The sequence below is a fragment of the Butyrivibrio sp. YAB3001 genome (assembly GCF_900112195.1).
Lineage (GTDB): Bacteria > Bacillota > Clostridia > Lachnospirales > Lachnospiraceae > Butyrivibrio.
Genome location: NZ_FOKR01000016.1, coordinates 57,672 through 101,357 on the forward strand (window position 1 = coordinate 57,672; position 43,686 = coordinate 101,357).

36 protein-coding genes, 1 tRNA gene and 1 riboswitch (1 of these 38 cut by a window edge) are annotated in these 43,686 nt (G+C 38.6%); of the genes, 36 read left to right on the forward strand and 1 reads right to left on the reverse strand.

Translation table 11 applies throughout. The features are described 5' to 3' along the window. The 26 genes from BM086_RS15350 to BM086_RS15475 all read left to right on the forward strand — a co-directional run. Positions 1 to 59 carry the 3' portion of a hypothetical protein gene (locus tag BM086_RS15350; protein ID WP_092328685.1) on the forward strand. Its footprint begins 724 nt before the window's first position, so 59 of the gene's 783 nt are visible here — the last part of the coding sequence; its start codon lies off the left edge, out of view; it ends in the stop codon at positions 57 to 59. After that, complete coding sequence (locus tag BM086_RS15355; protein ID WP_175560308.1) at positions 49 to 1,545, forward strand: MBOAT family O-acyltransferase; 1,497 nt, start codon at positions 49 to 51, stop codon at positions 1,543 to 1,545. Before BM086_RS15350 ends, BM086_RS15355 begins: the two co-directional genes overlap by 11 nt. 134 nt (positions 1,546 to 1,679) lie before the next feature. Further along, a complete protein-coding gene (locus tag BM086_RS15360) occupies positions 1,680 to 2,804 on the forward strand; it encodes a hypothetical protein (protein WP_175560309.1) in 1,125 nt (374 codons plus the stop codon). Positions 2,805 to 2,892: 88 nt separating this feature from the next. Continuing rightward, on the forward strand, positions 2,893 to 3,858 hold the full coding sequence (locus BM086_RS15365; RefSeq protein WP_092328694.1) for an SGNH/GDSL hydrolase family protein: 966 nt from the start codon (positions 2,893 to 2,895) through the stop codon (positions 3,856 to 3,858). Positions 3,859 to 3,869: 11 nt separating this feature from the next. Further along, positions 3,870 to 4,238, forward strand: a complete 369-nt coding sequence (locus tag BM086_RS15370; RefSeq protein ID WP_092328699.1) for a transporter — start codon at positions 3,870 to 3,872, stop codon at positions 4,236 to 4,238. After that, positions 4,235 to 4,582 (forward strand): EamA family transporter, encoded by a 348-nt coding sequence (locus BM086_RS15375; protein ID WP_092328703.1) that lies wholly within the window; start codon positions 4,235 to 4,237, stop codon positions 4,580 to 4,582. The genes BM086_RS15370 and BM086_RS15375 overlap by 4 nt, the downstream gene beginning before the upstream one ends. 3 nt (positions 4,583 to 4,585) lie before the next feature. Further along, on the forward strand, positions 4,586 to 8,080 hold the full coding sequence (locus BM086_RS15380; RefSeq protein WP_092328708.1) for a GH25 family lysozyme: 3,495 nt from the start codon (positions 4,586 to 4,588) through the stop codon (positions 8,078 to 8,080). A gap of 80 nt (positions 8,081 to 8,160) precedes the next feature. Then, positions 8,161 to 9,246, forward strand: a complete 1,086-nt coding sequence (gene rfbB / locus BM086_RS15385; protein ID WP_092328713.1) for a dTDP-glucose 4,6-dehydratase — start codon at positions 8,161 to 8,163, stop codon at positions 9,244 to 9,246. 16 nt (positions 9,247 to 9,262) lie between these two features. Beyond that, entirely contained in the window at positions 9,263 to 10,132 is an 870-nt protein-coding gene (gene rfbA, locus BM086_RS15390; protein ID WP_092328718.1) for a glucose-1-phosphate thymidylyltransferase RfbA, read from the forward strand. 20 nt (positions 10,133 to 10,152) lie between these two features. Next, a complete protein-coding gene (locus BM086_RS15395) occupies positions 10,153 to 10,653 on the forward strand; it encodes a hypothetical protein (protein WP_092328722.1) in 501 nt (166 codons plus the stop codon). A 65-nt stretch (positions 10,654 to 10,718) separates the two neighbouring features. Further along, positions 10,719 to 11,264 (forward strand): dTDP-4-dehydrorhamnose 3,5-epimerase, encoded by a 546-nt coding sequence (rfbC, locus tag BM086_RS15400; RefSeq protein WP_092328725.1) that lies wholly within the window; start codon positions 10,719 to 10,721, stop codon positions 11,262 to 11,264. Then, positions 11,261 to 12,262: an ABC transporter permease gene (locus BM086_RS15405; RefSeq protein ID WP_242952235.1), complete on the forward strand. Its 1,002-nt coding sequence runs from the start codon at positions 11,261 to 11,263 to the stop codon at positions 12,260 to 12,262. The genes rfbC and BM086_RS15405 overlap by 4 nt, the downstream gene beginning before the upstream one ends. A gap of 40 nt (positions 12,263 to 12,302) precedes the next feature. Further along, on the forward strand, positions 12,303 to 13,610 hold the full coding sequence (locus BM086_RS15410; RefSeq protein WP_092328734.1) for an ABC transporter ATP-binding protein: 1,308 nt from the start codon (positions 12,303 to 12,305) through the stop codon (positions 13,608 to 13,610). Between the two features lies 1 nt (position 13,611). Further along, complete coding sequence (locus BM086_RS15415; RefSeq protein ID WP_242952236.1) at positions 13,612 to 15,774, forward strand: SAM-dependent methyltransferase; 2,163 nt, start codon at positions 13,612 to 13,614, stop codon at positions 15,772 to 15,774. Positions 15,775 to 15,778: 4 nt separating this feature from the next. Beyond that, positions 15,779 to 17,917, forward strand: a complete 2,139-nt coding sequence (locus tag BM086_RS15420) for a glycosyltransferase family 2 protein (protein WP_092328739.1) — start codon at positions 15,779 to 15,781, stop codon at positions 17,915 to 17,917. Between the two features lie 15 nt (positions 17,918 to 17,932). Further along, positions 17,933 to 19,990 carry a glycosyltransferase family 2 protein gene (locus tag BM086_RS15425; RefSeq protein WP_092328744.1) on the forward strand — a complete coding sequence of 686 codons (2,058 nt, stop codon included), beginning with the start codon at positions 17,933 to 17,935 and terminating at the stop codon, positions 19,988 to 19,990. 135 nt (positions 19,991 to 20,125) lie between these two features. Beyond that, positions 20,126 to 21,865, forward strand: coding sequence for a phospho-sugar mutase (locus tag BM086_RS15430; protein ID WP_092328747.1), 1,740 nt, complete (start codon positions 20,126 to 20,128; stop codon positions 21,863 to 21,865). A 25-nt stretch (positions 21,866 to 21,890) separates the two neighbouring features. Continuing rightward, a complete protein-coding gene (locus BM086_RS15435; RefSeq protein ID WP_092328751.1) occupies positions 21,891 to 23,336 on the forward strand; it encodes a glycosyltransferase family 2 protein in 1,446 nt (481 codons plus the stop codon). Continuing rightward, on the forward strand, positions 23,333 to 24,292 hold the full coding sequence (locus BM086_RS15440; RefSeq protein ID WP_092328756.1) for a glycosyltransferase family 2 protein: 960 nt from the start codon (positions 23,333 to 23,335) through the stop codon (positions 24,290 to 24,292). The genes BM086_RS15435 and BM086_RS15440 overlap by 4 nt, the downstream gene beginning before the upstream one ends. A gap of 25 nt (positions 24,293 to 24,317) precedes the next feature. Continuing rightward, complete coding sequence (locus BM086_RS15445; protein ID WP_092328760.1) at positions 24,318 to 25,724, forward strand: undecaprenyl-phosphate glucose phosphotransferase; 1,407 nt, start codon at positions 24,318 to 24,320, stop codon at positions 25,722 to 25,724. 87 nt (positions 25,725 to 25,811) lie between these two features. Further along, a complete protein-coding gene (locus BM086_RS15450; protein ID WP_242952237.1) occupies positions 25,812 to 27,182 on the forward strand; it encodes an LCP family protein in 1,371 nt (456 codons plus the stop codon). Positions 27,183 to 27,299: 117 nt separating this feature from the next. Further along, on the forward strand, positions 27,300 to 28,229 hold the full coding sequence (locus tag BM086_RS15455; RefSeq protein WP_092328764.1) for a glycosyltransferase family 2 protein: 930 nt from the start codon (positions 27,300 to 27,302) through the stop codon (positions 28,227 to 28,229). A 24-nt stretch (positions 28,230 to 28,253) separates the two neighbouring features. Further along, positions 28,254 to 28,907 carry a GTP pyrophosphokinase gene (locus BM086_RS15460; RefSeq protein ID WP_092328769.1) on the forward strand — a complete coding sequence of 218 codons (654 nt, stop codon included), beginning with the start codon at positions 28,254 to 28,256 and terminating at the stop codon, positions 28,905 to 28,907. A gap of 244 nt (positions 28,908 to 29,151) precedes the next feature. Continuing rightward, positions 29,152 to 29,607, forward strand: a complete 456-nt coding sequence (locus BM086_RS15465; protein WP_092328773.1) for a hypothetical protein — start codon at positions 29,152 to 29,154, stop codon at positions 29,605 to 29,607. A gap of 111 nt (positions 29,608 to 29,718) precedes the next feature. Then, entirely contained in the window at positions 29,719 to 31,308 is a 1,590-nt protein-coding gene (locus BM086_RS15470; RefSeq protein ID WP_092328778.1) for a M23 family metallopeptidase, read from the forward strand. A 155-nt stretch (positions 31,309 to 31,463) separates the two neighbouring features. Further along, the gene (locus BM086_RS15475; protein ID WP_092328783.1) at positions 31,464 to 32,753 is read left to right on the forward strand and encodes a UDP-N-acetylglucosamine 1-carboxyvinyltransferase; all 1,290 of its coding nucleotides are present in this window, start codon (positions 31,464 to 31,466) and stop codon (positions 32,751 to 32,753) included. A 74-nt stretch (positions 32,754 to 32,827) separates the two neighbouring features. Here the strand turns inward: BM086_RS15475 and BM086_RS15480 are convergent, their stop codons facing one another. Continuing rightward, positions 32,828 to 33,910: an HD-GYP domain-containing protein gene (locus BM086_RS15480; RefSeq protein WP_175560310.1), complete on the reverse strand. Its 1,083-nt coding sequence runs from the start codon at positions 33,908 to 33,910 to the stop codon at positions 32,828 to 32,830. A 159-nt stretch (positions 33,911 to 34,069) separates the two neighbouring features. Further along, positions 34,070 to 34,187, forward strand: a riboswitch (FMN riboswitch). A 95-nt stretch (positions 34,188 to 34,282) separates the two neighbouring features. Here BM086_RS15480 and BM086_RS15485 point away from each other — a divergent pair. From BM086_RS15485 to BM086_RS15530, 10 genes are all read left to right on the forward strand, one after another. Continuing rightward, on the forward strand, positions 34,283 to 35,065 hold the full coding sequence (locus BM086_RS15485; protein ID WP_092328793.1) for an ECF transporter S component: 783 nt from the start codon (positions 34,283 to 34,285) through the stop codon (positions 35,063 to 35,065). A gap of 248 nt (positions 35,066 to 35,313) precedes the next feature. Next, complete coding sequence (gene tsaE / locus BM086_RS15490) at positions 35,314 to 35,751, forward strand: tRNA (adenosine(37)-N6)-threonylcarbamoyltransferase complex ATPase subunit type 1 TsaE (RefSeq protein WP_092328796.1); 438 nt, start codon at positions 35,314 to 35,316, stop codon at positions 35,749 to 35,751. Positions 35,752 to 35,767: 16 nt separating this feature from the next. Next, positions 35,768 to 37,000, forward strand: a complete 1,233-nt coding sequence (tsaB, locus tag BM086_RS21055; RefSeq protein ID WP_175560311.1) for a tRNA (adenosine(37)-N6)-threonylcarbamoyltransferase complex dimerization subunit type 1 TsaB — start codon at positions 35,768 to 35,770, stop codon at positions 36,998 to 37,000. A 37-nt stretch (positions 37,001 to 37,037) separates the two neighbouring features. Then, positions 37,038 to 37,958 carry a ribonuclease Z gene (locus BM086_RS15500; protein ID WP_092328801.1) on the forward strand — a complete coding sequence of 307 codons (921 nt, stop codon included), beginning with the start codon at positions 37,038 to 37,040 and terminating at the stop codon, positions 37,956 to 37,958. 70 nt (positions 37,959 to 38,028) lie between these two features. Further along, positions 38,029 to 38,619, forward strand: a complete 591-nt coding sequence (locus BM086_RS15505; RefSeq protein ID WP_092328805.1) for a DUF6715 family protein — start codon at positions 38,029 to 38,031, stop codon at positions 38,617 to 38,619. A gap of 82 nt (positions 38,620 to 38,701) precedes the next feature. Further along, positions 38,702 to 39,796, forward strand: a complete 1,095-nt coding sequence (gene tsaD / locus BM086_RS15510; RefSeq protein WP_092328841.1) for a tRNA (adenosine(37)-N6)-threonylcarbamoyltransferase complex transferase subunit TsaD — start codon at positions 38,702 to 38,704, stop codon at positions 39,794 to 39,796. A gap of 23 nt (positions 39,797 to 39,819) precedes the next feature. After that, positions 39,820 to 40,542: a 2-C-methyl-D-erythritol 4-phosphate cytidylyltransferase gene (gene ispD, locus BM086_RS15515; protein WP_092328809.1), complete on the forward strand. Its 723-nt coding sequence runs from the start codon at positions 39,820 to 39,822 to the stop codon at positions 40,540 to 40,542. Further along, complete coding sequence (locus BM086_RS15520) at positions 40,535 to 42,004, forward strand: DUF6056 family protein (protein ID WP_092328813.1); 1,470 nt, start codon at positions 40,535 to 40,537, stop codon at positions 42,002 to 42,004. The genes ispD and BM086_RS15520 overlap by 8 nt, the downstream gene beginning before the upstream one ends. 281 nt (positions 42,005 to 42,285) lie before the next feature. Beyond that, positions 42,286 to 43,359, forward strand: a complete 1,074-nt coding sequence (locus tag BM086_RS15525) for a glycosyltransferase family 4 protein (protein ID WP_092328817.1) — start codon at positions 42,286 to 42,288, stop codon at positions 43,357 to 43,359. A 234-nt stretch (positions 43,360 to 43,593) separates the two neighbouring features. Next, positions 43,594 to 43,679: transfer RNA gene (locus BM086_RS15530), tRNA-Ser, on the forward strand. The last annotated feature ends 7 nt before the right edge of the window (positions 43,680 to 43,686 follow it).

The following is a 43,686-nucleotide window of genomic DNA, read 5'->3' on the forward strand; positions in this document are numbered from 1 at the left end:
ATCTGATCGATAGTCTTCATGGATATAATATTTATGAGGATCCGCAATATGACTTTTAATTCTTATGAATTCGTACTTTTATTTATGCCGGTTTTTGTGGCTGTTTATATTTTTCTTCGTAAAATTTGGAGATCTAAAAAGAATGTAAGGACGCTGGTTAATCTTTGGATTATACTTGGGTCTTTATGTTTTTATATAAGTTTTGGCATGAGCAATCTCGCGATATTACTTATAAGCATTTGCTGGAATGTCTGCACTTCAATTCCAATGAGCTTTATGAGAGACAGGAATATAAAGCTGACTTTATTCGGAAAAGAGCGCCATATCCAGAATATCTGGCTTTGTATTGGAATAATCGGAAATATTATTCTTTTGCTTTTCTTTAAACTTTCAGGCATTTTCCTGCCGATTGCTATCAGTTTTTATACCTTCAATCAGATATCATATATTGTCAATCTTAACAAAGGTGAGATTGAGAAATTTGAACCATTATGGTATCTGTCTTATATTCTGTTTTTTCCTAAAATTTTGCAGGGACCAATCATGGAATACACGGACTATAAGAATGAGATAAATATTGCCTGTGAAAAGAAATTGGACTATGAAGTTCTTCTTAGGGCACTTTTGCTTTTTGCATTTGGGCTTTTTAAGAAAGTAATACTTGCTGATACTTTTGGCGCGGCAGTTAATTACGGATATGATAATCTTGTAAATCTCGGAAGCCTTGAGGCTGTGCTTACCGCTGTGTTTTATTCATTTCAGCTATATTTTGATTTTAGCGGATACTGCGACATGGCTGCGGCCATCAGTCAGATTATAGGCTGTAAGCTTCCGGATAACTTTAATTCTCCATATCAGGCAGTAAATATCGTGGATTTTTGGAAGAGATGGCATATAACTCTGACAAGATTTTTTACAAGATATGTATATATTCCGCTTGGCGGAAACCGCAAGGGAGATGTGAGAACATATATAAATCTTATGATAATATTCCTGCTCAGCGGTTTTTGGCATGGCACAGGATGGACATTTTTAGTATGGGGCGCTATGCATGGCGCTTTGTATGTTGTCACAAGATTTTATGAAAAGAAGCATAAAGGCACGGATAAAGAAAATAAGGCAGCAGGCAATGCACTGGCAAAAGCAGCTCACTGTGCAAAGGTATTTTTGACTTTTGCCTACGTGACAGCTGCCTGGGTGTTCTTCAGAGCAGATAAACTTACTGATGCAGGACTTCTTTTTTATCGTATGGTAACAGGCGGGAAAAAAGCTTTGGCAACAGGATTTTCCAGCTGCTTTCAGTTGGACGAGCTTTGGTATGCTATCAAGATAACACCAATAATGAAGTTTGGTTTTGCGTGGGATGTGTGTTTGTGGTTTTTTCTTATTGTTTCCTGCGTAATGATTTTCTTTTGCAAAAATGCGATTGAATACACGAAAGAGTGCAAGATTGGCATAAAAAGTACGATTCTTACAGCCTTTTTGATCGTTTGGTGTGTGGTAAGCCTTGGTGGTGTAAGCACATTTTTGTATATGAATTTCTGATGATTAAAGATATAAATAAAAGCGCACAAATACAAACTTATTCACTGTTACACGAAAAACACAGTAAATGTGTCTTTCAGTGATTGCATTTAAGAATACATATTTTAGAGCTTTGCATTATAGGAAGGAAGCGTATGGGCTTTGATGAGAAAGATAAAATTCAAAAGGAAATAGCTGATGAAGCAGGTAAAAAGTTCAGAGGGCTTTTTATTTTGCTGCTTGTTCTTGTAATCATGGCCTTTATAGGTGTAGCGACGCTTGTGGTTTATGTGGATCCGTTTTTTCATTACCACAGTCCGCTTGAGGGATTTCCTTATATTGTTGACAATCAGCTTAGCCAGAACCCTGGAATGGCGAGAAATATGGATTATAATTCCTGTATAATCGGTTCGTCGATGACAGTTAATTTTGATACAGATGATTTTAAGGATATAATGGGGCTGGATACGCTAAAGCTTAGTTATAGCGGGGCTTACCCCAAGGATGATTACAATATTCTTTCTATTGTTTTTGATGAAAAGAGCTATGCAAGAAAAGGAAATCCGGTGGATGCTGTGTTTTTTGCCCTTGATATTCCCACAATGGCAGCAGATACAGAGACGACCAAGTATCCAAGGCCTGAATATCTGTATGATGATAATCTTTTTAATGATGTAAAATATGTGCTAAATAAAGATGTGGTTTTGCAATACATTTTAAGACCTATAATTCAGGGAAAAGGCTCTGATCTTTCGGAAATATATTTTAGCTGGTGGACACCTGAGTATTACAATATTCAATGGGTTATGCATACCTATGAGGAGCCGGCAAAAAATGAGAATGAATTACCCAAAGATGCTCTTTTAAAAAACACAGAGGATAATCTTGATAAAAATATAATTCCGTTTATAGAACAAAATCCGGATACACAGTTTTATATCTTTTTTCCGCCATACAGCATTTTGTATTGGCACAATATCATGCAGGAAAATACGTTTGAGGCAACATTTGCCCAGTATCAGTATGTAGCTGACAGGCTGCTTGGCTACGAGAATGTACATCTTTTTTATTTTCAGAATATGGATGAAGTTACTGATCTGAACAATTATGCGGATTATTCGCACTATAAGCCGGAAATCAACAGATATATGGTAGAATGCTTTAAAAATGGTGCTCATCAGGTGAAATCATCGGAAGAAATGGCTGATGAACTTCTGAAAATGCGTGATATAATAAATGAGTTTGATTTTAAATGGCTCTTTTCTGTTGATTGGGGCTAAAGAGCTGTCACAAAATAACTAGGTGTTGTTGAGGACAGTTCCTAATGGATTATAGATATTATAGTCCTTTACTAATTGGAGGCATATTATGAGAAAAAACAAAAATACGAATCTATCGGATATCCCTGTTTGGGTGCATATTACTCTGGGGAGTATAATAGCGATTGTTATTATTTTTTCAGTATACAAGCTGATTCGCTGGAATATGGGAACCGCTGAGCTGGATACTACTGATACGGGAAGTTATGAAGTGGAGATAGAGGATCAGATTTTTCTTTTACCCAAGGAAAAGACGGAAGGGCATGTATTTGATGATGAAGAAACGATTCTCTTTCTTGGAAATGATGCAATAACCTATGACCAGGGAGAGACAGGGGTAACTGCGCTGGTTTCAAAAAAGCTTGGAGCAACTTGCATAAACTGCGGCTTCCCATCTTCAACAGTTGCACTTGAAAATGCAGAGTATACGGATGATTATCCTCTTGATGCTTATAGCTTTTATAATGTGGCAGAGAGTATTGTAAATGGCGACTATAGCTTGCTTGATGCTAATGCATCAAAGTTTGAGGATTATACCTATAGAGGTTCTGTGGACAGATTAAAGAATGTGGATTTTGATAAGGTTGATACAATTGTTATTTACTACAATGCACAGGATTATCTGAATTTGCGAATAGGAATGAATCCGGATAATGATGTTGACCCAATTACCTACAGTGGAGCACTGAATGCAGGCATCAAGGCGATTCAGGAGAAATACCCATATATAAGGATAGTATGCATGTCCTTTACAATGTGTTACTCATATGATGCAAGTGGCGCTATTGTAAGTGGAGACAGATATGACTTTGGAAATGGTAAGCTTACTACTTATCGTCAGTTCATGATAGATGTTTCGGGCGCAACAGGAGTGTCATTTGTGGATAATTATTATGGAACGATTCATGAAGATAACAGCGCTGAGTGGATGCTTGATAATATACATGTCAATGCCAAGTGTAATGAGCATATTGCAGAACATTTTGTAAATGTAATTTATAAGAATAATCCATAAGGAATTGTTTTATGAAAAAGAAAATTCGATTTTTAGACTTTTTATTCCTTCAGGGAGCTGTCATAGTGTATTCACTTTCAACTGTTGCGGCCAAACTTGCATCTGAACATGAGTTTTTATCATTTAAATATATTTTGTTCTTTGGACTGGAATTTGTGATCCTTGCTCTATATGCCATAATCTGGCAGCAGATAATAAAGAAATTTCAATTATCTATTGCCTGCGCCAATAAGGCGGTTACACTATTGTGGTCCATGCTTTGGAATTTCATTATTTTTTCACAGGGGATAACGGTGTTTAAGGTGATTGGAGTTATCTTTGTTGTGCTCGGAGTAATGGTCATGAATTCTGAAGAAGGCAGTAGGGAGGAATCAAATTGATCAGTATATATTTCTTTATGATGATCATATCAGAATTTGTTTCAGCAAGTTCACAGATGCTCCTTAAAAAGAGTGCGGGAAAGGAATACCGCAGTTTTATAAGAGAATATCTTAACGGATGGGTTATCTGTGGATATGGACTTTTATTTCTGGCTATGGTCATATCTATATTTTGCTATAGCGGACTGGGATATATGGGGGTAGTGGTTCTTGAACCGATAAACTATATTCTGGTCATGATAATGTCGAGAATTTTTTTCAAAGAGAAGATAACAAAGAAAAAGCTGCTTGGAGTTATGCTTATTATTTGTGGAATTGTGATCTTTTACGGAGCGAGAGGATAAGGCATGAAAAAGTTTAAGGGGTTCAATATCAGATTAAGAAGAGATGAGGATAATTACAGGGGCAATCAATCGGATTTTGATGAAGATGATTATCCGGAAGATGAAGATTATTCTGATGATGAAGAATATCCGGAGGATGGAGACTACTCCAATGATGAAGACTATCCGGAAGATGAGGACTATTCTGATGATGAAGAATATCCGGAAGATGAAGACTATTCCGATGATGAAGAATATCCTGATGATGAATATTTAGAGAATAAAGAATATTCAGATGACAGGGAATATACTGATGGAGATGACGATTATCCAGATGAGTATTATTCGGATGAAATTAGAGATGTAAGGAAAAATGTTGGACGTGATAATGATGAAGTTACCAGGGATAAAGTCGTTTATGGCACATTTACAGAAGCTGTAAAGAACGATTATCCCAGCGAGGAACGTACTGATTATCCGGACGATGATCATTTTGAAAATGATGATTACCCAGAGGAAGAAAAATACTCTGGTGAAGATAGATATTCTGAATATGATTATACTGATGGTAATAGATCTTACGAGGATGGAGAATATCCAAAAGATGATGATTATCCCGATGATGAAGACGACGATTATCCCGTTGATAGAGACTATCAGGCTGAGGAAGATGATGATTATCCCGACGATGAAGAATATCCAGATGAGGGAGATGATGATTACACTGACGAAGAATACTCGGATGATGATAATACAGAATCTCTCCCCGCAAGAATACTTACGTTCATAAAGAATACATCTTTAGTGGAGCGAATGGCAGCAATATTTGCCCTTGTTATACTGGCAGGTGGAATAGGAGTTGCTTTATTTTATTCTACGGCTATGGGAAATCGCAAACAGCTGGATTCTTTTTCTGAGATAACATCGACAGTTGCAGATGGAAGCGTGGTTGGAGAGAGAGGAATTGCCGCAGTTGCAGATGCAGAGCGCGCAAGGACTGCTACTACAGAAATCATAACCCCTGAAGAAGCAGGAAATGAAGAAATACAGGAAGAAGAGGAAAAAGAAGTAGCTGATGATGCTGAAGATGTTGTTATCAAGATGACACTTACAAGTATCAAGAGCGATTTGAAAGTAAAATTTATCAATTCCATAACAGGTAAACTTGTTGCAAATCTTCCTCTTGAAATAGAAGTTGTGACACCGGATGGCACTACTGTGACTTACAATGATCATGACCAGGACGGAATTATATACAAGAAAGATATAACAGCCGGTGATTACAAGGTTACTCCCAAGAAGCTGCCGGCTGGTTTTGAGAAATATAATCTGGCGATTGAGACAAAGACCCTTACAGTTAAAGATAAGGTTGAGATGAAAGCCGTAGATGTCAGCAATGAGGTGAAGAAAGAATCTCAGGTTAATGTTGCAGCAGAGGACACTGCAGTTAAGACTGAAGTGGAATCCAAGCTTGCTGATACTGTTGAATGGGTTGAAAGTACTAAGACTGCGGTTGGTGAAAATACAAACGGCGAATATACCTACGAAGAAGTAGATAAAAACAGTATCACAGATCCATCAAGCAGCTCTATGCTTGGCTTTAACCGCACGATGCTTCTTGCGCTTACAAGTACTGATAATAAGGAAAATCCTCAGCCTGAGGCCGGAAATGAGAATGCTTCTGAAGGCAGTAATTCTGATTCTGGTGAAAACAGCCAGTCCTCAGAGGGTGAAAGTAAAAGTGAATCCGAATCTGAGAATAAAGGAAACGGATCAGAAAGTGGAAGTACTGAAGAAAGCAATAATTCAGGTACCGAAGCTGAAAACGATAAAAAAGATGATAATAACAAACCGGCAGAAGAAAAACCGGCTGATGACAAAAAAAAGGAAGAGCAAAAGAATACTGACGACAACAAAACATCTGGAGATAACAAAACTTCTGAAGAAGAAAAGAAGACTCAGGAAAAGGATAAGACTATCGCTGTTACAACTTCAGAGCTTGCCCTTAAAGTTGGAGAGCATAAGAGAATTGAAGTTACTGAACCTGCAGGAGCTAAGTATAAGTCAAATGATGAAAAGATTGCTGTAGTAGATGGAAATGGTGAAGTTACCGCAGTGACAGCAGGAAATACAACAGTAACAGTGTCAGCTGAAGGTTACAAGTCTGTAGATGTAAAAGTAAATGTACAAGCTGCGGATAAGAATCTGATAGTGGTTACAGCAGATAAGAATCAGGTACAGGTTGGAGAAACAGTTACATTAAGTATTGCGGGACCTACAGCGTATAAATGTGTTTCCAAAAATGAAGACAAGGTTAAAGTAGTTGATGCAAGCAAAGGTCTTTTGATTGCAATAGCTGAAGGAACAGCAGACATTGTCATTTCTGCCGATGGCTATGAAAGCGCACAGATCAAAATTGAAGTAAAGGCTAAAGCAGCCGGTAAGGTTCCGCTTAGCATAAGCAAATTGACCCTCGTTGAAGGCGTTGCCTTTAAACTATCATCTACGGAGGCAAATCTTGCTATCAAGCTTGAATCAAATAAGCCGGAGGTTGCATCTGTTTCAGAAACTACAATAACTGCAAGAGCAGCAGGAGAGGCAGTTATTACCGTTTCTTCGGATAAGTATGAGTCAAATGCTGTGACAGTATATGTTGTGAGCAAGGGCACTGTGCTCAAGGATAATAGCGGAAATGTGGTTTATGTCAAAGATGGCAATGGTAATTTCAGAGAAGCTACATATAGTGATTACTATGGTGGAAGCGCTTTCTACAGGAGGAAGGCTGCAGCAACCTACAGATATACAGGTTGGCAGACAATAGACGGAAAGACATATTTCTTTGACAAAAATGGTAATGCTGTGACAGGAGAACAGGTTATCCAGGGAGCAAAATATACATTTGGCTCGGATGGTGTGCTTTCTGCTTCTTCAGGCGTGATGGGAATTGATGTCAGCAAGTGGAACGGAAATATAGATTGGAATGCAGTCAAAAACTCAGGAATCAAGTATGTCATCATAAGATGCGGATACAGAGGTTCCTCACAGGGTGCATTGATTGAGGATTCAAAATTCAGAAGTAATATTAAAGGTGCTTTGAATGCGGGACTTCAGGTTGGAGTTTATTTCTTTACCCAGGCTGTCAATGAGGTAGAAGCCGTTGAAGAAGCTTCTATGGTAATAAGCCTTTTGCAAGGTTACAACATTTCATATCCGGTTTATCTTGATGTTGAAGCCAGCAATGGGCGTGGCGATAAGATAAATGCAAGTCAGAGAACAGCTAATATCAAAGCGTTTTGCGGAACAATACAAAATGCTGGCTACAGAGCAGGCGTTTATGCAAATAAGACATGGTTTACAAGCTTTATCAATACATCACAGCTGACAGGCTATAAGATATGGCTTGCTCAATATGCTCAGGCTGTAACGTACAATGCAACAAGATATGATATGTGGCAGTACTCTTCAAAGGGAAGAGTTACAGGAATTTCCGGCAATGTGGATATGAATATCTGCTACTGATACTTTAAACTTCTACTTGCGGACTTATTATGTTATACTATGTCAGTAAAAGTATGTTTTTTTAAAAGAGGATGATAAAAATGAGAACTTATTTAGTAACAGGGGGAGCTGGATTTATCGGTTCTAACTACATCAATTACATGTTTAAGAAATATGATAATGAAATTCGCATTATCAATGTAGATGTACTTACATATGCAGGTAATCTTGAAAACCTTCGCGATGTTGAAGGAAGAGACAATTATACTTTTGTTAAGGCAGATATCTGCGACAGAGATGCGATCAACAAGATCTTTGAAGAAAATGATATCGACAGAGTTGTTCATTTTGCTGCAGAAAGCCATGTTGACAGATCAATTGTAAATCCTGAAGTATTTGTTCAGACCAATGTACTTGGCACAGCTACAATGCTCAATGCTGCAAAGAAGGCATGGGAGAATCCTGATGGAACATTCAAGGAAGGCAAGAAATTCCTTCACGTTTCAACGGATGAAGTTTACGGCTCTCTTGATGATGATCCAAATGCTTATTTCTATGAGACAACACCATATTCACCACACAGCCCTTATTCAGCTAGTAAGGCTAGTTCAGATATGCTTGTTAAGGCTTATATGGATACATATAAGTTCCCTGCAAATATTACAAACTGTTCCAACAACTATGGACCTTATCAGTTCCCTGAGAAGCTGATTCCGCTCATTATTCACAATGCTCTTGAGGGAAAAGACCTTCCCGTATATGGCGATGGCAAGAATGTGCGTGACTGGCTCTATGTTGAGGATCATGCGAAGGCTATCGATATGGTTCAGGAAAAGGGCAGACTTTTCGAAACTTATAATGTTGGTGGTCACAACGAGAAGCAGAATATTGAGATCGTTAAGACTATCATTGACGTATTAAGAGAAGAGCTTGATGATTCAGATCCAAGAAAAGCTCACCTTAGCTATGACCTTATCAAGTATGTAACAGACAGAAAAGGTCATGACAGAAGATATGCTATTGCTCCTGATAAGATCAAAGCTGAGATTGGCTGGGAACCTGAGACAATGTTCAATGAAGGTATCCGCAAGACAATCAAGTGGTATTTTGAGAACCAGGAATGGATGGAACATGTTACAAGCGGCGACTACGAGAAGTATTATGACCGCATGTACTCTAACAGATAAAAGGAGCTAAGGCACTATGAAAGGTATTATTTTAGCCGGCGGATCAGGAACAAGACTTTATCCGCTTACAAGGGCAATGTCTAAGCAGATGATGCCTGTTTATGATAAACCAATGATCTATTATCCTCTTTCTACGCTTATGCTTGCGGGGATCAGAGAGGTACTTATTATTTCTACACCAAGAGATCTTCCGGTGTTCAAGGAATTGTTCGGAAGTGGCGAGCAGCTTGGAATGAGTTTTGAATATGCTGTTCAGGAACAGCCAAGAGGACTTGCTGATGCATTTATCATTGGAGCTGACTTCATTGGTTCTGATTCAGTTGCATTGGTACTTGGAGATAACATTTTTTATGGACAGAGCTTCTCTAAGCTTTTAAGAGAAGTAGCTTCAAGAGAAAAGGGCGCAACAATATTCGGATACTATGTAAGAGACCCCAGAGCTTACGGAGTAGTTGAATTTGATGAAAACGGCAAGGCAGTAAGCATTGAAGAAAAGCCGGAGAATCCTAAGAGCAATTATGCTGTTCCGGGATTGTATTTTTATGATAATGATGTTGTTGAGATTGCAGCCAATGTTAAACCTTCAGCAAGAGGTGAGATTGAGATTACAAGTATCAACAACGAGTATCTTCGCCGCGGAGAGCTTCATGTTGAGACAATGGGAAGAGGTTTTGCATGGCTTGATACAGGCAATCATGATTCACTTCTTGATGCTTCTGATTTTGTATGCGCATTCCAGAAGAGACAGGGACTTTACATTTCCTGCATCGAGGAGATTGCGTTCAAGCAGGGCTTTATCAGCAAAGAACAGCTTCTTGCACTTGCTGAGCCTATGTTAAAGACTGATTATGGTAAATATCTTGTAGAGGTGGCAAACGGACTTTGATGCTCTAATGGGGGGGACATATGGACAAAAAAGTATTCAGGTTGACATTGCTGACTATTTTCAGTGCACTGGTATTAGTTTTTGTAGTTATTTATGTAACCAACGCAGATAAGTTAAGCAGATTATTCGGAAAGAAGAATACTGCTGTAGTGACTGAGGCAGTGACCGAAGAGGCTTCTGAAACTAATGAGGTCATATACGGGCAGCAGATTGGGGATGACGTCAAGAGCTTTATGTATGATGACAGCTTTTTTGATGAAGCTGAGAAAATCCCTTCTGTTGTAGTGATACAAAAGAACTCCAAGACAACCGGGAATTCTGTGGAAGCATCTACAGAAGAGAAAAGTGACGATGAAGAAGGCGGAAGCGGTATGGCGGTTGTAGGTCAGCTTGATAACCCAGGAGCAGATAGTGATTCTTTACAGGATGACAATGTGTTAAATGAGCCTGATTTAATTCAGGGGACAATTGATCCTTCTCAAGATACGATCGGAGGAACTCCTGTGGGAGAACTTCCATAAATTCAGCAGACATATCTTTTTATGCTGTAATATATGAATAATTATAGAGTGGAGTGATATATAAAATGGGTAAGTTAACAGTTGAAACTTGTGAAATTGAAGGTCTTAAAGTAATTACACCTCAGGTGTTTGGCGATGCGAGAGGCTATTTTGTTGAGACTTATAACAAAAATGATTTTGTTGAAGCCGGAATAACATGTGAATTTGTTCAGGATAATCAGTCAGCCAGCAAAAGAGGAGTTTTAAGAGGACTTCATTTTCAAAAAGAATTTCCCCAGGATAAGCTTGTTCGCTGCATAAATGGTGAGGTTTTTGATGTGGCTGTTGACCTTAGAAGAGATTCTAAGACATTTGGCAAGTGGTTTGGTGTTGTTCTTTCAGCTGAGAACAAAAAGCAGTTCTTTATCCCTAAGGGATTTGCTCATGGATTTTTAGTTCTTTCTGATTATGCAGAGTTTGCATATAAGTGTTCTGATTTCTATCATCCAAACGATGAGGGCGGACTTATCTGGAATGACCCGGATATCGGAGTTGAATGGCCTCTTCAGGAAGGCGTAGAACTCATTTTCTCTGACAAGGATACAAAATGGGGAGGAATCAAGGAATATTGAATAAGGGGGTAAGAAAACTTCCCAAGCGCGCAGGCTTGGGGATTTTCTATTGTTTAGCGTTTGCACTTGCACTTCTTTTGGTGCTTCATAATAACCCGCTGGCAGATCAGCATACAGAATTCCTCAAAAAAATTTGCGGATGTGTGCTGATTTGTTTAAGTTGCGTACTTGTCTTTGTCTGGTATGAACGACTGACAGTTCTTCCGGTTGAGCTCTTCAATTCAAGAAAGCTTATCAAGAGATTATCTGTTAATGATTTCAAAAAGAGATATGCGGGCTCATATATGGGAATTGTGTGGGCACTGGCACAGCCGGTGGTCACTGTTTGCATGTATTACATTGTTTTTGATGTGATATTTCAGTCAAGAGCCCAGGCTGTTTCAGGAGGCGCAACTGTTCCGTATGTTCTTTTCCTGACATCCGGTCTTGTGCCATGGTTCTTTTTCTCTGAAGCATTGACTAATGGTACAACCTCTCTTTTGGAATATAACTATCTGGTAAAAAAAGTACTGTTTAAGATAAGTATTCTCCCTATAATCAAGATAATAGCAGCAATGTTTATCCACGTTTTCTTTATCGGCGTTTTGATGGTGATTGCCTGCGCCTACGGTTATTATCCTAATATTTACTGGCTGCAGCTAATTTACTATGTCGGATGTGAGTTTATATTGGTGCTTTCAATAAGCTATGCAACCTGCGCAATTGTAGTATTTTTCAGAGACCTTCTGCAGATCATCAGCATAGGTCTGCAGCTATTTCAGTGGTATACTCCTATTTTATGGAATATAGATATTGTTCCTGATAAGTATAAGTGGCTTATTAAATTAAATCCCATGACATATATTGTTGAAGGATATAGAAATGCCATTTATGGTGATACATGGTTTTTTGAACATTTCTATTCATCAACATATTTTTGGATATTTGTTGTTGTAATGTTTTGTTTTGGCGCATTGGTATTTAAGAGATCCAAACCACATTTTGCAGATGTTCTGTGACATACTGACATCCTAATAAGTTTTTGGAAAGATTGGATAAATGGAAAAAGATATAGCGATTGAGGTTAAAAATCTCACTAAATCTTATAAATTATATAATAAGCCCATGGACAGACTTAAGGATTCACTGGGACTTGCAAAAAAGAAACAGTTCAGGGAACATCTTGCACTTAATAATGTAAGCCTTACTGTCCATAAGGGAGAAACAGTTGGTATTATCGGAACAAATGGTTCTGGAAAATCCACAATATTAAAAATAATAACAGGTGTTCTTTCACCAACATCAGGAGAAGTTAATGTTGCCGGGCATATTTCAGCTCTTCTTGAGCTGGGAGCCGGTTTCAACATGGAATATAACGGAATCGATAATATTTATCTTAACGGAATGATGATTGGTTTTTCTGAGGAAGAGATTACCAAAAGACTTGATTCTATTTTGGAATTTGCAGACATAGGCGATTATGTTTATCAGCCATGCAAGACATACTCAAGTGGTATGTTTGTCAGACTGGCATTTGCTGTAGCTATCAATATTGATCCGGAGATACTTATTGTTGATGAAGCGTTATCTGTAGGAGATGTCTTTTTCCAGGCAAAATGCTACCATAAATTTGAGGAATTCAAGAAGCAGGGGAAGACAATTCTTTTTGTATCACATGATCTCTCAAGTATAAGTAAGTATTGCGACAGAGCTGTTTTGTTAAATCAGGGTGTATTGTTGGGTGAAGGCACTCCCAAGAAGATGATAGATATTTATAAGCAGGTGCTTGTTGGTCAGTATCCGCTTCCTTCAAGTGATACAGAGAATCTCCTTGATGATGATGAAATTAGAGCAGCGGCGGCAGAGGCAGATAAGAGGTCTGACTCAAAGTTAAAGGATAAGAATACTACCGGAGAGAATCCGGATACACTTGAATACGGAAACGGCGCAGCAACTATAGAAGAATTCTATGCTACAGATGAAAAAGGACTTAGGGTGAGCTCAATAGTTAAAGGCACTGATTTTTCGATTCATATGAAGGTCAGATTTAACAGAGATGTAGCAGCGCCTATATTTGCTTTTACTTTTAAGAATATAATGGGAATAGAAATAACCGGTACTAATTCCATGGTGGAAAAAGCCTTCCTTGAGCCGGTAAAAAAGGGAGATGTGAAAAACGTTACCTTTACACAGAACATGTCATTACAAGGCGGCGAGTATCTGATCAGCTTTGGAGTTACCGGATTTGAACAAAATGATTTTACTGTTTATCACAGATTGTATGATGCACTGAATATTACTGTTGTTTCTGACAAGAATACAGTTGGCTATTATGATATGAATTCAAAATGCAAGGTGGAAGACTAAAGTGCAGGAAGAGATGAAGATTGGCAATGTTACAATGAATTTCAAGCACTACTCAGGTGTAGATCTGTATAGTGATGGTGCAATTGAAAATGAACTGCTTAATATTGTCAAAAAATACAAAAAATCAGAATACAAACAGGTAATTGAAGAGAGTGGAAACTGGCCTGTACTCTACCATTTGTCAGAGCAGAGAGCCAATATAGTAGAATGGATTCCTATGGATCCCAATGCCAAGGTTCTGGAAGTTGGTTCCGGCTGCGGAGCTATTACCGGTATGCTTGCAAAGAAGGCAGGGCAGGTTGTTGCCTGTGATCTTTCAAGAAGAAGATCTGAAATAAATGCCAACAGAAATAAAGAGTATGGCAATGTAACAATTCATGTTGGAAATTTCAGAGATATTGAGCCTGATCTTCCCAAGGATTTTGATTACATTTTTTTGATCGGCGTTTTTGAATATGCGCAAGGTTACATTGGGACAGATAATCCTTATGAAAAATTTCTGACTATGTTAAAGCGTCATCTTAGAAAAGGCGGAAGAATAGTCATTGCGATTGAGAACAGATTGGGACTTAAGTATTTTGCAGGCTGTGCAGAAGATCATCTTGGAACATTTTTTACTGGCATAGAAGGTTATTCTTCAGATAGTGTTGCTAAAACTTTTACCAGAAACGGTCTGATCAATATATTTAAGAAGTGTGGGCTTAACGAATACCATTTCTACTATCCATATCCTGACTATAAGCTTATGACAATGCTCCATTCTGATTATTATCTTCCTGGTTTTGGAGAACTACAGGATAATGTCAGGAACTTTGACAGAGACAGGATGGTGCTTTTTAATGAGAAGCATGCCTACGAAGACCTTGTAAAAGACGGAATGTATCAGGATTTTGCAAATTCCTTCGAGGTAATTCTTGGTCCCGGATTTGATACCATTTACTGCAAGTACAGTAATGACAGAGTGGATGAATTTAAGATTAGAACTGATATTGCGATAAGCAGGACGGGCCGTAAGATAATCAAGAAATTCCCACTTACAGAAGCAGCCAGAGAACACGTTTTTGGAATGAGAGATGCTTACGCAGGTCTTATGGAAAAATACAGAGGCGGAGATTTCGAGATAAATGATTGTCAGATAGATCCTGAACAGGGATGCGCAATCTTTTCCTTTGTAAACGGAGTGCCCCTTTCTTCGCTTCTTGACGCGTGCATAGATAAAGATGATATGGAGGGATTTCAGGCTCTTTTAAACGAGTATATTAGAAGAGTTAACTATAAGCCTGATTATCCGGTATCTGATTATGACCTGATTTTTTCCAATATTATGGTAAATGGTCCGATTTGGACTATAATAGATTATGAGTGGACTTATGGAAAGTGCATTCCTGCGAAGGAACAGGTTTGGAGAGCGCTCTATTGCTACAAACTTGAGGACAGAAAAAGAGAAAAGTTTAATTTTTCAGGCTTATTTAGCAAGCTTGGGCTTGATGAGCAGGATATTAATTCATTGCTTGAAGAAGAATATGCATTCCAGAAGTATGTTACCGGAAATCGCAAATCATTAGTTGAAATATGGAAGAATATCGGAAGAAAGGTGATTGTTCCCAAAGAACTTGATCTCAAGACACAGGGGACCAGACCTGATGATTGTATTCAGATATATATGGATGAAGGGAACGGATATTCAGAGGATGATTCTCTTTTCCCGGATGTTAAGTATGATGAAAAGAATACAGTTAGTCTTGATATCACTGTTTCTCCTAATTGTAATGTGGTGAGAATCGATCCTGCATTTGCAACATGTCTTGTGACAATATTGGATGCTACCTGGAATGGAGAACCTTTTGGAGACAATGCTTCTGACATATCGATACATCCGGTGAATGGTAACTGGATTTCAGATGATTCTATTATTTTTAATACAGAAGATCCTAATATTGAGTTTGGGCTTACAAGTGAAAGACTTAGGGTTAAAGATAGAAATCATCTGTGCGTTAAATATATCATGACTCTTTTGCCAAAGAATGCTGCGGAAGCAGCTGTTGCTTCACTGGATAGTACATCGGAGAGTCGTACTGAGTCAAAAGAGAACATAATCGAGAAACTTGGGAAAAAGCTGATTCAGAAGTGCGAAGAAAGATATTATAGAGACGAAGAGGAGTAACACATTGGGGGAGATACTCAAGGATTTAGCTAAGGCTGTTCTTATACGCAGTCGGGTAACTAAATACAATCGAATCGTTAATTTCAAGTCTTCAGCCTATGATAAGTGGCAGAAGAATCTGGAAAAACAGCCTGTAGTCAAGGCGGAGGCTCCGATTGATTATGAGACTTCAGAAACAGGTGAGCTTGTTCCGCACAGACTTCCGGAACCCAAAGTAAAAGTATATACCTATTCCAAGGTGTGGGAGGCTTCCGGAAATAAGAATGATGAGGATGTAGTATATCTTTTTGCAAGTCCTAAGGGAAGACTTACAAAAAGGGCTACAGAAGTCATCAAACAGTATTTTATTGCCCATCCTGAGCACAACGTGGTATATGCCGATGAAGATGAGTATGGTAAGGGTGGAAAACTGATTCATCCGTATTTTAAGCCGGACTGGTCTCCTGATTCATATCTGAATGCTTTCTATATAGGAAGTGTATTTGCCTGCAGATCCAAAGTATTGCATGAGGCTGCGGGTGAATATGACAATGCCGTCAGAATGCTTGGCGGAACCAATGTAAATAAGAAGAACTCACCGGAACATGTGGGATTTGAAGCTTCGCTTTTATCTGCAGATGTTCTATTTTGCATGCTTGCAATTCGTGAACATGCCTTTGCCAAAAGAACCGGTATAGAATTTCCTATAGGACATGTCAGAGAAGTACTGTTCCACAGAAATGCCGATCAGGATGTCTTTTACGGAAGATCATTTCATAATTCCAGGCATATGCTTCTAAGGCCTACGACAGTAAGCATTATTATTCCATCCAAGGATCACCCGGATGTACTAAAGAGATGTCTGGAATCAATTGTTCAGACAACAAAAGCTGATGATAACCTGACATACGAGATAGTTGTTCTTGATAATGGAAGTGAAGCCAAGAACAGAATCAGATATGGAAGTTGTATAGGCAAGTTGCCAAAGAAAAATGGACTTACAAGAATAGAGTATATCTATAAGCTTTCTGAGTTTAATTTTTCTGCAATGTGTAATAAGGGAGCAAAGAATTCCACCGGCGAATACCTGCTTTTCCTTAATGATGACATAGAATGTGTTAAGGAAGGATGGCTTCGCGAGCTGGTTTCTCAGGCTCAGTTAAAGCATGTTGGGGCAGTTGGAGCCAAGCTCATATACCCGGAAACAGATCTTATTCAGCATGCCGGAATAGCGAATGTAAGGCGTGGGCCTGTTCACAAGCTTCAGAAGATGCATGATGAGAAGATACATTATTTTGGATATAACAGAGGTATTCACAATACAATAGGTGTTACAGCAGCATGCCTGTTGATAAGCAGACAGAAATTCAATGATGTTGGAGGATTTCCTGAAGAACTTAAGGTTGCCTTTAATGATGTTGATTTTTGTTACAACGTATTTGAAAAAGGCTACTACAATGTTTGCTGTAATCATATTTATCTAAGGCACCATGAATCTCTTTCAAGGGGACTTGATAATCTTGATGCCAAGAAGATGGAAAGACTTGCAGCTGAAGGCGATATCCTTATGCGCAAGCATGTGCATCTTTATAATGAGGATCCATTCTATAGCCCGCATTTGACAGAAGATGAGACAATATCAGCGATTATTCCAAGGGAAGATTACACTCCTGTTGAGGACATTCCGTATGCAAATGTGACTATACATGACAATGGAATACGCGGAGCAAGAGAAGACCAGTGCCTGAGAATTGGCTGTGAATACAACGGCACTGTGGATAACTGGCTTTATGGTGTTTCTGCCGAAGGAAATGCAGATGGCTATTATCTTAAGGGATATAGTTTTGTCATTGGTTCAGACAATGCAATTTTCGAAAAAAAGCTTTTACTTAGGCGTGTTGAGCGCCTTGAGGGCGGTGCCGGACCATCAGGACCCAAGGTTTACAGTTTTACGCCATATACATGGTACAGACCTGACATCAGAGTAAGGCTTCAGGACCAGGTCAATGTAGACCTTACCGGCTATAAGCTCAAGATAAAAAAAGAACTATTACCGCCGGGCTATTATCAGGTGGGAATGCTTGCCATTGATAAGACCAGTAGGCTAAGGCTCATAAACTGGGTGCCCAATATATTGATAATACGTTCAAATCATCAAAACTAACAGGAATATATTTATATGTCAGAAGAAAAAGATTACAAAACTGCCTATGAGCGTGAAAAGTTAAAAAGCGCTGATCTGGCAGAAAGAATAGCAGAACTTGAAGATAAAAACCAGGAACTTCAGTTTAAACTGGACAGGATCAAGAATAATCCCATATGGAAGGCTTCTACTCCTGCCAGAAATACAATGCACTGGGTAATAAGACAGCGGGACAGGATAAGAAATCAGGGATCCCTACGCGGCGTAGTAGCTAAGATTAAGTACAAACAGATTGAAAAAAAGGCAATGACTCATTACGGAACAGAGAGTTTTCCAAGTCAGGAGACTCGCATGCAGCAGGAACAGGCTGTTTTTGAAAAAATGCCTCTTATTTCAATTCTTGTTCCTTTATATAACACTCCCGAAAAGTTCTTAAGGGACATGATAGAATCTGTTCTTGCTCAGACTTACGGAAACTGGCAGCTTTGCCTTGCGGATGGTTCTGATGCAGAGCATGTTGGCCTTGTGAGCAGCATAGTTAAGGAGTATCAGGCAGATTCAAGGGCTAAAAAGAAAAGCGGTGATTGTCGTATAGCCTATAAGAAGCTTGAAAGAAATGAAGGCATTGCAGGAAACACCAACCATTGTCTTGAGCTGGCTGAAGGAGAATATTTAGGTCTTTTTGATCATGATGATATTCTTCATCCTGAGGTTCTTTACTGGTATGTAAAGGCTATAAATGAGGAAAATGCTGATTATATCTATTGTGATGAAACTACCTTTAAGGGTGATGACATAAACAAGATGATAACCATGCATTTTAAGCCTGACTATGCAATAGATAACCTTAGAGCAAATAATTATATTTGTCATTTCAGTGTATTTAAAAGAACTTTGCTTGATGGTACAGAGTTGTTCAGAACAAAGTTTGATGGCAGTCAGGATCATGACATGATTCTTAGATTAACTGACAGAGCTGAGCATATTGTACATGTGCCAAAGCTTCTTTATTACTGGAGATCACATGCAGGAAGCGTGGCGTCTGATATTAGCGCAAAGCCATATGCAATTGATGCTGCAAAGGGTGCTGTTGCCGATCATCTAAGAAGACATGGATATGATCATTTTAAGATAACAAGTACAAGGGCTTTTGAAACTATTTTTAAGATTACCTATGAAGTAATTGGTACTCCAAAGATCTCAATAGTTATTCCAAATTGCGAACACGCAGAGGATCTTAGAAGATGCATAAGTTCTATATATGAGAAATCTGTTTACGACAATTACGAGATAATTGTTGTTGAAAACGGAAGTACCGGTTCGGAAATAAAGGGTTATTACGAGGAATTAAAGACCGGTTCGCTAAAAGATATCGTAAAGGTTGTGGATTTCTACGAAAATGGCGCACATTTAAGTCAGGATGGTTCAAGACCTGCTTTTAATTATTCAGCAGTAGTGAATTATGGAGTTTCTCACAGTACAGGCGAATATGTGATCCTGCTCAATAATGATACTCAGGTAATAACCGTCAACTGGATGGAAGAGCTTCTTATGTACGCTCAGCGTCAAGACGTGGGTGCAGTCGGCGCAAAGCTTTATTTCCCCGACAGAAAGATCCAGCATGCAGGAGTAGTTCTAAAGCTTGGAGCGCACAGAACAGCAGGACATTCTCATTATGGCCAGGCGGGAATGAATCTTGGATATATGGGAAGACTGTGCTATGCACAGGATGTGAGCGCTGTTACAGGAGCATGCCTCATGGTGAGCCGGGCAAAATATGATGAAGTTGGCGGATTTGATGAGGGATTTGCTGTAAGCCTTAATGACGTTGATTTTTGCTTGAAACTAAGAAATAAAGGATATTTAAATGTCTTTACTCCATTTGCTGAACTCTTCCACTATGAGTCACTATCAAGAGGCCTAGACCTTGAAGGAAAGAACGCAGAGCGTTACGAGATTGAATCTGAGCATTTCAGAACAAAATGGAAAGATGTCCTCGATAAAGGCGATCCATACTATAATCCTAATTTTTCATTGGATAGAAGCGATTTCAGTCTGAATGTGGAAGGCTATTCAAGTCTTAGAACGCAGTGATAGAGAATTACCTGTTACAGTAACAATCTTTGTTCATAATAATTGCGTTATTGCTATTACATATTGATAATATGTCAAATTAATATGATATAATTTTCATGATTGATTTTTAACAATATGAAGGAGGATGAGGAAATGAGTGACGCTCAAAAGCAGTTAGAGTATTGGCTTAATGATTCTTATTTTGATGATGAAACAAAGAAAGAACTTATGTCAATCCGTAATGATGAAGCAGAAGTGGAGGACAGGTTCTATAGAGAGCTTGAATTCGGTACAGGTGGACTTAGGGGAGTTATCGGTGCCGGTACTAATAGAATGAACAAATATGTTGTTCGTAAAGCAACACAGGGTCTTGCTAATTACATTAAAAAGCATGGTGGCGCAGACGCAGCAAAGAAGGGCGTAGCAATTTCTTATGACTGCAGAAGATTTTCACCTGAATTTGCAGATGAGACAGCTCTTTGCCTTGCAGCAAACGGAATTAAGGCATATGTCAGCGATATTTTAAGACCTACACCGGAGCTTTCATTTGCTCTTCGTGAATTTGGATGCATCGCAGGTGTTATGGTAACAGCATCACATAATCCACCTGAATATAATGGATACAAGGTTTATTGGGAGGATGGCGCACAGGTTACACCTCCTCATGATACAGGAATTATTTCTGAGGTTGTCGCTATTACTGATTATCATGAAGTAAAGACTATGTCCAAAGAAGATGCTATCGCTCAGGGACTTTATGTTTCTTTTGGCGAAGAAATCGATGATAAATATATGGTTGAACTTAAAAAGCAGATCATCCACAAGGATGTTATCGATGAGATGGCTGATAAGTTTACAATCGTTTACTCTCCATTCCACGGCACAGGTAATCTTCCTGTAAGAAGAGTGCTTAAGGAACTGGGATTCAAGAATGTATTTGTTGTTCCGGAGCAGGAACTTCCTGATCCAGATTTCACAACTCTTGATTATCCTAACCCTGAAGATCCTAAGGCATTTGAACTTGCTCTTAAGCTGGCAAAAGAAAAAGATGCTGATATAGTTCTTGCAACTGATCCTGATGCTGACAGACTTGGTATTTATGCAAAAGATAATAAGACAGGCGAATACGTTGCATTTACAGGAAATATGTCCGGAATGCTTATCGGAGATTATATTTTAAGAGAGCGTCAGGCTACAGGAACAATGCCTGCAAATCCTGCATTTGTAACAACAATAGTTACAACTAACATGGCTAAGGCAGTAGCAAGCAAGTATGGCCTTCATTATATTGAAGTTCTTACAGGATTTAAGTACATCGGAGAGCAGATCAAACTTTTCGAAGAAAATGGTCAGTCTCACAATTATGTATTTGGTCTTGAGGAATCCTATGGTTGTCTTGCAGGAACGCATGCAAGAGATAAGGATGCTGTAGTAGCAGTTATGATGCTCTGTGAACTTGCTGCCTTCTATAAGAAGCAGGGCAAGAGTGTCTGGGATGCAATGATCGATATGTATGAAGAATATGGATACTACAAGGAAGGACAGTATTCTATCACAATGAAGGGTAAAGAAGGCGCAGAGCAGATTGCAGCGCTTATGGACAGACTTCGTAAGAATCCTCCTAAGGAATTCGGTAACTGGAAAGTTGAAGAATTCAGAGATTACAAGACTGGTAAAACTCTCGATATGGAAACAGGTAAAGAGGGTGAGACAGGCCTTCCATCTTCAAACGTATTGTATTTTGCACTCAATGATGATTCATGGTGCTGCGCAAGACCTTCAGGAACAGAGCCTAAGATTAAGTTCTACATGGGCGTAAAAGGCAAGAACCTTGAAGATGCAGCAAAGCTTCAGGATGAACTCACAGCTGCAGTTAAGAAAGTAATAGAATGATAATAATAATGTAAGGTAAACAAGGATGGGAATTAAAAATGCGGTCCTAAAGACAATTGCATATCAGAAACGCAATGGTACAAGGGCCGCATTTTTTGCTGCCCTTGAAAGACTTAGAGATAATCATAACGAGAAATACGATTATGTACCTCTTTCAAAAGAAGTAATAGAAGAACAAAAACAGGAATACAGATTTTTGGCTGAAGCGGGGAACTGCGTAAGATTTAGCATTGTAGTTCCTCTTTTTAATACTCCGGAAAAGTATCTGCGAGAAATGATCGAGTCCGTTCTGGCTCAGACCTATGGGAATTGGGAGCTGGTTCTTGCTGATGCATCACCGGATACGTCAGATATTGTATTGGATTACGCTCAGAAAGATCCAAGAATAAAGTATTATCACTTCAGTAAGAATGAGGGAATTTCTGAAAATACAAACAGAGGATTAGAAAAAGCATCAGGTGATTATATCGGATTGCTTGACCATGACGATCTGCTCACACCGGATGCTCTTTTTGAGGTTTCACGGGTTATCAGGAAGAGTATGAGCCGAAATAAACTGTCCAGGTATTCCGGATGCCCAATAAGGCTTATTTATTCTGATGAAGATAAATTTGATGATTCTAAACAGCGTTATTATGAACATCACGCCAAACCTGATTTTAATATGGATTATCTTTTATCGAATAATTATATCTGTCATTTTACGGTCATGCGCTCTGATATAATCAGACGATTGAAATTGCGAAAAAAATATGATGGTGCACAGGATTTTGATCTTTTTATGCGGGCATGTGCAGAAGCCTCGTTAGAACTTCCGTCAGCTTCATATCAGATCATTCATATTCCTAAAGTGCTATATCATTGGAGATGCCATAGTAATTCAACAGCTGCAAATCCTGCAAGTAAGACATATGCGTATGAGGCAGGGCAGAAGGCTATTTTAAATCTTCTAAAAAGCTATAATATAAATGCAGAGGTCGAGCCTTTAAAGCATCTGGGATTTTATAGGATCAACTATTTGCCGGATGTTTTTGGCGGAAGAAAAGATGTAGGATGCATCGGCGGTAAGATTCTTGGTAAACGAGGAAGAATCGTAAGCGGAGCCTTTTCTAAAAATGGAGATGTCATGTACTTTGGACTTCCTGAAGGCTACAGCGGAGGCTTTCAACATAAAGCTGTCTTGCAGCAGGACTGCCAGGCAGTTGATATCAGATGTCTTTCTCTAAGAAGTGACCTTATTCCTCTGTATGAAAAAATTGTTGGAATAAAGTATGTAGATACTTTTCAGAATTTTGAAACAGAAAATGAAGACGGAAAGCGTAAAGATAAATACGACAGAACAGGAAATGAGATTGATTCAATGAGCGAAGAAGAAATCAGGCGGCTTAGCTGCAAACTTGGTGAAGAAATAAGGAAATTCGGTCTGAGAATCGTTTGGGATCCCCAGAGAGTTAAAAGGGTACGCGTATGAATACAGTTTCTGTTGTTATTCCGAATTATAATGGAAAAAAATATCTGCGTGATTGTCTGGAAAGTTTAAAAAAACAGACATTTAAGTATATGTCTATTATTCTTGTGGATAACGGTTCAGATGATGGAAGTATTGAGTTTGTCAGAACTGCATATCCACAAGTTATAATAAAAGAATTAGGTAATAATACCGGATTTGCGAATGCTGTAAATGAAGGAATAAAAGCTGCAGATTCCAAATATGTTTTTTTACTTAATAATGATACTATTTGTGAGAAAAATGCTGTAGAATCTCTTGTTTTGATCATGGACAAGAATCCTAAGATTTTTAGCGCGCAGGCTAAAATGCTACAGCTTAAAAATCCTGAGCTTATAGATGATGCAGGAGACTATTACTGTGCATTGGGGTGGGCTTTTTCACCATCAAAGGATAAGAAAAGCACATCTTCAGATAAAAGAATATGCATTACCAGCGCATGTGCAGGAGCTGCTATGTACAGGCGGGAATTATTTGACGAGATCGGATATTTCGATGAGGAACATTTTTGTTATCTGGAAGATGTGGATTTGGGTTACAGGGCAAGGCTGTATGGATATCTGAATGTCATGGAACCGCAAGCTATTGTGTATCATGTTGGTAGCGGAAGCAGTGGCTCAAGGCATAATGCATTTAAGGTTGAACTTACTTCGGCCAATAATTTATACTTTTTGTATAAAAATTTTGCTATACTACAGATTATAATTAATCTTCCACTTATAGTAATAGGTGTTATAATAAAGCATGTTTTTTATATGAAAAAAGGTCTCGGGGGAGCACATATAAGAGGGTTGTCCAAGGGCTTTAATAAAATAATCAAAAACTCGGAAAAAAGAGTTACCTTTGGAAGAAAGCAGATTATGATGAGTGGTTTGTTACAGCTTGAGTTATGGGCAAACTGCTTAAGGCGCCTATTGTAAATAAAAGGTAACTTGAGGCACATAGATGATAAAAGATAACCAGCAACATTTAAATAGGGTGCATGTGGTTGTGGATGGGCTCTTTGTAGTCGGTTCATATATGCTGTCCTATTATATTAAATTTGAGTCTTTTCTAGGAGACAGGAATCCTGCAGGTCACCTTTCAATGGAGACATACTTTTCTGCCTTGTATTTTTTGGTGCCTGCATATCTTTTTCTGTATTATCTTGTAAATCTTTATACATCAAGGCGTGCGCTTAAGCTATGGGATGAATTTGTTGATATCTCGCAAGCAAATGTCATGGGCGGACTGGGATTTATAGTTGTTTTGTTCATGTTAAAGCAAAATGACTTCTCGCGAACCATGATTGCGATATTTGCAGTCCTGAATACTACGCTTACTACAATCGCGCATGGTCTGGTTAGAAAACTCCTTCGTTTTATCAGAAAAAAAGGCTACAACATTAAACATATCTTACTTGTTGGGTATTCAAGAGCTGCGGAGGCATATATCAGCAGGATTTTGGAAAATCCTCAGTGGGGATATGATGTTGCCGGAGTACTGGATGACTTTGTTCCGATCAATACCAGTTATCATGGAGTCAGGGTTATAGGGAAAATAAATGAACTTGGAGAATATCTGAATAATCGTGATTATGATGAGATAACGATAACACTTCCTCTTAATGATTATGACAGACTTGAAGAGTTAGTGGCACAATGCGAGAAATCCGGCGTTCATACAAAGTTTATTCCGGACTATTCATCTCTTTTCCCAAGTAATCCATATACAGAGGATGTTCAGGGAATACCTGTTATAAATATCAGATACGTTCCGCTTACAAATTCTTTAAACAGACTTTCAAAAAGAATTGTGGATATCGTTGGTTCGTTTTTGGCTATTATTTTATTTTCCCCTATCATGCTGGCGGCAGCGATTGCTGTAAAAACATCCAGCAAGGGACCAATCATTTACAAACAGGAGAGAATTGGTCTTAACGGAGCGCCTTTTATGATGTTTAAGTTCAGGACCATGAAGGTGCAGACGGAAGCTGAGGAAAAGAAAGGGTGGACAACAAAGAACGATCCACGAGTTACAAATGTGGGGGCTTTTTTGAGAAAATTCAGTATTGATGAACTTCCACAGTTGTTTAACATTCTGGTTGGTCAGATGAGCCTTGTTGGACCAAGACCGGAGAGGCCGCAGTTTGTTGAAAAGTTTAAGGAGCAGATTCCAAGATACATGGTTAAGCACCAGGTAAGACCCGGACTTACCGGATGGGCTCAGATAAATGGTTATCGTGGAGATACTTCCATCAGAAAGAGAATTGATTATGACATTTATTATATCGAGAATTGGTCAATGACATTCGATATAAAGATTATTTTAGGTACACTTAGATATGGCATATTTAACAAGAATGCATATTAAGTGCCTTGTATATTTTTTTTAATTGTGGCAAAATGTTATGGTGGTATGTGGGAGCATATCACCATATTTTTTGTTGGGAGGATGTTAATGATGTCAAACCGTGACGATGAATATTACGATAGAGATACCAGAAGACCGTCTCAGAGAAATTCAAGAGATGACAGGCCAAGAAATGATCGAGACGACAGGTACAGAGATGATTATTACGAGGATGATTACGACGATTACGATGACAGACCTGTAAGGAGAAGACCGGCTGAGCATTCAGGTACAAGATCTTCATCAAGAGGAGGTTCTTCATCAAGAGGCGCTTCATCAGCATCAAGATCGGGAAGCTCAAGAAGTGGTGCATCAAGAAGCTCAGGTTCACATAATGGTGGCTCTTCAAGAAAACCTGCAAGGGGAAAGAAGAAAAAGAATCAGACACTTGCAATTGTTCTTGTACTTGTAGAAATACTTGTTGCCTGTGCGCTTGTATTTGTTGCTTATCATGTATTCTTCAAAGTTGATGTTACCAAGGTTGGTAAGGTCAATATGAATGAAGAGGTTATCACAAAGAGTATCAACGAAGGGGTTGCAGAGAACAAACAAATGGTAGGCTATACCAACATTGCTTTGTTTGGTGTTGACTCAAGAGAAGGTGAACTTACCAAGAAGACCAGAAGTGATACAATTATCATTGCTTCAATCAATAATGCCAACGGTGAGATTAAGCTTTGCTCCGTTTATCGTGATACATATCTGAATCTTAGTAATGACGAGTACACTAAGTGTAACGCTGCATATATGGAAGGCGGTCCTGAACAGGCAATATCCATGCTTAATATGAACCTTGATATGGATATCGAGAACTTTATCACTATCGGTTTTAGAGGTCTTACAGATGTGGTTGATGCCCTTGGCGGAATTCCGATTGAAGTAACAGATGCAGAAATTTCTCATCTTAACAACTATCAGTCAACAATGGCAACTGAGCTTAAAATGGACTATACACCTGTTAAGAGCGCAGGACTTCAGACACTTAACGGACTTCAGGCGACAGCTTATTGCCGTATCAGATATACAGCAGGTGATGACTTTAAGCGTGCATGGAGACAGAGAACTGTTCTTATGGCATGTCTTGAAAAAGCTAAAGGTATGAGCTATTCACAGCTTGAAACTGTTGCAAATAAAGCTTTTGGTGAGACATATACTTCATTAGATCTTAGCGAGATTCTTGATCTTCTTAAGAACATAGCTAATTACAATGTTGTTGATAATAATGGATTCCCTGAGGAATCAATGAGAACAACAGGAACTATCGGTAAGAAAGGAAGCTGCGTTGTTGCGGTTGATCTTGAATCAAATGTAAAGTGGCTTCATACATTCCTTTTTGGTGATGAAAGCTATACAGTATCAGAGGATGTAAAGAAATACAGTGACAAGATTAAATCAGATACATCATCTTATCTGAATTAAGTGACGTATAAGTACTTTTGTCAATTGAGATAATAGTGTAAAATAAACAAGGGGCAGGGTTCATAGCGACCCAATGCCCCTAATTTAATGGTTATTTTTGATTCTTTGGAGCATAATATGAGTACCGTAGATATTATAATTCCGACTTACAAACCGGATATATCATTGTTCAGATTGATTGACGACCTTGAAAGACAGTCCCTTAGACCTGAACATATAATAATAATGAATACAGAGGAAAAATACTGGGACAGGCTTTTGAGCGACAGCCATGAAAATCCAATGGATAAGTATGATAACATTATTCTTAGACATGTTACAAAAGAGGAATTTGATCATGGTGAGACCAGAAACCAGGGCGTTGCTCTTTCAAAAGCAGAATTCTTCCTCATGATGACCCAGGATGCATTTCCTAAAGATAAAATGCTTGTTGCCAATCTTTCAAAGGCTCTTGCGCCTGATGTGGCTGCTGCGTATGCAAGGCAGTATCCTAAAACGGATTGCAGCCTCGCGGAAAGATATTCCAGGAAATTTAATTATCCTAATGAATCTATCAGGAAGACTCAGGCTGATGTGGAAAAATTAGGAATAAAGACTTATTTTTGTTCAAATGTTTGTGCTATGTACAGGCGTGATATTTACGATAAAATAGGCGGATTTACTCACAAGACCATTTTTAATGAAGATATGGTCTATGCAGGAAATGCCTGTCAGAAGGGATTTGCAATTTGCTATGTCCCTGAGGCGGGAGTTATCCATTCCCATAACTATACATGCGCACAGCAGTTTCATAGAAATTTTGATTTGGGTGTTTCTCAGACGGACCATCAGGAAATCTTTGGAAATATAAGTTCTGAGTCTGAGGGTAAGAAAATGGTAGGACAGACAATTCAGCATTTCAGGCATATAGGAAAGTCTTATCTTATTCCACACTATATTGTCATGTGCGGATTCAGATGGCTTGGTTATAAACTTGGGCGAAACTATAAAAAATTACCTAAGGGTTTTGCTATTGCCTGTTCCATGAATAAAGGATATTGGAAATAAGGGGTTAACAAAGGGGTTATCATTATGGAACTAGATCTTGCAGGAAGCAATATAAGGATATCAGATGATATAAAGTCTTGGGAGGAGGTAAACCTTCTTTATAATTCTGCGCTTAAGCAGATCATGACCAAGATAGAAATCCTAAACGAGGAGTTTCAGGAAGTACACAGATATAATCCTATTGAACATACGAAGGCAAGACTGAAGGCTCCGGAGAGTATCGTAAAGAAACTTAAGAGAAATGGCTATGAGTCCACGATAGAAAATATGGTCAGGTATGTCAATGACATAGCTGGTGTTCGTATTATCTGTTCATTTACTTCAGATATATACAAAATAGCAGAAATGATAAGCAATCAGAAGGATATCCAGGTGCTTACTGTTAAGGATTATATAATGAATCCAAAACCAAGCGGGTACAGGAGTTATCATATGATTGTTTCTTTGCCTGTTTATCTTTCAGACAGAATTGTAAATGTAAAAGTTGAGATTCAGATAAGGACTGTAGCAATGGATTTTTGGGCTTCTTTGGAACACAAAATTCAATATAAATTTGAAGGCAAGGCGCCAGCCCATATTAATTCAGAACTGCATGAGTGTGCCAAGATGGTCGCTAATCTTGACGCTAGAATGCTTTCACTTAACGATGAGATCCAGGCCATAGAGAATAAGAAATAAAAATGGCCATTAATGAGGAGTGGGTAGATACGGTTTCCCGCACCTACCCTATTATGAAAAAATCTATCTTTCTTATGTCATGAGCCTTATTTGCTTCGGCTATGTATATACTATACAAGTCAATTATTAATAAATTATGAACAATAAATGAACGAATAGTAAAAATTAACAATAAAACTATGATAACTATTCCAATCTTGTTAAAATTGCATAATAAATGAATTGTTGCGGGAGGGGTTAAAAAGTGGAAAATTTCATGAACAGACTGGCGGAAAAGATAAGTGCACAGGATATCATCAGAGCTAATTCACAGGCTGAAGCGAAGGAAACTGAGCGTATTAAACAGGAAGCTGAACAATATAAAGCACAGTTGGAAGAATTAAAAAGAGCTACTGCTGAATATAAAACATCTTTGGAGGAAATGAGAAATGATGTCCAGGAATATAAGGGGAGACTGGACAAAAATGACGAAAAGATTCATGATGTTGGAGTTCAGGTTTACAGAAATGTTCAGGCTGTAGTTGACAAAGGCTATGAAAAAACAGAAAGCGATTTAAAGGAACTATCTGCCAAACTTGAAGCAATTCAGGTGGCTGTTGAGACAAAGAATAATTCATTAATGCCAATAGCAATAATTACCATGCTTTTAGTGCTTACGGATCTGGTATTTAATATCCTTCGTTTTCTCGGGATTATTTAAGGAGAGAATGACAGATCAGCGTTTTTTCGCTAAATTATTTTGATTTATTACCTGGGCACAGATATTATAGTTTTGTTTTTGTCTGTCTCAGTATGTTAGAAAGAATGATATATGATTTTAGGAAATACAGTTTTTAGAAATAAGATTAAGATATGGTTTTTACATTCGGCATTAGTCGTTATCGGGTGCTGGATTTTATTTATGCCAAGTATGGTTAAGTTTCAGAAAGGCGCAAATAATATTTTTACAGTGTTTTTAAATGACGTTGAAGTTGGAACACTTGAGTCAAGGGAAGATGCCTATAAGGCTCTTAGAATGGCGAGAAGAAGCATATCAGATGATACAAGGGAACTAACTCTTGCAACTTCAAATATCGCTATACAAGGCAGTAATATTATATGGGGAGAAGTTCAGACTCCTTCCGAGGTTGCTGAAAAAATGGCAGAGGTTTTAAATAACAGCAAAAAGACAACTCTTGCCAGAGCATATTCGATTAAGATAAACGAGTATTCAGTCAACCTGGCAAGCATCGATGAGGTTATGAAATTGCTTAGTACAGCGCTTTCAAAGTATGACACAGAGAATCAATATGATGTGAATCTCGTGCTTGATCCGGGAAGAGAAGTGAATGTGCTTACTACTCAGGTGCTTAGCAAGGAAGAAGTCAAGAGAGAAGAAGAAATAGCAAGAACCAATATGCCGGAAGCAGGTTTTTTTGCTACTATCTCTGAAATTGTTAATGAAGCAACCCCACTTGCGTATGATAAGGATTTCAGTGATTACAAGCTTGGGCTTCAGAGTATAGATTTTGCAGATAAAATTGAAATAGTGGAAAGTTACCTTCCGGATGATGAAATCACTGATGTGGCTTCAGCTATAGATGAGGTAACCAAGGATAAAGAAACTAATCAGATATACGAAGTTAAATCAGGTGATACCTTGAGCTCAATTGCTCTTGAATATGGACTTACTGTTTCTGATCTTATTGCGATGAATGAGTCTCTTGAAGATGAGTATACCAGGATCAGAACTGAGGATGAACTTATCGTTACCGTTCCTGAACCTGAATTATCTGTGTCATATACAGTTGAATCTTATTATGAAGAAGATTATGAGGCGGAGGTTCAGTATATTGATAATGATTCATGGTATACAACCCAGACTAAGGTTATTCAGGAACCTTCAGCAGGACATCGTAAAGTAGTTGCTCTTATTTCATATACGGATAACAACGAGGATAGTCGTGAAATAGAGAAAGAAGAAGTGACCTATCAGGCTGTACCGAAGATTGTTGAAAGAGGTACAATAGTACCACCGACTTATATCAAGCCTATTTCCGGCGGAAGATTATCTTCAGGATTTGGAAAACGTTCAGCTCCTAAAAAAGGCGCGAGCACATATCATAAAGGTGTTGACTGGGCTACACCTGTAGGAACTGCGGTGGTGGCTTCGTCGTCAGGAACTGTGACAAGAGCCGGCTGGGGAAGCGGATATGGATACTGTGTTTATATCAAGCATCCTGATGGAAGAGAGACCAGGTATGGCCACCTTTCAAAAGTCCTGGTGTCTGCAGGAGCAAAAGTTACTCAGGGACAGAAGATTGCTCTTTCGGGAAATACCGGTGTATCAACAGGTCCACACTTACATTTTGAAATATTGGTTAACGGATCACAGGTTAACCCACTTAATTATTTGAACTAATGGCTTATAAGTTGTATGCTTTTTATATGATCTTACTTACAGGTTTTACAAAAGTATATTCTTGTGATATAAATATTATTTGTTCGAATGATAAAATGCGTTACTTTAGCGTTTGAAATGGTAACAACGATATATACGCAACAGAGAGGTTGCTCATGGAAAAGTATGTAATAAAAGGCGGGAATCCTCTTGTAGGAGAAGTTGAGATAGGTGGCGCCAAGAATGCAGCTCTTGCTATTTTGGCGGCGGCTACAATGACAGATGAGACCGTCTACATAGATAATATGCCTGATGAATCAGATACCAATGCGATGCTTCAGGCAATAAAGAGTACAGGAGCATTTGTTGAGAGAACCAGCAGACATTCGGTTAAGATAAATGCTTCTCAGATACACAATTATACAATTGAAGATTATATTAAAAAGATTCGCGCTTCATATTATCTTCTCGGAGCACTGCTTGGCAAGTACAAGCATGCAGGCGTTGTGCTTCCAAGTGGATGTAATATAGGGCTTAGACCTATCGATCAGCACATAAAAGGTTTCACAGCACTTGGAGCCTCAGTGAGTATTGAACATGGAATAATAGACGCTCATGCTGATGCACTCATTGGAAGTCATATTTATCTTGATGTTGTCAGTGTTGGAGCAACCATCAATATTATGATGGCGGCTGTAATGGCTGAAGGCAAAACTATCATTGAAAATGCAGCCAAAGAGCCTCATGTTGTAGATTTTGCTAACTTTTTGAATAGTATGGGAGCCAATATCAAGGGTGCAGGAACAGATGTGATCAGAATCAAAGGTGTTGAGAGCCTTCATGGAACTGAATACACTATCATTCCTGATCAGATTGAAGCTGGTACATTCATGTTGGCGGCAGCGGCAACCAAGGGCGATATTACTGTTAAAAACGTTATTCCAAAGCATTTGGAATCCATCAGCGCCAAACTTATCGAGATGGGATGTCAGATCCATGAGTCAGATGACGCTGTCAGAGTTGTGGCTACAAGAAGACTTCAGAATACACATGTGAAGACTTTGCCATATCCGGGATATCCAACAGATATGCAGCCACAGATTACCGTTGCACTTGGACTTGCAAGCGGAATCAGTATTGTAACCGAGAGCATATTTGAAAACAGATTTAAATATGTTGATGAGCTTACCCGAATGGGAGCCAGCATTAAAGTTGAAGGAAGCACTGCTATTATCGAGGGTGTTGATAAATATACGGGAGCTGTTGTTTCAGCGCCTGACCTAAGAGCCGGGGCTGCACTTGTTATTGCGGCGCTAACGGCGGAGGGATATTCTACTGTCGAAGATATCAAGTATATCGAGAGAGGCTACGAAGATTTTGATCAGAAGATAAGAGATCTTGGTGGTCAGATTGAAAAGGTAGATACTGACAAGGATATCCAGAAGTTTAAATTAAAAAATGCATAATGAAAATAAATAAAAACGCTTTCTGAATATAATTAACCTAAGTATTCAGAAAGCGTCTTTTTACTTTTATGCTTTTATAAAATTTCTGCAATATAAACATTATTGCATTTACTTAAATCGATGTAGTTTTCACCAATCTTTACAGTTGGTTTCGATAAAAAGGTCTTGTTTATAAAGACAATCTCGCCAACTTCACCTGTATTAAGCTTTACAGTATTTAAGATATAAGAGTTTACAATATTCTGGAGAAAACAAAGGACCATTTCGGGGTCGTATTTCTGGAATCCCTCCTCTTCAAGCATCGCAATAGCTATGAATGGGCACATGGGACCGCGGTAATGGCGAAGACTTGTCATTGCATCATAGACATCTGTTATGGAAACAAGCTTTGCAAAACGGTCAATCTGCGGACTCGTTAGTCCTGAGGGATATCCGGTACCATCGCTTCTTTCGTGATGCATAAGAGCTGCATTTTTGATGTGTGCGCTGATGTCCAGATTCTTGAGTGCGTCATATCCTCTCTGGGGATGCGTCATGACGATTGAAAATTCCTGCTCTGTGAGTTTTGTGGGTTTAGTAATGATTGAGTCCGGAATACTGACTTTTCCAATGTCATGGAAAAGACCTGAAAGAGTAGCAGTTTCGATTTCCTCTTCATTCCACTTTAGCCATTGGGCAAGAATATTCGAAGTCAGGGCAACATTTATTGAGTGAGTATAAGTTGCATCGTCATAGTTTCTTAAAACATGCAACATATTAAAGACGTTAGAAGCAGTCTGTCCCTTTTTTAAAAGAGAATAAACAGGAGCTAGCATTTTTTCCTTGTCAAAAGATGCTGAGTCAGAAATAAGGTCATTTATATCCTCTTCAAATTTCTGAGCACAGTTTTCGAAATCGATTTTGAACTCTTTAAAAGTATTTGACTGTTTTATACGCTCATGAGCAGTAAGCCCCGACGGATCTGAACCGTCCGCGAGCATTTTGTCGATGGCATCCTCCTCAATCTCAACTTCCGGAATGGAGTAAAAGATAAGCTTTGCAATATCCTTATCTGTGAGGATAGTACCCTTATCGAGAATTTTGTTTAGATGTGGTGTACTTACGTTATCTGCCAGGACCATCCCCGGGAGTAACTCCTTAGAAGAAACTTTAGCCATTTTTTCTCCATAAGAAACCATATAATAATCAGTTCACAATAGTTACTGAGACTAGACAAAAAAGAAAAATAACGATAGATTAATTATATTTTTTGCAAGAAATGTTGTCAAACATTCTTGACAATTGTACAGACAAAAGACTACTATATGAATTAGAAAAATATTCTTCGGGGCAGGGTGTAATTCCCAACCGGCGGTATAGTCCGCGACCCGCTTAGGCGGCTGATTTGGTGCAATTCCAAAACCGACAGTAAAGTCTGGATGAGAGAAGAATTCACAATGATTTTTTGTGGTGCCCCAGGTCTATGTATGACTTGGGCTTTTTCTTTGCTCTAATATTTCCGACCCGATGGAGAAAAAGGAGAGAAAGAAATGAAAGACAAACAAATGTTACTTGAAACAGTAAAAAACAATTTTGGGACCTTTACGGCACTTATTCTTCTGATTGTGATTGCTATTGCGGCTACAGTTATTGTAGAAAAAATAGCAAGGAAAAAAGAACTTGAGGTAACAGGGCATGCAGAGGAATTATTCAGCATCAGAAGAATTGTTATAATTGGCGTTTTTTCAGCAATTGCTTTTGTGCTCATGTTTTTGGAATTCCCGCTTCCTTTTGCACCATCATTCTACAAATTTGATTTTAGTGATATTCCGGCGTTGATCGGTGGCTTTGCAGCTGGTCCTATGGTTGGAGTAATGATTGAATTCATCAAGGTTGCGCTAAATATATTGCTTCAGGGAACTACATCAGGTTTTGTTGGAGAAATTGCTAATTTTGTTGTAGGCGCAGCATTCATTCTTCCGGCAACTATCATTTACAGATTTAAGAAGACAAGAAAAACAGCACTTATCAGTTGCCTTGTGGGAACTATTTGCATAGCGATTGTAGGATCACTGCTCAATGCCTTTTTCCTTCTTCCTGCATATGCAATCATGTTTGGCAGTGGAATTGATGCTTTTGTAGCTATGGGTGCAGCCATTAACCCTGCAATTTCCAATGTCACAACATTCTGCCTGTTTGCAGTAGCACCATTTAACCTTGTAAAAGGCGTTGCGGACTCAGCTATCACATTCCTCGTCTATAAGCAGCTCAGTCCTATTTTAAAAGCAGATCAGATGATTCCTGCACGTAAAGCTGCAAAGGCTGAAGCATAATTTTTTACTGAATGGGAATCCTTATTAAATAAAAAACGCTTTGATATGTAAAAAGATATGATATATTAAATTCATAAGAACTGTGGCAAGTTTAGATTACTGTGCCACAGTTCTTTTTTTATGGATTGTCATGACCTTTTTACCCCGTTGTGGCGTCTTTTCTTTGTTTCTGCTATACTACAAGTGGAGAAATAGGATATTTAAAGAAATCTGAATTTTTTCTTAAGTTTCTTACGAAAGAGGCAGATATGGAAATTGTAACCAGACAGGAAACATTTAGCGCGGAAGATACTTTTGCTATCGGGAAAAGAATTGGAGAAAGCGCACAACCGGGAATGGTATACACTTTGATCGGAGATCTTGGAGTTGGTAAAACAGTTTTGACACAAGGTGTTGCTGCAGGACTTGGAATCAAAGGACCGATAAATAGCCCGACTTTTACAATTATTCAGGTCTATGATGAGGGACGTATCCCATTTTACCATTTCGACGTCTATAGAATAGGCGATATAAGTGAGATGGATGAGATTGGCTATGAAGACTATTTTTATGGTGACGGGATATGCTTCATTGAGTGGGCCAATCTTATTGAGGAGTTACTTCCGGAGCATTACACGGAAATTGTGATTGAGAAAAATCTTGAAAAAGGTTTTGATTATCGCATGATAACAATGACAAAGAAATGAAAAAGAGTTAATAACTATGAAAATATTAGGAATTGATACTTCAGGGCTTGTGGGAGCGGTTGCCATAGCGGATGGCGATTTGCTTGTTTCACAATTCTCGATTCAGTATAAAACAACACATTCAGAAATAATATTACCTATGCTTAAGGATGTTTGCGACAAGATACATCTTGATCTATCGAGCATAGATGCAATAGCTGTGTCTAAAGGTCCCGGTTCTTTTACGGGGCTTAGAATAGGCGCTGCTACTGCGAAGGGACTTTCAATGGCTCTTGATAAGCCAATAATCCCTGTGCCTACGGTGGATGCAATAGCTTATAACCTCTATGGGGTTGAAAAGATTATATGTCCTATGATGGATGCCAGAAGAAATCAGGTTTATACAGGATTATATACTTTTGTGCCTAATACTCCTGAAGGTATGAGCCTTGAAAGAAGTTTTGGAATGCAGGTGATCCATGAGCAGTTTGCAACCTCTGTGAGTGAGATAGCTGCTTCTATAAATGAGATTGGAAAACCAGTTGTCCTGCTTGGCGACGGAGTTCCGGTGTATCATGATATTTTGGAAAAAGAGCTTAAAGTTCCGTATTCTATAGCTCCTTTTCATCAAAACAGACAAAACGGCGCAGCGCTTGTTGCGCTTGCCATGCAATATGCAAAAGAAGGACGTATGATCTCATCGGATGAGTTTGCTCCTGAGTACCTTAGACTCTCTCAGGCTGAGCGAGAAGCTAAGGAAAAAGAAAAAGCACCTTCAGGGGAAGTTGAGAGCAGGAAGCTTGAAGCAAGAAAAAATCCCGGAATTATCAGAATTCGTGAGATGACGGCAGAGGATATTGAAGAAGCTGCAAATCTCGAAAAATCTAATCTGGGTAAGGAAGCATGGACTCAGAAACAGCTTCTTGATGCGCTGACACGGGATGATACTATTTACCTTGTTGCAGAAAAAGCCAAAAGAATAGTTGGACTTTGCGGTGTTCAGAATATTTCCGGCGATGGGGAAATAACAAATGTTTCAGTTGCTAAGGACTGCCGAGGCGAAGGAATAGGTTATAAGATGCTTAAGCAGCTTCTTGAACGAGGAAGAGGAATTGGCATTGCTGATTATACCCTTGAGGTCAGAAAAGGCAATGAAGCAGCAATTAAGCTTTACCAAAAAGCCGGCTTTAAGAGTGAAGGCATCAGACCGGGATTTTATGATGAACCCAAGGAAGATGCAGAAATTTTTTGGAAGCGAAAAGAAATATAAGATTAGTGAATTTTGTTCTTAGAAAAAGGATAGTTTTATGATAGATGTTTGTTTGCTTGGAACTGGTGGAATGATGCCACTTCCAAATCGTCTGCTTACCTCACTTTTTGTGCGCTACAACGGAAAATGCGTACTGATAGACTGTGGTGAAGCAACTCAGATAGCAATGAAGAAAAAGGGATTGAGTTCCAAGCCTATTGATGTTATGTGTTTTACGCATTATCACGCTGATCATATCAGTGGACTTCCGGGGATGCTCCTTACAATGGGAAATGCGGAGAGAACGGAACCACTTTTGATGATAGGGCCCAAGGGACTTGAAAGAGTTGTCAACGCTCTTAGAGTGATTGCCCCTGAACTTCCATTTGAGATTAAGTACAGAGAACTTCATGATGAAGAGGAAATCATTCAAATTGAAGGAATGCCTGGTTTTACCATAAATGCATTCAAAGTTAACCATAATATTGTTTGTTATGGTTATAGCATGTCATTGAAGAGGCAGGGCAAGTTTAATGTTGAAGCCGCGCAGGCAGCAGGTATTGACAGGCGATACTGGAGCGGCCTTCAAAAAGGAGAGACATATACTCTTGATGATGGAAGAGTGCTTACACCAGATATGGTTCTTGGTGAAGAGAGAAAGGGTATAAAATTAACTTATACTACAGATACAAGACCTACAGATAGCATAGTTAGAAATGCAGCTGATTCGGATCTTTTTATCTGTGAAGGTATGTATGGAGAGCCGGATAAGCAGGCTAAAGCCAGAGAGTATAAGCATATGACATTTTATGAAGCAGCCAGGATGGCTCAAAATGCCAATGTTAAAGAGATGTGGCTGACCCATTACAGTCCTTCTTTGGTAAATCCAGCAGAGTATTTACCTGAAGCAAGAAAAATATTTCCAAATACAATAGCGGCAAAGGATGGTCGCAGCGTAGAGTTAAGATTTGAAGAATAATTTTTACATAATATAGCTTTCTTATGATGTGTTATTTAATGAGCGTTAATGCGCAGAAATGAGGGGAATTATGGAAAGTGGTACTAAGTCTGCAATAATTAAGTCTGTGGTGCTTATTGGTCTTGCTACTATGGTCATTCTTGGTGTTTTTCTCCTGTTCACAAGAAATAATGACAAGAAAGTTACCACTGAGGAAAATTATACGTTGACTGCGGTGGATGAGATTACGACTACGAATCTTGAGAAGAACTATCCTGCAGATGCCAGAATGGTAGTGGATTTTTATGGTAAGGTCATGAAAACGCTCTATAAAGAGACCTATTCTGACGAACAGCAGGACAAGATGATAGAGGTCCTTGGTGGAATAATGGATGATGAGCTTATGACTTATCAGAATGATTTCAAGAAAGGTGTCAAAGAAGAAGTAGCCTCCAGAAAAGAAGGTGACTATTCGATTTCAAGCTACGTTGTTCAGAGCAAAGAACCCAAGGTATCCAAGATTGATGGCAAAAAAATGTGCATGGTTGATTGCCTTTTTACACTCAGGCATGGCACAACTTCAACTGCTACTTACTATGAATTTGTTTTAAGACAGGATTCAGAAGGCCGTTGGAAGATCCTTGGCTGGACGATAAACGAGGAAAAGAGCAGCTGGAATTAAATCACCCTTTTTGGAATTTTTAATATAATTTGAGGATATTATGAGAATTGATAAGAATGTTGAAGATGATGGCGTCATTTTTATGTCAATAAAAGAAAAAGATGATGAACCTGTATCTGAAAAAAATAATGAGAAGGATGTAACGATCCTTGCAATTGAAAGCTCCTGTGATGAAACGGCAGCAGCAGTGGTCAGAAATGGCAGAGAAGTGCTTTCAAATATCATTTCTTCACAGATTGCGCTGCATACCATATATGGTGGAGTAGTGCCTGAAATTGCATCCAGAAAGCATGTGGAAAAGATGAATGGATGCATCCGTGCTGCACTTTCAGAAGCTGAATTAACACTAAAAGACATAGATGCAGTAGCTGTGACTTATGGACCTGGACTTGTGGGCGCGCTTCTTGTGGGTGTATCAGAGGCTAAGGCAATCGCTTTTGCAACTGGAAAACCGCTTATTGGCGTTCATCATATCGAAGGGCATATCAGCGCCAATTTTATTGAAAACAAGGATTTGGAACCACCATTTGTATGCCTTGTTGTATCCGGCGGTCATTCGCATCTTGTAGTTGTAAAGGATTACGGCGAATACGAGATCATAGGTCAGACCAGAGATGATGCTGCAGGAGAAGCTTTTGACAAGGTTGCTAGAGCAATTGGGTTGGGGTATCCCGGCGGTCCCAAGATTGATAAAGCTGCCAGAGAAGGGAATCCAGAGGCTTTTTCTTTCCCACAGGCACAGATACCTGACGCTGAGTATGACTTTTCTTTTAGCGGGCTTAAATCTTCTGTGCTAAATTATATAAACCAGGCCAAAATGCAGGGCAATGAACTAAACAGTAATGATGTTGCAGCATCTTTTCAGAGGGCTGTGGTTGAGGTTTTGGCAGGTCATGCTGTTAAAGCCTGCAAAGAATATGGATATAATAAACTTGCAATTGCAGGTGGAGTAGCTTCGAATTCCGCTTTACGAGAGCTTTTGGAAAAAGAATGCGAAAAGAATCATATTAGTTTTTACAGACCATCGCCTGTTTTGTGTACGGATAATGCAGCAATGATAGGTGCGGCTGCATATTATGAGTACAAAAAAGGCGTGAGATTTGGCCTTGATATGAATGCTGTTCCTAATTTACCCTTAGGTGACAGAGAACGAAGATTCCACGCAGGGAAAAACTGATTTTTACGAGGGCATCTAAAAGTATGAAAACCGTTGCAATTATACTTGCTGCAGGAAGCGGCAGCAGAATGAAATCTGATGTAAAGAAACAATACATGGAAATATGTGGGAAACCTCTCATCTATTACTCGATTAAAGCATTTGAAGAAAGTATTATCGATGATATTGTTCTTGTAGTATCTCGTGGAGACATTGAGTATGTCAGAAATGAGATTGTACAAAAATATGGTTTTGATAAAGTTACAGCGATTGTTGAAGGCGGACTTGCACGCTATCACAGTGTCCGTTTAGGACTGATGGCAGCAGCGCCGGATACTGATTATGCATTTATTCATGATGGTGCGAGACCTTTTGTTACCAAAGAGATTATCCTTAAGACACTTCACGCTGTAAAAGAGTACGGAGCATGTGTAGTTGGAATGCCTGTAAAAGACACTATTAAAATTGCTGATGATAAGGGTTTTGCGCAGTCTACTCCTGACAGAGAGCACACATGGCAGATTCAGACTCCGCAGGCGTTTACATATAATATGATTCTTGAATTATATAAGCGTCTCGATATAGAAGAGGGCGAGCTTATGTCAAAGGGAATTCATATTACTGACGATGCAATGGTTGTGGAATATTATACAGATAAAAAAGTTAAGCTTGTTGAGGGGAGCTATGAGAACTTCAAGATTACGACCCCTGAAGATATCATCCTTGCAGAAGCAATAATTAAGGGAGCAGCCGGTAAAAATGGATAAGGAAAAAATAAAAAAGATTCTTGGGTGGGGGTGCATTGCGGCAGGCTTTTTGATCGTGATTCCCATACTGATAGGTACAGGATATACATTTCTTTGCGAAGATGATTTCAGTTTTGAAGCAGGAGCAAATGATGTAACTGCGATACATGGTTCAGCTATTTTTGGACCACTCTATAGGGCGTATGAGTTTTATAACAGTAATCAGGGAACATATCTTTTTAATGTGCTGATTCATATAATCAGAGCATATACAAGATGGGGACTTCAGGGCTTCCATATGGCTCTCTTTTTTTGTGCACTTTTGTTTGTGATTTCGCTATTGTTTCTTACTAAGCAGGTTTTTGATAATACACCGGGATGTCAGATAATGTTCTTTGTATTGTCCTGCTCGGTATTTGTTTCAGTAGATTCTGTTAATATGCAAGAATTATTCTTTTGGTATACAGGCGCATATAACTATACTGTTGAACTTACTATATCATTCTTTGCAATTGGATTGCTCATAAAAGCTTTGAGAGAAACAAGTACATTTAAAAGTTGGATATATCTGATTTTGAGCACAATTGCAGCTTTCTTGGCAAGTGGAGGATCCCTTGAGATCACAGCTCCCAACTGTGCACTTATTATTGCAGTTCTGGTTGTTATGTACGATTCATTTACAAAAAGAAAACATATGGTGCTTCCTGCTGCTTTTGCTATAGTGGGAGCTGTTATAAATGCAATTGCACCTGGTAATTTCAAAAGAGCAGAAGCTGTTGTAAATGAAGGACATTCTTCTTTGACAGATGCGATCAGGGACACTTTTATCTGCTATGGAAGTGAAGGTAAGAAAATCCTGACAAGCGGTTCATTTATTATTTTGCTGTGTTTGACATTTGCTGTCGTATATCTTTTTGAAATAAGGATAAAAAAAGATGACATGAACGTCAAATGGCTATTGTTCTTTATTATTGGAGCTTTTTTGACGCAGTATTTTACAGCATTTCCTGTCATACTTGGTTATCATTCTGATAATCTTCAGTCTTTGAGAACGACAAGCACCTATGAAATAATAGCGCGCATGATGTACATACTGATTGTAATCGCATTTGCTCAGTTTATCAGGGAAAAGCTGGATGGTATTGTAAAAATTGCTCCGGCACTGTTTTTTATCATAATTGCTATATGTGTATCTGGTGCGATGAGAAACACAGTAAAAACAGATATAAAATCAAGCTTTGCATATATGGCTTATGATGACGCCAGGACAGGCGCATACAAGGAAGAGTATATTACAAGAAGCTATGTGATAAGAAGGCTAGAGCTGGCAGAAGAAGGTTCTGATGTTTATATTGAAACATCAATCAGGAAAAAAGCTACTACCAACTATGGGATGGGCCTTCAGGATGATCCAAATGCGTTTGTGAATACAAGCGCTGCGGGCCTATATCATTTGAATTCTGTGACTGTAGTATATAACTGATAATATAATTTATTTTAGCAATTTTTTAGTGTATTCAGGGTTACATTTTAATGGGGAATAAGTTAGCACACTAATTTATTTTGGGGATAATATACAGGAATGTACGATATCTTTAATGAATCATTCAAGATATCAGCAAACAAGCCAATTAAAGTCGACTTACGTCGAAGGGTTTGGTTTCTTACTGAATCATATTCACACGAAACCCGCAGCAAATGCGTGTTTCTGTAATTTTATTCAAGAACACATGCTTTAAATAATATCTTTGGGAAAAATAGGATATGGGTGATAGACACAAAATACTGATGGTAGGACCTGACAGAAATGTACATGGCGGAATATCAGCAGTTGTAAATGAAATGTATCAGGCAGGGCTGGACAAAAAAGTTGAGCTTAAGTATATAGGCACGATGCAGGAAGGCAGTAAATTAAAGAAGTTATTGATTGCGGTTGTATCATATATTCATTTTTTGAATGTATTGGATAACTACGATATTGTGCATGTGCATTTTGCATCAGATTCAAGCTTTGTCAGAAAATCGCATTTCATAAAAGCTGCATACAGAAAAAAGAAAAAAATAGTATTACATCAACATGGCGGTGATTTTAAGAATTATTATGAGAATGAGTTGTCGGATAATGGGCGCAAGTATGTTCAGCGTATTTTGCAAATGGGCGATAAAATGCTTGTGCTTACAGAGTCGTGGAAGTTATTCTTTTCCAATATAATCAATCCTCAGGATATCATTGTATTTCCAAATGGGATAAGTGTTTCTAACACACTGAAACACAATGAATTAAATATTACCCTGAAAAAAGATATGAATAAGATTCTTTTTTTAGGGAGAATATGCAAGGACAAGGGGATAGATGAGCTATTATTGGCAATGGATCATATACATGATGTAAAGTCTCAGGCTCATTTGTATATTGGTGGTATCTATGAAGATATGATGTACCAGGAAAAAATAGAAGCACGAAGTAGTTATGTTACTTATCTTGGGTGGGTGACTGGCGAATTAAAAGAAAAATATCTGGATGAGTGTGGAATACTGGTACTACCATCATATTACGAAGGCTTTGGACTTTCGATTATTGAGGCAATGCTTCATGAATGCGCTGTAGTCGCAAGCAATGTAGGCGGGATTCCTGAAATAATTGATGATAGGGAAAATGGTATACTGGTTGAAGCAAAAGATTCAGATTTATTAAAAGCGGCACTGGAAGATCTTATGAATGATAAAGATTTTGCATCAAAATTAGGTGCTGCCGGAAGGAAAAAAGTCCTGGAAAAGTATTCAGTTGATAAAAATATAAGAAAATTATTAGAAATTTATAATAATCTTCGCGTATAAAAAGAAATTGCGTAAACAAGCCTAAAACAAGCAAATGACGCTAGAAAATGTTATATTATGATGTTGATAAAATATGCATAATATCACTAAATTATAAAAAAAATAAAAAAATATAAAAAAGATGCTTGACATGTTGTATGGGCTTTGATAATATAAGTCTTGCGCTGCGGTGAGCAAAACAAATCACACAGAGCAAATAATTAAATACTTATTTGAAATTTAAATAAGCAACTCGGAGCGATATCGAAGCGGTCATAACGAGGCGGTCTTGAAAACCGTTTGGCGGCAACGCCACAAGGGTTCGAATCCCTTTCGCTCCGCTTAATT

Excerpts from the sequence above, each read along its gene's own strand:
- BM086_RS15505 (WP_092328805.1), top strand. The coding sequence starts at position 38,029 with ATGGAAAGTGGTACTAAGTCTGCAATAATTAAGTCTGTGGTGCTTATT.
- BM086_RS15470 (WP_092328778.1), top strand. The coding sequence starts at position 29,719 with ATGATTTTAGGAAATACAGTTTTTAGAAATAAGATTAAGATATGGTTT.
- tsaE (WP_092328796.1), top strand. The coding sequence starts at position 35,314 with ATGGAAATTGTAACCAGACAGGAAACATTTAGCGCGGAAGATACTTTT.
- BM086_RS15430 (WP_092328747.1), top strand. The coding sequence starts at position 20,126 with ATGAGTGACGCTCAAAAGCAGTTAGAGTATTGGCTTAATGATTCTTAT.
- tsaB (WP_175560311.1), top strand. The coding sequence starts at position 35,768 with ATGAAAATATTAGGAATTGATACTTCAGGGCTTGTGGGAGCGGTTGCC.
- BM086_RS15445 (WP_092328760.1), top strand. The coding sequence starts at position 24,318 with ATGATAAAAGATAACCAGCAACATTTAAATAGGGTGCATGTGGTTGTG.
- BM086_RS15395 (WP_092328722.1), top strand. The coding sequence starts at position 10,153 with ATGGACAAAAAAGTATTCAGGTTGACATTGCTGACTATTTTCAGTGCA.
- BM086_RS15450 (WP_242952237.1), top strand. The coding sequence starts at position 25,812 with ATGATGTCAAACCGTGACGATGAATATTACGATAGAGATACCAGAAGA.
- BM086_RS15355 (WP_175560308.1), top strand. The coding sequence starts at position 49 with ATGACTTTTAATTCTTATGAATTCGTACTTTTATTTATGCCGGTTTTT.
- BM086_RS15455 (WP_092328764.1), top strand. The coding sequence starts at position 27,300 with ATGAGTACCGTAGATATTATAATTCCGACTTACAAACCGGATATATCA.
- ispD (WP_092328809.1), top strand. The coding sequence starts at position 39,820 with ATGAAAACCGTTGCAATTATACTTGCTGCAGGAAGCGGCAGCAGAATG.
- BM086_RS15460 (WP_092328769.1), top strand. The coding sequence starts at position 28,254 with ATGGAACTAGATCTTGCAGGAAGCAATATAAGGATATCAGATGATATA.
- BM086_RS15485 (WP_092328793.1), top strand. The coding sequence starts at position 34,283 with ATGAAAGACAAACAAATGTTACTTGAAACAGTAAAAAACAATTTTGGG.
- rfbB (WP_092328713.1), top strand. The coding sequence starts at position 8,161 with ATGAGAACTTATTTAGTAACAGGGGGAGCTGGATTTATCGGTTCTAAC.
- BM086_RS15410 (WP_092328734.1), top strand. The coding sequence starts at position 12,303 with ATGGAAAAAGATATAGCGATTGAGGTTAAAAATCTCACTAAATCTTAT.
- BM086_RS15480 (WP_175560310.1), bottom strand. The coding sequence starts at position 33,910 with ATGGCTAAAGTTTCTTCTAAGGAGTTACTCCCGGGGATGGTCCTGGCA.
- rfbC (WP_092328725.1), top strand. The coding sequence starts at position 10,719 with ATGGGTAAGTTAACAGTTGAAACTTGTGAAATTGAAGGTCTTAAAGTA.
- tsaD (WP_092328841.1), top strand. The coding sequence starts at position 38,702 with ATGTCAATAAAAGAAAAAGATGATGAACCTGTATCTGAAAAAAATAAT.
- rfbA (WP_092328718.1), top strand. The coding sequence starts at position 9,263 with ATGAAAGGTATTATTTTAGCCGGCGGATCAGGAACAAGACTTTATCCG.
- BM086_RS15365 (WP_092328694.1), top strand. The coding sequence starts at position 2,893 with ATGAGAAAAAACAAAAATACGAATCTATCGGATATCCCTGTTTGGGTG.
- BM086_RS15380 (WP_092328708.1), top strand. The coding sequence starts at position 4,586 with ATGAAAAAGTTTAAGGGGTTCAATATCAGATTAAGAAGAGATGAGGAT.
- BM086_RS15435 (WP_092328751.1), top strand. The coding sequence starts at position 21,891 with ATGGGAATTAAAAATGCGGTCCTAAAGACAATTGCATATCAGAAACGC.
- BM086_RS15360 (WP_175560309.1), top strand. The coding sequence starts at position 1,680 with ATGGGCTTTGATGAGAAAGATAAAATTCAAAAGGAAATAGCTGATGAA.
- BM086_RS15520 (WP_092328813.1), top strand. The coding sequence starts at position 40,535 with ATGGATAAGGAAAAAATAAAAAAGATTCTTGGGTGGGGGTGCATTGCG.
- BM086_RS15425 (WP_092328744.1), top strand. The coding sequence starts at position 17,933 with ATGTCAGAAGAAAAAGATTACAAAACTGCCTATGAGCGTGAAAAGTTA.
- BM086_RS15525 (WP_092328817.1), top strand. The coding sequence starts at position 42,286 with ATGGGTGATAGACACAAAATACTGATGGTAGGACCTGACAGAAATGTA.
- BM086_RS15475 (WP_092328783.1), top strand. The coding sequence starts at position 31,464 with ATGGAAAAGTATGTAATAAAAGGCGGGAATCCTCTTGTAGGAGAAGTT.
- BM086_RS15500 (WP_092328801.1), top strand. The coding sequence starts at position 37,038 with ATGATAGATGTTTGTTTGCTTGGAACTGGTGGAATGATGCCACTTCCA.
- BM086_RS15440 (WP_092328756.1), top strand. The coding sequence starts at position 23,333 with ATGAATACAGTTTCTGTTGTTATTCCGAATTATAATGGAAAAAAATAT.
- BM086_RS15370 (WP_092328699.1), top strand. The coding sequence starts at position 3,870 with ATGAAAAAGAAAATTCGATTTTTAGACTTTTTATTCCTTCAGGGAGCT.